This is a genomic window from Paenisporosarcina sp., assembly GCF_057785155.1.
Map to the genome: position 1 here is coordinate 1 of NZ_JBYNRN010000008.1, position 56,945 is coordinate 56,945.

Genomic DNA, 56,945 nt, shown 5'->3' on the forward strand with positions numbered 1-56,945 from the left:
GAGTCGATTAGCTCGACTTTGTTGCTGGCGTCAAAAATTTTGACGTTTATAATGAACGTTTAAGTTCAAGTTTGTTTTCGATACCGACAGGTGTCGGCGGAAGAAAACGTTTTTGCTCCGATCGCCAAAGCGATCATCGCTATATTTCGTTGACGTTTTGCTGTTCAGTTTTCAAGGTTCATTTGTTGGTCACTCTCGCGACAGCAACTTTAATATAATAACAAATTTGAAATTCAATGTCAACAACTTTTATTAACATTTTTCGTTTCAACGTTGCACTCAAATTAGCAACTTGATTAATATACCACCATATAAAAGCAGTGGCAACCCCTTTTTTACAAAAAAAATAAAAAGCTAGAATTTCTTCTAGCTTTTCTATAAATGTTAGTCGCGATGACGCATTTGAGGGAATAATAAAACATCTCTAATTGAAGGAGAGTTTGTTAATAACATAATCAATCGGTCAATACCGATTCCTAATCCACCTGTTGGTGGCATACCGTATTCCAAAGCTTCAATGAAATCATCATCCATTTCATGCGCTTCATCGTTGCCTTCTTCTTTCTCGACAAGTTGAGCTTCGAATCGTTGACGTTGATCGATCGGATCATTTAATTCCGTGAAAGCATTTGCGTGCTCACGACGAACAATAAATAATTCAAAACGATCTGTGAAGCGACCATCTTCAGGATTTTTCTTCGCTAACGGAGAAATCTCTACTGGATGACCAAACACAAATGTAGGTTGAACTAATGTTTCTTCTACTTTTTGCTCGAAGAATTCATTTAAGATATGTCCCGCTTCCATAGTAGGTTTCACATCAACACCATGTTCTTTAGCAAGAGCGTGAGCTTGTTCTTTAGTTACCGGTGCCCAGAAGTCTACTCCTGTAGCATCTTTTACAGCATCAGCCATGTGAAGTCGTTTCCAACCTGGTGACAAATCAATTTCATCTTCTCCATACATAACCTTCGTTGTTCCTAGAACATCTTGTGCAACGTGAGAGATGACATTTTCAGTTAAAGCCATAATATCTTTATAGTCAGCATACGCTTCGTAAAGTTCAAGCATCGTAAACTCTGGATTGTGACGAGTCGAAATCCCTTCATTACGGAATACGCGACCAATCTCGTATACTTTCTCTAAACCGCCAACAATTAGGCGTTTCAAATGAAGTTCAATTGCAATACGCATATACAATGTCATATCAAGTGCATTGTGATGCGTAATAAATGGACGAGCAGACGCTCCACCTGCAATTGAATGCATTAAAGGTGTTTCTACTTCTAAGAAGCCTTCGCCATCTAAATAACGACGCATGGATTGGATAATACGACTACGAGTAATAAATGTTTGTTTGCTATCATCACTCGTCATTAAGTCTAAATAACGTTGACGGTAGCGTTGTTCTACATCTTTTAAGCCGTGGAACTTCTCCGGCATTGGACGAAGTGCTTTTGTTAAGAACGTGAACTCTTTCGCTTTTACAGAAAGTTCTCCTACTTGAGTACGGAATACTGTTCCTGTAATTCCAACGATGTCACCTAAGTCAGCTGTGTCGAATAAATGATAAGCTTCCTCACCAATCGCATCTTTACGAACATAAATTTGAATTTGACCACTAAAATCTTGAAGATGAGCAAATCCAGCTTTCCCTTTTCCGCGTTTTGTCATGATTCTACCGGCAATTGTTACTTCATGACCTTGGTCTTCTAAATCTTCTTTTGATATTGCTTCAAATTCAGATCGTACCTCTTCTGATAAATGCGTTCTTTCAAAACGACCACCAAACGGGTCAAGCCCACTTTCACTTATAGAAGTCATCTTTTGGCGTCTCACCAAAAGTTGATCGTTTAATTCATCTAAATGAGACATATTCATTTCACTCCTTTTTTCTTTGATAGCTCCGATTAGCCATACATAATGAACTTATTGTACACAATTTCACAAAGGTCTTCACGCTTAATCGCGTTTTTCCTATAATTCTGTATGAATTTCTATAATTCCGAAGATTATATCTTCTATATAAAAGAGCTATCACAGAAAATGTGACAGCTCTTTCGAGTTTTATACGATACTTACTTCAAGTTCGCGGTCGAGAGTCATGTGCTCTTCAGCGAAGTCATTAATGAATGCACGGAATTCTTGTGCCGATTCTGTTTGATTAATTAGGTTACGGGCTTTACCGTTTCCACGAATCCCTTTTAAGTACCAAGAAGCATGTTTTCTCATTTCACGAACAGCGATGTTTTCACCTTTCAGTGCAAGTAAGCGTTCGAAGTGTAATAAACAAACATCCATCTTTTCACGTACAGAAGGTTCAGGTTTTAATTCACCAGATTCTAAATATTCGACCGTACGATAAATCATCCATGGATCTCCTAAAGCTGCACGTCCAATCATAACACCATCAACACCAGTTTGCTCAAGCATGCGCTTTGCATCTTGAGGAGTTTCAACATCACCGTTACCAATTACTGGAATATTAACGTTTTCCTTTACTTGGCGAATGATATCCCAATCTGCGTGCCCTTCATACATTTGAACACGTGTACGTCCGTGAACAGCTACCGCTGATCCCCCAGCACGTTCTATTGCTTGTGCATTTTGAACTGCATATAAGTGGTCTAAGTCCCACCCTGTACGCATTTTAACGCTGACGGGTTTCTTCACGTTATCAACAACAGCAGCCACCATTTCATAGATCTTTTCTGGATCTAATAATAGTTTCGCTCCCGCTTCACATTTAATAATTTTAGAAACTGGACATCCCATATTGATATCGATAATATCTGCATTGGTATTTTGGTCAACATACTTTGCCGCTTCAACCAATGTTTCTTTGTCGCCTCCAAAAATTTGAAGTGACAATGGATTTTCACGTTCATCAATATATAACATATTCATGGTTCTTTCGTTTTTTTGCACGATGCCCTTGTCACTGATCATCTCTGCATAAACAAGTCCAGCCCCAAATTCTTTAACTGTCAAACGGAATGCTGAGTTACAAATTCCAGCCATCGGCGCTAGAACAACTCGGTTATCCATGACATGGTTACCAATTTGAAAAGGTTTTTCACTCATTTTAGTCAATATTTCTCCTCCTTTCCTTTTTGACTTGTTTCACCTAGTAACTCTTCTACCTCTATATGCAGCTCGGAAGCCATTATTTGTAATTGTTCTTCTGTCGGTACTCGAGTTCCACGTTCAATCTGTCCTACCACGGATGTTGATATGCCAATTCGTTTGGCAAAATCCGTTTGTTTAATCGCCTTTAATTTTCTGAATGCACGAATACGTCTACCCCATCGAATGTTTTCCATAAGTGCACGCCTTCTTTCTGCTCTTCCACATACTGACGGAAAGGCACACCCGTAATCGGATGATTTAAGTTAGGATTCAGTTCTAATAAAGGAATGAGAACAAAACCTCTCTCATGCATACGTGGATGAGGGATAATTAAATTCTCTGACTCCATATTTTCATCATTATAAAGCAAAATGTCAAGGTCAATGCATCTTGGCCCCCATCTAAATTCCCGGATACGTCCTAGAACTTGTTCAGTTTCTAAACATATTGACAATATTTTGAACGCCGATAAATTACTCTGCACTTCGACCACCATATTTAGAAACGAAGCTTGATCGGTAAAACCAACAGGGGCTGTTTCATATACAGATGATATTTTCGAAATATGAAGGTCTTCTTGGTTCATTACAATACGGACCGCTTCTTGCAACATATCCAGACGGTCTCCAATATTCGAACCTAAAGATAAGTACGCTGTATTCATACAAATTCTCCGCGTGTAATTTCAATCGAAACGGATTTATAGTGTCCCGGTATCGGAGGATCTGGTTTTATTAACACCACTTTACAGCCTTTAACCAGTCCTTTAAAAGAAGATAAAACCTCGTTAGCGATTCGCTCTGCTACGGTTTCAACTAATTTCACAGGTTCTCCCTCAACGATGTCACGGCAAATGTTGAATGCCTCGGCATAATTGACGGTTTTTTCTAATTGATCCGTTTCGCCAGCTTCTTTTAATGAAAGTGCTAACGATAAACTAACACGAAATCGTTGACCTAATTTCGTTTCTTCAGGAAATACACCATGGTATCCCCAAAACTCCATTTCATTCACATGAATATAATCCATACAAGCGGCCCCCTTACTTTTCTACGAATACTTGTTTTCCAGTTAATACGTCCATCATTTTTACAGTACGCACAATTCCTTTTACGTCATGGACACGCATAATATGACAACCATTCATAACACCATAACTTACTGTCGCCGCTGTTCCTTCTAAACGTTCAGAAACAGGTAGGTCCAATACATTGCCAATCATCGATTTCTTCGATGTCCCTAGAAGTACTGGATATCCCATCTCAGCTAAATCGGAAAGATGCTGCATCATCCAAATATTCTGTTCTGTCGTTTTCCCAAAACCAATTCCTGGATCTAGCCAAATATGTTCTTCCGCTACTCCAGCATCTTTAGCAAGTTGCACACTTTCTTCTAAGTCGCTTCTTACATCATTCCAAAAATCGTTGTATTCGGTATTTTCGCGATTATGCATCAGTATAATCGGGACTTGATACTTCGCCGCTACATGAACGATGGCCGGTTCTTTCTTCGCTCCCCAAACGTCGTTAATCATATGAGCCCCTGCCAAAATAGCTTGTTCAGCAACTTCAGCTTTATATGTATCGATCGAAATCATCACGTCTAATTCCTTACTTAATGCCTGAATGACTGGAATAACGCGAGCAATTTCTTGCTCTGCAGAAACCGGGTCATGTCCAGGGCGTGTTGATTCTCCGCCAATATCAATGATTTTAGCTCCGTCATTCACCATTTGCTTAGCATGCAAAATCGCCGCATCAATCGCATCGAATTGACCACCATCTGAAAATGAATCCGGGGTTACATTCAGAATCCCCATCACGATTGTTTCTTTATGAAAATCTAGAACCGTTCCGTTTTGTTCAAATCGTTTGGTGTAATGTGCTAATTGCATGGTGATCGCTCCTATTCTAACTCGTTCACTTGTTGGATGTACTGTTGGTGCAACTTCTTATAAACTGTTCCTTCATTGCCAGCGAAGGTTGTAGATTCTAGTGTTTTTATTGGCACTAATTCTTGAACGGCGTTGGTTACAAAGACTTCAGTTGCCTGTTCTAAATCATTCGGTTCGAATAAACCCTCGATTACTTCGACACCCATTGAATGTGCAGACTGAATCACCCATGAACGAGTGGTTCCAGCGAGTATGCCTGTTTCTAACGACGGCGTAAATAAAACGCCATCACGAACCCAAAAAATATTCGATGTTATACCTTCCGCAACAAAACCATCCTCCGTTAAAAAGAACCCTTCATGCACCGCTAAAGAAGGGAGTTCTAAACGTGCACGAACGTTATTCGCGTAATGGTGAGACTTATGTCGAGTAGCGCTTTCCGGTGTATTACGCCTCGTTTCTAACCATACAGCTGTTTTTTCAGTACCTCTAACACTGACTGGAAGAGGTTTTCGAAATAGAATGACCGTTGGATTTTGGTATTCAGACGGTTGCAAACCAATGTCATGAACTCCGGCTGAAACATTCAACCGAAAATAGCCATCTTCACCGTTAGCGCGATGATTTAGTTCCTTCACAATGTCAGAAATCATCTGTACATCCAGTTCTACCTGTAAATGAAAATCAGCGAGAGCTTGCTTTAAACGCATTAAGTGCTCTTCAGCTAAAAAGATTTTACCGTTATACGTACGGAAGGTCTCAAAAAAACCGAGGCCATATAAAAAGCCGTGGTCAAACGGGGAAATGCGAAGATCTTCCGCTTTTATAAATTCCCCGTTCATCCATGTCCACATTACACTTCCTGCTTCTTTGCCGTATGGCAATATGTTTGAATAAAGTTCTGCAATAACTTTTTGCCTTGTTCGGTCATAATCGATTCCGGATGATATTGAACACCCTCAACCGCTAATTCACGATGTCGAAGTCCCATGATTTCCCCTTCATCTGTCCAAGAAGTGACTTCTAAACAGTCAGGTAGACTTTCTTTTTCTACGATTAATGAATGATAGCGTGTCGCGTGGAAAGGATTTGGCATCCCTGCATTAACCCCTTTGCCATCATGATGCATAAGCGAGGTTTTCCCGTGCATTAATCGCTCAGCACGAATTACGTTCCCACCGAAGGCTTGTCCGATTGATTGATGTCCTAGACAGACGCCGAAAATCGGGATTTTTCCTGCGAAGTGTTCAATCACTCGTAAACTAATCCCTGCTTCGTTCGGGCTACATGGACCTGGTGAAACGACGATCATAGCTGGGTTCATCTTTTCGATTTGTTCGAGTGTTAATTCATCATTTCTTTTAACAACAAGCTCTTGACCAAGCTCTCCAAAATATTGTACGAGGTTATAAGTGAATGAATCGTAATTATCAATCATTAAAATCATACACTGCCCACTCCTTCTGCCATCGCTTTCGCTTGCCAAACCGCTTTTGCTTTATTTAACGATTCAATGTATTCATTCTCTGGGATTGAGTCGATAACAATTCCCGCTCCAGCTTGGATATGTGCCATGCCATCTTTAATAAAGGCCGTGCGAATGACAATGTTGAACTCTAAATCACCGTTGTAACCGAACCAGCCAATCGAGCCTGTGTACAACCCACGTCGAACAGGTTCTAACTCTTCGATAATTTCCATCGTACGAATTTTTGGCGCGCCAGTGATGGTCCCACCTGGGAATACCGCACGAACAACTTCTGCGTTAGAAGTATTTGGTGCTAGTGTTCCTCTTACGTTTGAAACAATGTGCATCACGTGCGAATACTTCTCGATGACCATGAATTCATTCACTTCGACCGATCCATATGCGGATACACGACCTAGGTCATTGCGCTCTAAATCCACTAACATCACGTGCTCTGCACGTTCTTTTTCGTTATCTATTAATTCTTTTGCAAGCAATTCATCTTCCGCTTCATCTTTTCCACGAGGACGAGTTCCAGCAATCGGTCTTGTCGATAATTCTTCGCCTTTTTTCTTAACAAGTAGTTCAGGCGACCCTGAAACGACCGCAAAATCAGGTGACTGAATAAAAGCCATATATGGCGAAGGGTTAAATGAACGTAACGCCTCATACATCGAAATTGGTGACACGGATAATGCTTTAGACTGGCGAACCGATAGATTCACTTGGAATACATCGCCCTGCTCAATATACGATTGAATTCGTCTCACAGCCTCTTCAAATACAGGACCCGTCACGGATACATGTAACTCTGCATGATCTTCTCTAACTTCAGTTCCAACTCCCGGTGAAAAAACGCGTGTTTCAAAGCCTTGTTTCACAGCAATTTTCCACCGCTCGATATCTTCATCTAATGTAGATGGACTAGATGCCAAACTCATCAAATGAAGCTGTTCTTTCGTTACATCTAAAACTGCCCATTGATCAAGTAAGTAAAAGTAAATATCAGGAATTTCTAAATCGTCTTCCGTTTCATTTGGCAACACTTCGATTTGACGAGCGTAATCATAGGTAATAAAACCAGCGGCTCCTCCTTGGAAGTCTGGCAAATGAGCTTGATGTGCAAATCCATGTTCAGCCACTAATTGCTCTACTAAATGTAAGGGTTCTCCCATTCGATTTTCGGATGAACCGTCTCGCCATTCAATATGTAAACCTGCATGAACAGATTTCACAACAGCTAACGGATTCCAACCAGCGACACACAAATGCCCGCCTCTTCCGCTTTCAAGTAATATATGATGTGATTCATTTTTCGTCAGTTCTTTGTATGCATCATAAAACTCATCTTTTGAACAAGTCATAGATGCTGTATGTAATGGAACACGCTCCATATTCAAACTCCTCCTGAATACAATTGTTGCTATCATCTTATCGTGAATCGCTGTCAAAACGCTACAAAAAAAGCATAGTACTTCGTTTGAGGCGAGGTGATTTGAGTGGATTCTAGATTTCACTCGTTACATTCTAGATTTTGACCGGTCAATTCTCCATTTCGGAAGTGCTATTCTAGAATTCGTCAGGCTCATTCTCCATTTCACCCAGCACATTCAAAAATTCACTTTTCCCACACAATTAAAAAAGAGAGAACGTTTCCGTTCCCTCCTCAGACCATTGAAAATGTTGATTTCCATTGCGGTGGACGCTTTCCGCGGGCACGACTTCAGCCGCTTCCCTCGCACTGCTCGGTCCAGGGTCTTCAGTTCGTGCTGTTTCCGCCGGAGTCGCCACCTCCATTCCAAATCAACAGAAATCGCTGTAAATATGAATTTAATAATGTTCGAACTTTAGAGCCAGAGTGGAACATCGAATGTTTTGTATTCTAAATAGTAATCGCAAGAGTAAGGAAAGCGGCCAATGGTGTTCCAAAACGCCCATTTCCATGAATTCCGCCACTTCTCTCAATATAGAGAAAACGGTCCCTAAAAGTCACCTCATGACTTTTGGGACCACACATATCTGTCTTATTAATCTTCAAATTGATAAAGTGGTGTACTCAAATAACGCTCACCGTTTGATGGAAGGATAGCCAAGACTTTTTTGCCTTTTCCAAGTCGTTTAGCCACTTCAACTGCCGCATATATAGCAGCACCTGAAGATACGCCACCTAAAATACCTTCTTCACGTGCGACTTTCCGCGCTGTTTCATAAGCGTCCTCATTCGATACTTGAATGATTGTATCGTAAATTTTTGTGTCTAAAATTTCAGGGACAAATCCAGCACCAATCCCTTGAATTTTATGCGGTCCTGGTTGACCACCTGATAGAATTGCCGAGTCCTTTGGTTCAACTGCAACAATTTCAATACCCGGGAAGTTCTTTTTCAGGACACCGCCTGCACCAGTAATCGTTCCACCTGTGCCAATCCCAGAAATAAAAGCGTCTAAATGATCCATTGCTTCTACAATTTCAGGGCCTGTTGTTAATCGGTGCACTTCAGGGTTTGCTTCGTTGTTAAATTGTTGTGGCATAAACCAACCATTTTCTTCTGCTAATTCTGTAGCTTTAGCAATTGCGCCTTTCATGCCGTCTGGTCCAGGAGTTAATATTAGGTCAGCTCCATAAGCTCGAAGCAAGTTGCGTCGCTCTAAACTCATGGTTTCTGGCATAACTAAAACCGTCTTATAACCTTTAGCGGCTGCAATCATTGCAATCCCAATACCCGTGTTCCCACTTGTTGGTTCAATGATGGTATCACCGAGTTTAATATCTCCGTTTTGTTCTGCTGCTTCTATCATCGAAAGGGCAATACGGTCTTTCACGCTACTCCCCGGATTAAAATATTCTAGTTTTAAATAAATTTCTGCGTCTTCAGGACCCGTTAAACGATTTAACTTTACGATAGGGGTTTTTCCTACTAAATCCGTAACTGAATTACCAATGCGAACCATGCGCTCACTCCTAATCCCAAGTATGTTAATGGGTTTTATTATATGCAATCGTATCAATAATTATTATATTCTGTCAACAAAAGCAGTCTTCTGAAAGACTTCAGAAAACTGCTCATCTAGTAAAACTCTATTCCCATATCGAAGAGATTTAGAAGCAGACTCTCTTCGAATCTTGTAACATTGTATTCAATGAATAGATTTTATTCACTATAAAACCATTCGGTGTCGAATTCTTTCCAAAAAGCTTCTGGTGATACCGATTGAGGTAATTGCTCAAGCGCTAACTCACGTTTAATATGATCTTTTACTTGATCGTATTTAAACGAGTTTCCTTCGGCTACGTCTTCTACATAAACAACTGCAATTCGTCCATCCTCTAGATTAATAGAGTCGCTCCACTCGCCCGCTTTCAGTTTGGTGGCTGCATCGATAATGGCTGGATCCATATTTTCCTGTTGGGACGTAATGTATCCAATATCGCCTCCTAAACTAGCAGATGCACTATCTAGTGATCGTTCTCTTGCCAATACATCAAAAGAAGAACCGTTATCCAGTTCCTTAACTGCCGATTTCGCTTCATCAGCAGTCGGAAGAATCATCATTCGTGTTCGGTAGGTTGTCGGAATATTATAGAGCGCTTGATTTTCTTTGAAAAAGGATTCGATTTCGTCGTCATTAATCACGATGTCTTTCGTTAAAACCTTATCTAATATGAGTTGAGATCGGATTTTTTGTCTTTGAACCTCTCCATTTAACGCCTGAAGAGAAGAATCGGAAGCATCTTGAGCTGAACGGATTAGTGCTAATTCTAAGTCGATTTCTTCTTCACTCACGTTGATATCGTACTTTTTAGCAGCCGTTTCCATCACTTTCGAATTCACTAATTCCAAAAGAGTTTCTTGGCCATATTGCTCTTCCATTGCAACGAGCCAATCTTCACGTGTAATGGGATTTCCGTCAACAGAAGCTACTTCTTCATTTCCACCAGAAGGTCCATTCGGTATTAACCAAGCGATAAACCATAAAAGGTTACCAGCTAACAACAAACCTAGTACAACCAATACAGGTTTTGTTTTTAACGTCTTTTTTGTTGGTCGACCTGGTTCAGGTCGACGCTCGCGATTATGACTTGATCTCATCGATATAGGCTTCCAATTCCGTTTCAGAATAGTGATACGTTTCCATACAGAAGTGACACTGCGCTTCAGCTTGGCCGTCATCTTCAATCATTTCACGAATTTCTGATTCTCCTAAGCTTAAAATGGCCGTTCCAAATCGCTCTTTTGAACAATTGCAGTCGAACATAACTGGCATTTGCTCTAATATCTCCACATTCTCTTCACCTAAAATTTCTTGTAACAATTGTTCAGGTGATAAGCCTTTATCCAATAATTTGGAAACTGGTTCCATCTTACTTAATTTCTCTTCAATAACCGTGATGGTTTCGTCTTCAATTCCAGGCATTAATTGAATAATGAACCCACCTGAAGCTAAAATTGTATTATCCGGATTCACTAAAACCCCTAATCCCACTGAGGAAGGCACTTGCTCTGATGCTGCGAAATAGTATGTGAAATCTTCTCCCAATTCTCCAGAAACAATCGGCACTTGCCCTGTGAAGAAGTCGCGCATGCCTAAATCTTTAACGATCGTAATCATACCGTCCGTACCAACAGCACGGCGCACATCTAATTTTCCGTGTTCATTCAAATCGAAATGCGTTTGAGGATTTGTTACATATCCACGGACTTCTCCTTTTGCATTACTATCAACGATGATTGCGCCGATTGGTCCTTGCCCTTCAACTTTTACCGTTAACTTATCTTCACCTTTTAACATAGCTCCCATCATAACGCCTGCAGTCATTGTACGACCTAGTGCGGCTGATGCGGTTGGCCATGTCCCGTGGCGTTGTTGCGCTTCTGCAATTGTATCTGTTGTTTTGACAGCAAAAGCACGTACTTTTCCATCAAACGCTAATGCTCTAACTAAATAATCATTCATTTGGTTAACCCTCTATTCTTATTGGTTTCGTTGATAAATTAAGTGCAATCCTTTTAATGTTAAATAAGGATCAATCACATCTATAACAGTCGATTCCGCCGATATTAAACTTGCCATACCGCCAGTAGCAATAACTGTTGGTTCTAACTTACTTTGTGCTTTCATGCGATTAACAATACCTTCTACTTGTCCAACATAGCCATAAACAATTCCGGCTTGCATCGCAGATATGGTATTTTTGCCCACCACATGTTCTGGCTGGGTCAACTCAATTCTCGGAAGTTTCGATGCTCTTGCGAATAAAGCTTCAATCGATATTCCGATACCTGGTGCAATAGCACCACCCATATACTCGCCTTTTTCATTTATATAACAATAAGTTGTCGCTGTTCCAAAATCGACGATAATGAGTGGTGGCCCATATTCATGGATACCCGCAACGGCATTCACAATACGGTCTGCTCCTACTTCTCTCGGATTTTCGTATTTAATATTTAACCCAGTTTTAACGCCAGGACCCACAACTAATGGTTTTAACCCAAAGTACTTTTGGCACATGCGCTCCAAAGAAAACATAATCGGTGGAACGACGGATGAAATGATAATGCCATCTATTTGAGAAAATTGAATACCTGCATGGTCAAATAAAGCTTTTACTTGCATGCCATATTCATCTTCCGTTTTATAACGATCTGTCTCCATACGCCAATGATGAATGAGGTCAGATTTGTCGTAAACCCCTAAAACAATGTTTGTGTTTCCTGTATCTAATACAAGTATCATCTATGTCCCTCACTTATCCTTGCCACTCAAATCACATAAAGTTGAATCGCGACTTTTCTCGAAGTCATCATACCATAATTTGAGCATTAGAAAAAAGCTGATTGACTCCGCAAGAGGAAGTCAATCAGCTTTTATGGTTTATAGATTATTTACGATCTTCTTGAATACCTTTAGACGGTTCACTTGCTGTGTCCTCAGAAGGTAAATCACCTGTTGAAGGATCGTTTGCTGCGCCAGTCACATCTGGTATGTCAGATGAATCGTTTGTCGTTGAATCGACAACCGCATCATTAGTAACATCTTTCTTCTCTTCCGTCTTGCCATTTAAAGATTCATACTCGCGTTCAGGAAGTGTACCATGATCTTTTAAGTGTTTAATTTGAGCAGCATCAAGTGTTTCTACTTCAAGTAATGTAGTTGCAATTAAATCAAGTAGCTCACGCTTCTCAGTTAAAATTTCTTTCGTTCGAACGTACTGCTCTTTAATCATTCGTTGCATTTCTTGATCGATTTCATAAGCAATCGCATCCGAATAATTTTGTTCAGAGTTAAAGTCACGACCAAGGAAGACATTTCCTCCTTGCGCTTGACCAAACTGCATCGGTCCAAGTTTGTCACTCATCCCGTATTCAGTAACCATGCTACGAGCAATGCTCGTTGCACGTTGGAAGTCATTATGAGCACCAGTAGAAACTTCACCGAAAACGATGTCTTCAGCAACACGTCCACCAAGTAATCCCGAAATTTTATCCAATAATTCAGGTTTTGTCATGAAGTAGCGATCTTCTTTTGGAAGCATCACTGCATAACCGCCTGCTTGACCACGAGGGACAATCGTTACTTTATGAACGATTTCAGCATCATCCAATGTTAAACCAATTACAACGTGACCCGCTTCATGCCAAGCCACAATATTACGTTCTTTTTCAGATATAACTTTGTTTGTTTTAGCTGGTCCCGCAATAACGCGGTCGGTAGCTTCATCAATATCTGCCATATCGATTTTCTTTTTATTACGACGAGCCGCCACAAGTGCTGCTTCGTTTAATAGATTTTCTAAATCTGCACCAGAGAATCCTGGTGTACGTTGTGCAATCGCTTTTAAATCCACATGATCTTCTAAAGGTTTATTGCGAGCATGAACTTTAAGTACTGCTTCACGACCTTTAACGTCTGGACGACCAACCGTAATTTGACGGTCAAAACGACCCGGACGAAGAAGTGCTGGATCTAAAATGTCAGGACGGTTCGTTGCAGCTACGATAATAATTCCTTCGTTTGCTCCAAATCCATCCATCTCAACAAGTAACTGATTCAAGGTTTGCTCACGCTCATCGTGACCTCCACCTAAACCGGCTCCACGTTGACGACCTACCGCGTCAATTTCATCAATGAAAATAATACATGGTGCATTTTTCTTCGCATTTTCAAAAAGGTCACGCACACGAGATGCTCCAACCCCTACGAACATTTCAACAAAGTCTGAACCACTGATTGAGAAGAAAGGTACGCCTGCTTCACCTGCAACTGCACGTGCAAGTAATGTTTTACCTGTACCTGGAGGTCCAACTAGTAAAATACCTTTTGGAATACGCGCTCCGACTTCTGCAAATTTGCGAGGATCTTTCAAGAAATCAACAACTTCAACAAGCTCTTGTTTTTCTTCGTCTGCTCCGGCAACATCTTCAAACTTCGCTTTTTTCTTATCATCATATAGTTTCGCTTTGCTCTTACCGAAGTTCATGACACGATTTCCGCCGCCTTGAGCTTGGTTCAATAAGAAGAAGAACAGAATGAAAATGATAATGAATGGAATCAGGCCAGTAAAGAATTGCACCCATCCGCTAGTTTCAGGTGCTGCTAACACATTGACATCATTCGTTTTAGCCGCTTCGCGGATCTCATCTTGAAGAGCGTCGTTATTTAATGGAATATTGGTAACGAATTCATCTTCTTCGCCATAGCCTTCCATTTTCCCACGAACTTCATAAACATCAGCATCCGGTTGCATGCTGAATTCTGTTACTTTACCACTTTCTAAAGCAGTAAGAAAATCGCCATAATTGATTTCTTTGGTTGGGTTTTTTCCGCTGTTGAATGTACCAAAAATACCAATAATAACGAGGAAAATTAATAAATAAAATATGGTGTATCGAAATATTCGATTCATCCCGAGCCTCCTCACAAAATATACAGAAAAACTATTTGTAATCTTATCATACGAAGAAATTTGCGTACAACGAAAAGCCTTGCGTATCAAACCTTAAAACGGAAACTTTGACAAAATGACGGCAGGTTTTTTAAAATGAATAAACCTCTTTTTTCAAAATACCAACATATGGTAAATTACGGTATTTCTCCATGTAATCTAAACCATACCCTACTACGAACGCATCAGGTACTTCAAAACCAACATAATCAGCATGTAAATCAACTTTTCGGCCAGTTGGTTTATCAAGAAGTGTTACGATTTTGATGGAGTTTGCTTTACGATATTTAAACAAGTCCACTAAGTAGCTTAATGTTAGGCCACTATCGATTATATCTTCAAGGATTAGAATGTCGCGACCTTCAACGCTTGTGTTTAAATCTTTGACGATTTTCACTTCACCCGAAGATACTGTCGCATTCCCGTAACTTGAGACATCCATGAAGTCTACTTCCATGTATATGTCCATACGCTTCATTAAATCAGCCATAAAAGGCATTGCACCTTTTAATACGCCAATTGCTAGTGGGAATTTGTCACTATAATCAGCAGATAGCTCTGCGCCTAATTCACGAATTTTCGTTTGTATAATTTCTTCTGATAACAGAACTTCTTGGATATCTTTTTCTAACATAATTCTTCCTCCTTGGGCTTTGGTGCCTCATTTTCTATTACGATTCGATGTGTCCAGCCAGCTGGTGGGGTTTTTGAAAAGCGGTATCCAAGTCGAAGTCCTGGTAAACCCAATAATTCATCATCCTTGGTAACTAATACTAAAAAAGAATCTCGGTCAAACCTTGATACTTTTTCATCAATCATCATACGTGATACACGTTTTGGATCCGTCATTCCTTGTAATAACAGACGATCTCCGTCTTTTTTAGGTCGAAGGGATAATGGCATCTCTTTTTCATTCAAAGTGATATACCAAGCTCCATCGAATTCGAGCTCCTCTTCTTGCCTTTCTTCAAGACGCATACGTGTATCATAGCCGACATCCATCCATTGACCAAACATAACCTCTCGTAAATTCACATCTATTTGTAAATCTTCTTGGGGAAATGAAAAAAGCATCATCGAATATTGACGGCGTACTTTTCCTCCATTTGGAAGAGCTATTTCTTTTGAACCGTCGCGTTCGAGACACTGGTCATGAATTTGATCGACTAACGATTGACTGAACCACATATTTTGCTTTGGATATAGATAATTTAATAGTAGTAGAATGACTCTTTTTTGTAAAGCAGTCGCAACGCTTTGAAATCTTTGTAAATCCACCTCAAATGACGAACCGGAATTTTTCAAGATGATTTCTTCACATTCTTTTTGTGCCAACGTTTCGAGGAATGCACTTTCAAGTTGTTGTTGTTCCGCCCAACGCGTCATCTGAATGGTCGCACTCGGATTTTCTGCTTGCAATAAAGGAAGAATGTGATGACGTATTCGATTTCTTGTATATGTATCTTTTTTATTACTGGAATCTTCACGATACGATACTTGATAAATCATTAAATATTCTTCTATGTGGTCTCTAGTAACAGAAAGGAAAGGACGAATTAATTGCCCATTCGCAAATATCCTTTTAGTAGGCATCCCATCCGCTTTAGAACCTCTCGTTAAACCCATTAAAATGGTTTCAGCTTGATCGTCAGCATGATGTGCTACTGCTAAGGTTGTGTAATCATTTTTTTCCATAATTTCTTCAAAATACATATACCGTTCTTGTCTACAAATATCTTGGATATTCCCTTTCGTCTCCTCAACAATCTGTTGAATGGTCAATGTCCTGTGAAAAAACGGAATATTTAATTCTGCACAAAGTTGTTTAACATAATCTTCATCTGCATCAGATTCAAGTCCTCTTAAACCGTGGTTTGCATGTACACAAGCAAGTTCAATATCAAGTGACTTTCTTTCATTCCATAAAAATGTGAGGAGCGCTACGGAATCCGCTCCTCCTGAACAAGCGACAAGAAGACGGTCTTTTTCGTTTATTAAGTGATGCTTTTTTATATAATTCAACACATCTAACCGAAAAACCATCTTCTTGTCACCTCCTTGTTTATATCCTCTATCTTATCATTCTTTCTCGCTTAATATTTCGATAAGCTGGAGAAAATAGTGACCATTCCGGTATGGCATGTCTCACTCGAACGACTAGTAAGGTTCGATCGTCTTCTTCTGCAGGGAATTTTCGTGCGAATGCAGCTGCTAATACATCTGCTAATGATGAACATGGTGTTCCTTCATGCTTTCTCATCAACCGAATTAATTCCGCCTCCTGCTCATCTAATGAATAATCAGGGGAAAACATTCCGTCAGATAGCAAGACGATTAAATCTCCGTCTTTTACGATCCGTTCTTCTGCATCCAGAGACAGTGCTGGTAAAAATCCAATCGGTACACTTTGACTATCAATTCGTAAACAATCGTTTCCTCGTAAAATATAGGTCGACATACTTCCTGCTTTAAATGACCACAGTTTTCCTTGCTGTAAATCAAGTAAAGCTAAGTCCACTGTTGCATACAAATCAGAATGTTGTTTTAGCGACATAACATAATGCAGGGTGTGCATTGCTGTTTCCGGATTCATATGATGCTGTAAGCATTCTCTGAGTAGACGAATCACGCGTCTACTTTCTTGATATGCTTCAATATTTTGTCCCATTCCGTCTGACAAAATAAAAGCAACTAATCCTTTATGCAAAGGAATAACACTGTGAGTATCTCCTGAATACACCGTATTTTGAGACGATCGATTGTAAACACCATATTCATAAGTGAATCGAACAGCCGATTGGAACGTTAGCTGGATATGTGGAAAAGGATCTAAAATTTCAGAAGTACGACTAATTTCAAAAGGTTCATCATATAATTCATGAAGAATTGGGATGATTAGCCGTTCACCAATCATTTGATTCGTTTCCCAGTCTGCTTGCTTAAGTGGTATACAACACACAATTTTTCGATTACCTGCTTCTTCTGATAATATATCTATTTGAAAATGCGAAACCTTAGCATCGTCCAAATGTCTTGAAATTCTTTCTTCTTCTGATTCATGATTAACGTCATTTAATTGAAGATCTGCCATCAACTCGCTGACATGCTGACTCATGTCTCTTAATTGAAAAGCAAGCATCTTTTTCCCGTGCGCATAATGACCAGATAACTTGTTAGATGAATATTCTTCTTCTAGCGATTCAATAAGACCGCTCGAACGGACACATTTTTCTTGAATGCGCTCATTCATCCGATAGCGAACACCCGATTTCGCATGATTGCGCATGTCTTTCCAATCTTGAACGATTGGCCACATACCTTGCCCTTCATTGCCCCAACACTTAGTTTGTCTAAAACAAGAATGACACACTGAATACTCTACATTTTGTTCGGTAGCAGCCGTTTCTTTTGCAACTGGAAAACGATCATTTACCAACTGGGTAATGAAGTCGACAAATTGTTGAAAGTCCTGCAATTGATGATTCACACGATCGGTTAACCATTGTTGACGCTTAAATAATACGGACGTCTGTTTCGGGAATAATTGGTTTTGTGCATATGTTAACCAAGCTGAAGGCACTAAAAAGAATAAGCCAATAGCACAAGACAATGAAACGAAGTAAACAGAGTCTAATGGCAAGGAAGCATCATATATCGAGAAAAAGGTGGCAGCACCTAACGAGCCAATCGAAATCCATATGCGCCCCTTACTTTGAAAGAGTCCCCCAAACAATCCCGTTAAAGCATAGACCGCAATCATCCCGCTAAAAGATAGTTGCGAAATGCTTAATATTGTTCCGATAATTGTAGCCACAGCAGTTCCTACGAAAATACCTCCCATATGAACGGATATTAAAATACCCAGATGAACGAGGATTAACGGAATCGAAACCATTCCAATCACTAACCCATTCATCCCCGTGAATAATAGGGCACAAACCATAATTGCCGCACCAATTCGTTCAAATGTCCACTTTGCCGTGGATATGGCATGCATCGGAACAAATAATTGAGAAAGAAAGACCGTCATAATCGCTGACAAAATACTCTCATACAAGACGAGTAACGATACGGATAATGGAATTTCCCCACTATAAGAAACCCATTGCCAGCCCAGTTGAATAATCAAAACCGTTAATGCCACCTGTAGAGGAATTAACTTTTTCTTGCGTAAAAGGTTATAGAACAACTGGAATCCGCCAACTTGTAGAAGGTGAATCATCATTTGACCGATCCCAAGCGTTAAACTCCCGGAAATCCCCCCTATCCAAACAAAGGGCAAAAAGGCTGGATAACGCAGAGCCACCACTGCCCAAACCGGCAAGAAGAACGGCACTGCCGCTTCGAATAAAACCGCTTTCGATAAGAAAAAGGAGAAAAATAGGACAAGACTGGCTATCCAAATTTTCAACTTTTTCTTTTTGATTACATGGATCCACCTTGTCCACGTATGATTTCTCCCTATACTTTCACTTGTCCAAGATTTCATGCTACCAATCCCTTCCACTACGATGATGTTCATTATAGGGAAGGGATTGAAGAAAGTTTGTCTTTTCGTGACGACCACACAAAAAAACTTTTCGACGAAAAAACAGAAGATTTGTGAAGAGTTTTCAAAAGACATCTTGACACTTCATCTATTGGATTGTATTATTTAAAATGTTCTTCAAAAAGGCGGCCTAGCTCAGCTGGCTAGAGCGTACGGTTCATACCCGTGAGGTCGGGGGTTCGATCCCCTCGGCCGCCATACTATTTTAACGCATTCTAAATTTGTCACGATATTATGTGACTACTGCGTGACCCACGTTTTGTGGGACGAGGCCCCTTGGTCAAGCGGTTAAGACACCGCCCTTTCACGGCGGTAACACGGGTTCGAATCCCGTAGGGGTCATACATAAAAGGCACAAGAGATGAAGTTCTCTTTTGCCTTTTTTCTATTCGTTTGATTTAATTCCTCTGACACCTTCAATTTGTCGCTTGTGATGTTCATCATGTTCCGCAAAATCTGCAAAGTAGCTTTGAATCGACAAAGCATGTTCTCCAATGAAAAATTCTTTTGTCCATTCCTGTTCGTCTATCACTTCAAGCTTTTGCGTAATTTGCTTACGTTGTTGTTTCGCATAAGAGATGGTTTCTTCAAATGTTTGTTTCTGAGCACGTGCTGCAGCCTTTGCATTAAACTCTTCGAAGGCTGGGAATTTTTCAAGTTTTGCACCTTTTTTCATATTAGGTAGTCGCTCTTCTTGTGTAAAACGATCCCATTCCGCTAAGTGCATGACGATTTCATTAGGTGACCACTTTCCAGGTGCATATGGACTCATTGCTTGTTCAGTAGTTAACTCACGTAACGAATCCAACCATTCTTGATATTTTGCGTGTGAATCTAGTATTTTCGCTTTCATTTCCCTATCACTCCTTATGAGTCTTTTTCGATAACATTCCTAAATAATCCTTTAATTTTCAATAGTGGTTTATGTATAATTTTACGCTTGATTTTAAATCATAAACTTGAACGAAAAGAAAGTGGTCGGCTATTTCTTTCGCTTTCCGCGGACGAAACGCGAGCCTCCTCGGCTCATCCGTCTGTGACAGCTAAGCCTGTGGGGTCTAGCGTCTTTCGTTTTTCCGCAGGAGTCTTCAGAAATAGTCGACCACTAACCTACCCATATATGTTAATTAAACTTTTACAAAATGCTTGTTGAGTAAGCAATTAGTGGATATCACTACTTTAATAGATTTATTAGAGTGGCAGTCATGATAACTCAATCCGATTACCTAATTCCAAGTTACAGCTATTTTTTGGGTAAGATAATTTCCAATGAAGAAGCTTCAATTCGTAGCTTGATTTTGAGCAAATGCATTTAACAACAGTTTTACTTGTGTCAATTTCACAATTCCTCTTTCCAATAATAAAGTCGAACATTTCATTGGTTTTTCACTTAACTATCCATGTATTTTAAACCGTAATCGTTGATTGGAGTGAAAGGCGGCGACTCCAGTGGGAATAGCACGAGCTGAAAGCCCCGCAGGAAAGATGCTGGCCAAAAGCCAGTGTCTTTGCGACGAGTAACCGCAGGAGCACATGTTTTTAGTGACGAGGAGATTGAAGCTGTGCCCACGGAAAGCGACCGCCTGGAACGGAAATCTATTATCTCCACTTGTTTAACAGTTTATCATTACCAATTAAATGATTATATTAAAAAACAAAAAAACACCCCTGCAAATGCAAGGGTGTTCCAATAAACACTTTTTCTACGATCAAAACAGCCAGCAAGTTATCCTCGTTTAGCGCCGCGTCCGCCACGCTTCGATTCAGTTGCACGTTTTAAAGTGGATAAACGCTCTTCACTATCTTTCATGAAACGTGCCATTTTTTGCTCAAAATTCTCTTTGAACGGACGATCGCGATCATTCGGACGACTATTTTGGCGTGGACGTTGAGGACGTTCTGGTCGCTCAGCTTGTGGCTTGGCTTTACGAATTGATAAACCAATTTTGCCATCAGCTTCGACATTCATCACTTTTACTTCAACCATATCTCCGACTTTCAAATGCTCATTGATGTCTTTTACATAGTTGTCCGCAACCTCACTAATGTGTACAAGACCTGTTGAGCCACCTGGTAGTTCGACGAATGCGCCGAAGTTTGTGATTCCTGTAATTTTACCTTCTACTTTGCTGCCTACTTCAATTGACATAAAAAAAATGCTCCTCCTTAAATATTAAACGGGCTCCTTTTAGAAGCCTAGTCATCTTAATAGTGGACCTTGTAAAATACAAGTATCCATACTTAATTATAGCCAACAAAAAAAGAGTGTCAATAAAGACTACTCTTTAGAATCCTTGTTTTTCTTATCTGCATCCTCTTTTTCAGGAATAGAGAATATAATTTCTCCCTCATCTGATAAGAAATATTCTTTCCGAGCGAGCTTTGCAATGTATTCATCATCATTCAACTTCACTATTTGTGATTTCAACATTTCTTGCTCTTCTAATATGTCAACGAGCTCTTGCTTCGCTTCTAATTTTTGTTGTTCTTTTGCAGCTAACGCGTTTTTTTGTGAAAACATCGTCATGGTTAACCAACTCATTACGACTACTACCAATAAAGCAAAAAAGCCAAGTCTACGGAATAGACGTACTTTATGAGCTTTTTGACGTTTTTCTTGGCGTTCTACTGAACGAACATAGTCTTTATTAATGGAAGCCACGTTGCGATACTCTTCTTTATGCCGTTTCCGACTTGCCATTTCGTTCACTCCCCGCCAAAATTTGTCATATGATTAGTAGTTGCTAGTATACATGATTGTACACTATTTTTGTAGGGTAATAGGATACATTTTTTTAATCAATTTAATTATTGGATTAATAATTATAAGGATTATTTTCAAAAATACGCGAATCACTGACCTAATGATGGTAATGAACAAATGAATAACCCACCAAATCGGACGAACAATTAGGTGCAAAAAAAGCCTTCTTATGAATATTAACGGTTTGCGAAACCACAATTCATAACACCCAATTCCAACAATCTGAGCCATGGGATCGTAAATTCGCCAAGCACCATCACGCAAATAAAATAATAGAACATAACTTGCACACCCAAGTATTGCCCATAACATAATTTCAAAGAAAAAACGGTATTTACGAATCCAAAAGTTAGGTCTAAAGGCAAAGGCCAAATCTCGAAAACTTTCAACTAAAAAGCCTGTAGCCACGCCACTTGCGACCATGGCCAACAGGCTTAAAAATTGATAAGAAAGTGTCATCCAAACAACTTATGAAGGAAGTTTTTGCTTTGCTCATTTTCTTCTTCATCGTATTGGAATGTTTTCACATGACCTTCGAGCGTTAATAATCCTTTGTCCACGTCTAAGTGAACAATTCGAAGCTCGTCGCCTTTAATGCTTAAATGACCTTGTGATGTTCGAACCGCAAATTCCTCTTGGTCGAATCGTTCAATCGATTTAACAGATGTTAAGTCCATACGTTTTCGATTGCGTAAACTGACTACATGATCTCCAGACGGAATTGCGATAGGTGCGTGTTCTCCTTGATATTGCATAAAATTCCTCCTTTACTTGTCCATTCCTTTCATTCTATGCAGAGAAAACAAAAAGCATGACCAAGTTTGGTCATGCTTTCTTTTAATCTTCGTCATCAATAAATTCTGGTTCTACTTTTTCAAGTCTTTCTTCTTTTAAGATGGTATACATCATGGTTGCCTCATCTTTTTTCACTGCTTCTTTTAACATCTCAATACGTGCAGTGACTACTTTTTGACCAAAACGGATACCAAGTACGTCTCCTACTTTCACTACTGAACTTGCTTTACTCACTTTTTCATTGATGGTAATACGTCCTTGATCAGCTACTTCTTTTGCTAACGTTCTGCGTTTAATTAATCGTGATACTTTCAAAAATTTATCTAATCTCATTCATTTTCTCCCCTTTGTTTTTGTTTCGCTTGTTGCCAAAACTCTTCTAATTCCTCTAGAGAATAAGCATTGAATTCACCTTTTCCATTGATTACACTTTCTTCTACCTCAAGAAAACGCGTTTCAAACTTACGATTCGCATGAATCATTGCTTCTTCTGGAGACAGTCCATAAAATCGAGCTACATTTATGATTGTGAATAAAACATCGCCAAGTTCATCTAAACGAGATGCCTGATCCCCGTTTACTAGCTCTGCTTTAAATTCATTCCACTCTTCTTCGAACTTCTCTAATGCACCTTCGACATTCGGCCAATCAAATCCTACCTTAGCCGCTGCTTTTTGGAAATTATACGAAGTCAGGAGTGAAGATTCCGTACGGCGCTGACCTTCTAACACCTTTTTAGATGCATGGCCGTTTTCCTGCGTTTTTAATTGTTGCCAATTACGTAACACTTCTTCTGAATCCTCTACCTCTAGTTCTCCAAATACGTGAGGGTGACGATGAATCATTTTGGAAGAAATATGATCGAGTACATCCTCTAAACTGAAATACCCTTCATCTTCTCCAATTTGAGCATGTAAAAACACCTGAAGCAAGACATCACCTAGTTCTTCAATCATGCCATCATCATCTTGATCATGAACAGCTTGTAAAAATTCATGCACTTCTTCTATTAAATATTTCTTTAAGCTTTCATGTGTTTGCTCACGATCCCACGGACATCCATCGGGTGCACGCATTTTTGCAATGATTTCTCTAAATGTAGACCACTCTTTTAAACGGTCTTCCATTTCTTTTACCGGTGGAACGTACACCGTTGTTAAATTATTTAATTCTGCCGCTCTGTCAAGTTCAAGTAATGGAACAGTTCGAAGCTTTTCTTCACTAGTTCCTGCTGCGGTTACAATCGTCACTGGATAATCATCGCGATACTTCTCCATTAGTGTCAATTTCACTTCTGAAGCACTGTATGTATCGTATACTTGTGCGATCAGCACATGTTGATTCATTTGCACGTCGTCCCGTTTAAACATCGTGCCATCTAATAGTTGGAAACCTTCAATCGGGTCAATGCGTAATGCATTAAAGATTGGATCCAAAAAGCTTTGACCACCAACGATTTGAAGTTCAATTCGTCCATCTTTTTCAGCTTCGATTAACCATTGAACCGTTTGTTCAGCGACCAAAGGGTGTCCTGGAACCGCATAAAAAAGAGGTGCTTCTTCTGCACGTACTATAAGGGTCTCCACTATTTCTTTATAAACCAATTCAAATTCTTCATGTGATTCATAGACTGAGTCAAAGCTTTCGAATGTTAATCCTTCATCTTGTAATTCTTTTAACACCGGGTGTTCAGCTGTGCGAACAAAAAGTCTCGTTGCTTTTTTTAACATACGATACAACCCAAGTGGTAGCTGATCTAACTCCCCGGCACCTAAGCCTATAACCGTAATCTGTTTCATTATAAAGACCCCTTTCTATTCGTATTAAAGCGTAATTGCAACATCGCCATTCTGCGCCCCATGGGCAATAAAAACCATTCTTTCTCTGCAATAATACGACTTTTTGCAATATAAATTAAAAATATTCCCGCTCCAATGAGCACACTACTAATTGCTGTAAACATAGCGGCAAGACGGTTTGAAAAGCCATCAAAAAGCCATCCATCTGCAAGTAACGTCCAGCCGGTTACACTGACAATCATTAATATAGAACCAATAAGGACATGTCCATAAAACCGAAGTGACGCATATCGGATGGTCCATATACTTCTTAAGTACACATAAAGACCAAGGGTTATAAAGCCAAACCCAATATTGCCTGCTATCGCCGCACCCATAATGCCATACGTCGGCAGTAAGATAAAGTTAGAGATGATTTTCAAGCATAATCCTATTGCCAAAATAATAGCCGGCATGATGACTTTTCCAAGACCTTGTAAAATTGAAGTCATTGTTAAAAGCAAAGACAACCAGAAAATTTGAGCACAAAAAACCATTAACGTCGGAGATAAGTCACGCGTTTCAAATAACATTTCATTTACTGATGGCAATACTAAAATGAGTCCTAAAGATGCCGCAACACCAAACAAAAAGGCAATTTTAAAGGTTAGTTGAGCATAAGGGGTTGCATTTCGACCGCTTTTTTTATGAGTTGTATGAGCGATTAGCGGTACGATTGATAGAGACAGAGTTGATGCGATTAGAATACCCATTTGCACTAATGGTAAGCCTCGGTCGTATATCCCTTTCGTTTCCATAGCTGATATTCGCGATAATCCATTGTCCGTTAGTAATCGAAAAACAGTAAAGGAATCGACCAATTGAAAGAACAACAATATAAGCGAACTCATGCTGACACTTAAACTAATAATTGTTAAATCTTTTATTATAGGTTTTATTGGCGTAACGATCATTCGCCCTTTGAAATAAGATGTTGATTTCTTTGATTTTAAATAAAGAACAAGCAAGATGATGCCGGCTATTTCTCCAACAAACGCACCAAATAATGCCGTACTTCCTGCGGTATAAAGGGATGCACCATTTTTCATAACCAAATAGGTTCCTACTAAAATGACAATAACCCTAATTGTTTGTTCTACTACTTGACCGTAGGCGATCGGTTCCATTTGTCCTTTTGATTGAAACGAACCTTTTAATAACGCTAGAAACGGCATAAGTAATACAACAAATGAACCTGTTTTGAGCAACTGCGCGAGATTTCGGTCTCCCATCCAAGACGCTAAGGTACCCGCTCCTAAAAAGAGCACTAAGAAACTACAGATAGAAATAATACTTACATATATAAATGCTACACTCATGATTGTTTTGCGCTGACCAACATCCTCTGAAGTTTGACTGTCCGCTAATAATTTTGAAATTGCTACGGCAAAGCCATAGGATGTCCACACCGTCAATACGCCGATGAATGGGTACACTTGCTGGTAAATATAAAAACCTTGATCCCCGACAATGTTTTGAAAAGGAACACGGTAAATGGCGCTCAATGCTTTCACTAAAAGGGCGGCAATGGTTAATAAAACAGCGCCTCTCATAAATTTTTCCATCGTCCATTGGTTGTTCATACTTGTTCCTCGTTCCATCTAAGCAATACCCACATTATAGCACGAACAACTTCTTATTTAACGGACGGGATTCCCTTCAAAGTTGGCAATCAAAAAGGTCTTATTCCCGAAATCCCTCCGGAAATAAGACCTTTTTCTTTTCAGTGTTCCATTTGTTTAGCTAAGAAATGGGCTGCTGTTTCGACTGCTTTTATTTCGGTATCCCCGATAAAATGCACTTTTGATAATAGGAAGACCGCTCCTATTGGATCACCACTTGAAATAATTGGAGCAATACAATACGATTTCACTTGTTCGATTTGTCCTGGGACCCATTCAACAGATTTCTCCATTTTTTCAGACACAATGGATCGCATGGCTAAAATTTCTTCCGTATGCGGTGAAATCCGGCGATTCATATAATCCTTTTTAGGGACACCCGCCACTGCAATCATTTCATCTCTGTCACTAATAAATGCCGGTGTTCCAAGAGTTGCGAATAATGTTTCCGCATACTCTTGAGCAAAATCTCCAAGCTCACTGATTGGTGAATATTTTTTTAATATGACCTCTCCGTCTCGATCAGTAAAAATTTCAAGAGGATCTCCTTCACGTATACGTAGGGTTCTTCTAATTTCTTTCGGAATGACGACACGACCGAGATCATCAATCCGTCTGACGATACCTGTAGCTTTCATCCATGTTGCCTCACTTTCGACAGAATTCAATTTGACTTGATTTCCATCATAGTATGCGTCAAGTTTGGACAAATTATGCAACTGCGGGATTACACGCCAACAATGGGCTTACTTTCTTTTCGTGCGTCAGGTAAAACCTTCATCATTGCTTCTAAAACATCAAATGGATGATGCTTCCCTGAGTTCTTTTCATTAATCGTCATGATCAATTGTTGGTTCTGGTCCATTTGGAACCCAACTGTTCGGCCGTACGCCATAGATGCTTCCACAAGTGCCGCGCCATTCGTTGAGGCTGTTCCATTTGAAGAAATTTTGACAACCAGTTGCCCATTTTTCTCTCTAATGGATTCTACTCCTGCAATCTTAGCCCACACTTTCATTCGAGCGATTCGCATTAAACGTTCAGCTTCTAGCGGCATATTGCCGAATCGATCCATTAATTCATCCAATAAATCTTCATAATCTTTTTCACTTTCTACTGCTTTGACACGTTTATACATTTGAATCTTTTGGAACCCATCCGGAATATACGAATCCGGTAGGTACGCATCATAAGGTAAAAGAATTTCCAAATCAATTTTTTCTTCTTTTTTGATACCTGTTTGTTTTTCATCAATTGCTTCTTGAAGCATTTGAGAATACAAGTCAAATCCTACAGAATCAATAAAGCCATGTTGTTGTGAACCTAGTAAATTCCCTGCTCCTCGAATGGATAAATCACGCATTGCAATTTTAAATCCAGAACCAAGCTCCGTAAATTCTTTAATGGCTTGCAATCTTTTCTCTGCAACATCTGTTAGCACTTTGTCACGTTGGTACATGAAATAAGCATACGCAACACGGTTTGAACGTCCTACACGACCACGTAATTGATAGAGTTGGGATAAACCCATTCGATCGGCATTATGGACAATTAATGTATTTACATTTGGTATATCAATCCCAGTCTCAATAATCGTTGTCGTCACTAACACATCGTATTCTCCATCTAAAAAGCTTAAAATGACAGACTCCAGTTCTCTTTCCGTCATTTGACCATGCGCAAACCCAACCCTTGCTTCTGGTACAAGCATTTGAATTTCATCTACTTTTTTTGCCATGTCATCCACACGATTATATAAATAGAACACTTGGCCTCCACGAGCCATTTCTCGCTCGATCGCTTCTCTTACCAAAGCTCCATTGTGCTCCATAACATACGTTTGCACCGGGAATCGGTTTGCAGGCGGCGTTTCAATAACAGACAAGTCTCGCACACCAATCATCGACATATGAAGCGTTCTCGGTATTGGCGTCGCAGTTAGTGTTAAAACATCTACGTTTGTTTTCATTTGTTTGATTTTTTCTTTGTGTGTCACACCAAAACGTTGTTCTTCATCGACGACAAGTAATCCAAGATCATGATACTCAATATCTTTTGATAAAATCCGGTGCGTCCCAATGACCACATCAATTGTGCCAGCTTTTAATCCCTTCATCGTTTCAGTCTGTTGTTTTTTAGATCGGAAACGACTTAGTAAGCTTACTTCCACAGGGAAGTCAGCAAACCGCTCTTTCATGGTTTCGTAATGCTGTTGCGCAAGAATCGTAGTAGGAACTAAGAACGCGACTTGCTTACTGTCTTGAACAGCTTTAAATGCAGCTCGAATTGCTACTTCCGTTTTCCCATACCCTACATCTCCACAAACAAGGCGATCCATAGGACGTTCACGTTCCATATCTTTTTTCACTTCTTCAATTGAACGCAATTGATCATCCGTTTCCTCATAGGGGAACGCAGATTCAAAGGCTTGCTGCATATCGTTATCTTCCTCAAACGAATGCCCTTTCTCAGACTCCCGCTTCGCATATAACTTGATTAAATCATCCGCAATATCCTGAACAGCTGCTGAAACCTTGATTTTGGTTTTCTTCCATTCGGCTCCACCCAATTTATGTAGCTTTGGTTCTTTTTCTTCAGATGCTACATATTTTTGGATTTGATCAATTTGATCGATGGGCACAAACAATTTATCTTCTGCTCTATATCGAATATGGAGATAGTCTTTATGAATCCCATTAATTTCTAATGTCTCTATCCCAATATACTTTCCAATTCCGTGATGAATATGTACAACATGATCACCAGGTTTAATTTCCGAGTAGCTTTTAATACGTTCAGCATTCGTCATTTTCTGAGGACGTGATTTCTTCTTCGGTCGCTGTTTAAACAACTCTTCATCCGTTAAAACTGCTAGTCGCTGTAAGGGTAATTCAAATCCGTTTGATAATTCACCATCAATAATATAAGTACCAGGTTGACTTGGAATAGTCGACTGGCTGATGACTCGTGCATCTATTTCATAATCGTCCAATACATCTTGGACTTTCTGTTGTCGCTCTTTTCCTTCAGCAAGGATGAATACATAAAACTTTCCAGCTACCCAGCGTTCCATTTCATTTTTCAGCACATTCATTTGCCCGTGGAAATGTTGCATCGGTTTACAAGAGAAAGAAACTACTTTTTTGAATGAAATGCCAGAAAACGTTCTCGCAAATAAAGAGAAGTAAAGCTTCTTTTGATTGAGCATGCCTAAAATTTCTTTCATACTAAAAGAAAGTTTTACGTCATGGACCGTCTTGCCTTCTTCGAGCATTGAAATATACCAATCTTTTTCTTCACTTTCAAGAGATTCTGTCACCTCTTGAATTCTTCCAAGCTCATCAAATAAAACCAACCCATTTTCAGCGAAATAATCACCTAAAAATGTTGGTGTACCTTCAAGGACGGAGATATACTTCGTCATTTGTTCAGGAACGTCGCCTTGTTTTAATAACTCAATATCGTGCCCAATTTGTTGAAGCAGAAGTTCTTTTGTTTCAGGTTTCTTGACTTTTTTCAAACTCTTAGCCAATGAAACTTCTAATTTCTCTGCTAACTGGAGCAATTGTTGTTTCGTCCAAACAAATTCGGTTGCTGGTAAAATACAAACGTCCTTTCTTTTTTCAAGTGAACGTTGATCTTCAGCGGAAAATGTTCGAATCGAATCTACTTCTGTATCGAAGAATTCAAGACGAACTGGGTTTTCCATATAAATAGGATAAATATCTAAAATACCGCCACGTAAAGCAAATTCTCCGGGAGTCGTGACCATTGGTTGTCTTGAGTAGCCCATCGCAACAAGCTGATCCATCCACTCGCCAATCAGAACTTCTTCACCAACTTTAGTTTCTAAACGACTCGCTTTCCACTGCTCGAGATTAGGCATATGCCTTCTTAGTCCAGCTATTGGCGTAATGACAATCCCACTCTTTTGAGACAGCATGAAATCGAGTGTTTCAATTCTTTGTGCTCGAAGCTCAGGACTTGAGACAGAGATATCCGCCGCAATCAGTTCGTCTGCTGGATATAGCCGAACTTCATCTTCCCCTAATAGTTTCACCATATCTTCAAATAGCTTCTGTGCTTGTAACAGATTAGGAGAAACGACAAGAATCGGTTTTTCAGTCTCTGTTGAAAGGGAATGAATGAAAGCAGGACGTGCTCCTCCAGAAAGACCCGTAATTAATTGTTGGTCTTGCCCTTTTTGAACAGCTGTAATAAAAGACGATATATGTTGATCCTGCAAAAATACTTGCTGGAAGGGTTTCATATTGTTCCTCCTACTTAAACAGAAAAAGGCTTTGAGCACGAATCTGTGCCAAAGCAATTTCTATAGTCATTGAATCCATTTATTAATGGCATAATAGTTGGGGAAAAGTTTGAGAGATTGCTCACAATGCTCACACGTACTTTTTATTGTTACTTTCCCTTGCTCATCTTGCATAATAAATTCTTCTGCAAATTCTTCTTTTAATTCCTTAACTCGACTATTGCGTTCAGCCGATTCAGAGGGTAAATATCCCATTAGTGTGTCGCAGTGGCGACACTTTACGCGAATTGCCATAGTGCTCACCGGCCTCCTTTTTCAAAGTATAGACCGGCGGACGATAATTTATGCGTTAAACTCCATTAAATCGATTCATCACTTCGAGAAAAGGAGATTTCAACCACTCTTCACAAGCATCTGAACTTTTTGTAATCGCCTCTGCCACTAAAGGTTTTTCATCGTTCGAGAATTTTTGAAGAACATAGTCGGGAACTTTCATGCCAGCAGGTGGACGATCAATTCCAACACGAATTCGATTAAACTCTTGAGTACCTAAGTGCTGAATCATTGATTTGATACCGTTGTGGCCGCCTGCACTTCCTTTTTGACGAAGTCTCAGTCTGCCAACCGCTAAATCTAAATCATCATAGATGACCACGATATCTTTCTCAGCAATATCGTAATAATCCATTAACGGAACGACACACTCTCCAGAAAGGTTCATATACGTTAGCGGTTTTAATAAGATGAACTTTCCTTCTGGATGATGGACAATTGTGTACATACCTTTAAATTTCATCTGCATAAGAGGCGAATTGAAACGTTTCGACAATTCATCTATCACATCAAAACCTATATTATGTCGAGTATGTTCATATGGCTTACCCGGGTTTCCGAGTCCAATAATCATTTTCATTGTGGTACACCCTTTACTTCGTGATTAACGCAAATACTATCTTCTATTTTATCACAAACAAAACCTCAGCCTGCATCCGCTGCAAGCTGAAGTCATTTTTCATTCGAATGAAGTAAACATTTTTTAAGAAGTGGCTAATTTTCATTACAGATGCCGCTTCCTTCACTAGGCTCAATCCAGGCTCAAAAATCTTGCTAATCTTCTTTGAATCGCCGCCTTATCTTGGTACCCAAAAAAACGCTGCAATGTAAGAAAAGGGGTTGTCCGCAGACAACCCCTTTTATCATATTATTCCTTCGTTTCAGTAGTTTCGCCTTCAACTTCTTCAACTTCAGCTGATTCATCAACTGCTGGCTCGTCTGCTGTTGTTTCCAAATCTTCATCAGAACGAGGTGCTCCAACCGATGCTAAAGTGAAATCATCTTCATTCATTACATTGAATTTGATTTTTTCACGAACATCACCGACTGTTAATGTTTCACCAATCGCTAAGTCGCTTACATCAATATCAATTGAATCTGGAATTTCAGATGGTTTTACTTTTACTGTAAGCTCACGATTCGGTTGATTTAATACGCCACCTTCGCGAACTCCAGCTGAATCGCCCGTAAGATGAACTGCAACGTTAACATCTAACTCATCAGACATATTAATGGCTAAAAAGTCTGCATGCACAAACTTCCCTTTTAAAACGTCCATTTGATAATCACTTAATACTACATTAACTGATTTTCCATCAACGTCTAATTTCATAACGCCATTACGTCCTACTTCACGTAGTGTTTTTAATAAGTCAATTTCACTTACTGCGATCGTTGTTGAATCTGTTTTGTATCCATAAACGACTGCCGGAACAAATCCTTCATGTCGTAATTCTGTTAAATTCGATTGTTTACCCGTTTCACGTGTCTGTGTTTTAACTGTAGTCAAATTTTCCACTCTCCTATATGAGTCATTCTGTTAATATGTTTACCCAAATAAGGAGAAATGAAACCTAAACTACATCAATCAAACAAAGTACTAACTGATTTTTGTTCATACACACGAACAATTGCATCAGCTAACAATCGACCAACAGATAATTGTTTAATCTTCGCTGAATACTTTTCATCCGGTAATTCAATTGAATTCGTAATGACTAATTCTTTAATTACTGAATTATCGATGCGCTCAATGGCTGGACCTGATAAGACGGGGTGAGTACAGCATGCATACACTTCTTTAGCGCCTGATTCAACCAATGCATTCGCAGCTATTGTGATTGTTCCAGCTGTATCAATAATATCGTCAATTAATATCGCGATTTTGCCATCGACGTTACCCACAATATTCATAACCTCCGCAACATTTGGTCGCGGACGACGTTTATCAATTATCGCAATTGGCGCTTTTAAACGATCCGCCATTTTACGTGCTCTTGTTACTCCACCGTGATCTGGGGATACAATCACGATTTCTGAAGGATCAATATTTTTTTCTAAGAAATAGTCAGACAGGATTGGTACACCCATTAAGTGATCGATTAAAATATCGAAGAATCCTTGAATTTGTGGTGCATGTAAGTCTAAAACGATTGCACGAGTTGCGCCTGCTGTTTCCAGTAAGTTAGCTACTAATTTCGCTGTGATTGGCTCACGTGCGCGTGCTTTTCTGTCTTGACGTGCATAACCGTAATAAGGGAGAACTACATTCACAGTTCGAGCCGAAGCACGTTTCACTGCATCAACCATAATTAGCAATTCCATTAAGTTTTCATTAACAGGTGCAGATGTAGATTGAATGATGAAGACATCACACCCACGAATACTTTCTTCAATGTTAATTTGAATTTCCCCATCACTAAAACGTGTAACGGAAATCTTACCTAAAGGAAGACCTACTTCTTCTGCAATTTCTCTTGCAAGTGGTTCGTTTGAGTTCAGTGAAAAGATTTTCAACTTCGTATCAGCATATTGATAAGCCATGATGGATGATCCCCCTGTTATTTTAATTTTAATTTTTTCACATAACCTTCTTTGTTTTCTTGGCGTGCACGGCCAATTGACAAAGCTTGAGCTGGTACATTTTTAGTAATTGTTGACCCTGCTGCTACATAAGCACCTTCACCAATTGTTACGGGTGCTACAAGGTTTGAATTACAACCTACAAATGAATCGTCTTCAATTGTAGTTAGGAATTTATTTTTGCCATCATAGTTTACTGTGATTGTTCCACAACCGATATTTACGCGCTCTCCAACCTCAGCATCGCCAATATAGCTAAGATGTGATACTTTCGATTGGTTTCCAAGCTTCGTTTTTTTGATTTCAACGAAGTTACCGATTTTCGCTTCATTGCCAACTTCTGAATCTGGACGTATATGTGCAAATGGCCCAACCGCTGTATCTGAACCAATCACACTTTTCGTTACAACCGAAGAATGGATAGTCGTGCGATCGCCTATTTTACTATCTACAATGTGACTATTCGGTCCAATAATACATTCTCCCGCAATTTCAGACGAACCTTCAATCATAACGCCTGGCTGAAGAACAGTATCTGACCCAATAATCGCGTCAGCACTAATATACGTATTCGTTGGATTAATAATCGTCACGCCGTTACGCATATGTTTTTCAACAATACGAGCTCTCATGATGCTCTCTGCTTGCGAAAGTGCCACTCGATCATTCACACCAAGTGTTTCTTCGAAGTCAGATGTTGCATAAGCAGAAACGATATCACCTTGTTGTTTTAAGATTTCTATTACATCAGGTAAGTAATACTCACCTTGTACATTTTCATTTTTCACTAATTTCAATGCATTGAACAAGGCTTTATTATCAAAACAGTAGGTACCAGAATTAATTTCCTTCACGAGTTGCTGTTCTGAAGAAGCGTCTTTTTGCTCAACAATGCGTTCTACATGACCTTCCGCATTACGGATAATACGTCCATAACCAGTTGGGTCTTCAGGAATTCCCGTTAATATTGTCGCTTTTGCACTTGTTTTTTGATGGTGTTGTAATAAAGCTTGAATCGTTTCTGGGCGAATTAATGGCGTATCTCCACAAATGACCAGAGTTGTTCCTTCCAGATTACCTAATACAGAATCGGCTTGTAAAACCGCATGTGCTGTTCCAAGTTGTTCTTCTTGAAGAGCATATTCACTACGATTCCCAAGTTGTTCTTGTACCATTTCAGCACCATGACCAACGATGGTCACAATACGTTCTGCACCTAGCTCTTGAATATGATCCACCACGTGCTCTACCATTGGTTTCCCACATACAGGATGCAATACTTTATATAATTTGGACTTCATTCTTGTTCCTTGACCAGCAGCCAAAACAACTGCATATGTATTCGCCATATTTTAAGTCCTCCAATTTGCTCATTTCCTCTATTGACTATAGCCGAAAAACCCGCGACTTTCAAGGAAATGAAGCTTGACAAAATGATGACAAAACCATTATTATTAATGATTTTTGTTCAAAAAAAGGATTTCTCACCTAAAAGGTGGAAATCCTTTAAAAATATGCTACATTTTTTCACGTTTAACTTGTCTCGAATAAAAAATTTCGTACATCACTGGAATAATCACTAATGTTAAAACAGTAGAAGATGTTAATCCCCCAATTACCGTAATGGCTAAACCTTTGGAAATCAATGTACCTGAAGAAGTCGTAAGTGCTAACGGGATTAAAGCTGCTACTGTAGCAAAAGCTGTCATTAAAATGGGACGTAATCTTGTTTTCCCTGCCTCTACTAGTGAATCACGGATACTCATTCCTTTGTCTGTTCGGTTTTGATTAATTCGATCAACCAATACAATTGCATTAGTTGTCACAATTCCGATTAACATTAAGAAACCAATCATAACACTTACTGATAAAGGTTCCCCAGCAATAACGAGACCAATTAATGCACCAATAGGAACAAAAATGAGAGAAGACAAAATGACAAATGGGATTCTTGCTTGCCCAAAGGTAATTAACATTGTTAAATACACAAGACCAATTGCACTAGCAATGGCAAGACCAAGTTGTTGGAAGATCTCAACGGTTTCGTCACCACCGCCTCCACTTTCTAAACTGACACTGTCAGGGAAATCAACATTTTCTAATACACCGGATTCTACTTCGGAAGATACTTTTTGAATATTTTCCGCATCTATTTGTGCTTCGACGCGAGCAAAGACTTTCCCATCTAATTTTTGAATCGCCGTTACTGATTCAATTTCTTCAATTTCAGCTAATTCTTGAAGCTCTACTGGTCCAGCTGCGCTGAATACAGTTAATGTATTTAGTTCTTCAATACTTGTTAAGGATTCATCGTATGACAACTGAACGGTACGGTCTAAATCATCTAATGTTAGTGTACCAACAGTAACAGGTTTTGTTTGGTCTGCGATTGTTCCAAGTATTTGGAATCCAGAAACACCGTATTCATCAGCTTTTTCAGAGTCAATATGGACAACTAGTTGTTTTTGTTTCTCGGAAAAATTATTTGTCACGTATTTCAAGGAATCAACCGAATTCATATAAACTTCCACATCTGCCGCAGCTTCAGCAAGTGCTTCTAAATCATTAGAGAATAAATCGACAGAAACGTTGTTATTCGTTGGAGGTCCACCTGTAGATAATTCTGAAACTGAAATTGTAGATTCAGGTGAAATTTCTTCAACAATGTTTTCCATTTCATCTTGTACCAACTCTACAAAGTCAACGACATTCGCGCCTTCATTTAGCGTTAAAATATATCCTGCTCGATTTTCCAATTTGATACCTGTAGCAAAGTCTCGAGATCCTACTGCGGTCGTTACATCTTTTACGTCAGACAAATCAGCAAATAATTTTTCTACTTCTAATGAAACCTCATTTGTTCGTTCTAACGAAGTTGATGAAGGCAATTCCACACTTGCTTGAACAAGTTTTTGTTCTTCATTCGGAATAAATGTAAAACCTAGTCTCGGTACTAATGCAAAAGAACCGGCAAGTAACAAGACGGATAGCACCAAGATGATCGCTTTCCGATTTAACGACCATAAAATAACGCGCTCATAAAAGCGTTGCATAGCTCCTTCTTTTTCTTCATGAGATACCTTTTTAAATGCAAATCTCGCAAGTATCGGCACAATGGTGATGGAAACTAGTAAAGAAGCTGCAAGTGAAAAAATAACCGTTAAAGCAAATGGTAAGAAAAATTCACCTGTAATTCCACTCACAAAACCGATGGGTAAAAAAACGACAATTGTCGTCAATGTCGATGCTGTAATAGCCCGTAAAATTTCTTTCGTGGATGAAGCCACCAATTCATTCGACATCGGTTCATCCGACTTTCTCAAACGACGGAAAATATTTTCAATAACGACAATACTATCATCTACCACACGCCCTACGGCAACTGCCATTCCTCCTAATGTCATGATATTCAAACTAATATCAAGTTGGGCTAAGAAAATCGCTGCAATTAGTAATGATAAGGGGATGGAGATGATTGCAATAATCGTCGCTCTGAAATTACTTAAAAAAACCAATACCGCAATCGATGCAAAAAGCGCACCTAGTAAACCTTCTTTAACAAGTGTTTCAACTGACTTCTCAATTCCATCTGCTGAATCGAAGCCAACTGCATATTCTAAACGATCTTCATACTTCTCTAGTACTTCTATTACACGTTTAGCAACCTCTACTGTATTGGCATCTTGTTTTTTTGTTACAGCCATGGATAAAGATTCTTCTTGATTGTACCGAGTAATTTCAGATTGAGTGGAAACTTCCTCAATTGTCGCTATTTCTTGCAATTCGACTTTATTCTCTTGGGTCATAAATGACGAGGACAATTGAAGTGATTTTAATTTATCAATCGTGTCGAGCTTTTCTTCAACTCGAACTGGAATGTTAATATCATTTTCATTAATCGTTCCAGCTGGGAAAGATAAAATTTGCTGGTCAATTTGCTCTTTGATTTGACTAAGCGTTAAACCCGCTTCAGTTGCTTTTTGTTGATTAACTGTAATCTGTAGACGCTCTTCATTTAAGCCTCCGATTGATACGGAGTTAATGCCCTGGATTTTATTTAACTCTGGAATCACTTCATTGTTCAACAAATCCTCTAACTGTTCATCACCAAATAAGGAGATATTAAAGATTGGGAACGCACCAAATGAAAGTCTGCTAATTTCCGTTTCCACGCCATCAGGTAATTCTAGACTACGTATGGCCGTTTCCGCTTGTTGTTCTGCTCGATCTAAATCCGTACCAAAAGGAAATTCTAAGTTAATAATGCCAATGGTCTCATAAGAAACACTTTGAATCGTAGTAGCTCCTTCGATTCCTTTCAATTGATTTTCGATAGGGGTGGTCACTTGACGGTCCACATCGTCTGGAGATGCGCCAGGGTAAACAACTTGCACTGAAAGTTGAGGGAATTCAATATTCGGCAATAAATCTATTTTCAACCGAGTAAAGGAATACAAGCCTAATACAATTAATAAAAAAGAAATAATAAAGACGGCTACCGCGTTTTTTAAACTGAACCTTGTTAAAAAATTCATACAAATCACTCTCTTCCACTTAAAATATATCTATACCTAAATTTATACAACGTACGAGTGGATTCAAGCCATTAACAATGTGTTTTCCAAAAGACCTTAAATCACAGCAAAATAAAAAGACAAATCATTGTATGAATGATTCGTCTTATTATGCCTTTCATTAAGCTCCTGCTCCTGCCTCTTCATATGGCATGATATCTTCTTCGCTAGATTCATAATATGCTTTTAAAACTGAATCTTGGATCTTCGTTCGAGTGCCACTATTGATAGGGTGTGCAATATCCCGAAACTCTCCATCTGGTGTTCTTTTACTAGGCATCGCGACAAATAACCCTGTATTTCCATCAATCACACGAATATCATGAACCACAAATTCGCTGTCTAGTGTAATGGAAGCAATGGCTCGCATACGGCCATCGGTTTGCACGCGTCTCAATCTTACATCTGTTACTTCCATTCTCTCACCACCTTTCTTCTTAGATGCCTTACAGACTCTGACAACTATATTCTACGTTTATGACATTTTTCCTTCTTTTTTTACGGAATTTTTTAAAAATTGTGAATAAGGTTACATTTTCATTAAAAAATAATGGTAGCACACTGATATAAGCCTAGTGCTTTCCGTTTCGGCACTCGCTTTCCGCGGGCACGGCTTCAGCCGCTTCACTTGCTCCTGCGATTACTCGTCGCAAATACAAAACATTCGCTCCGCTCGCTGCAGGGTCTTCAGCTCGCGCTGTTCCCGCAGGAAAGAGTACGACCAAAAGTAGTTTGGTCGTACTCTTTGCGACGAAGCTAGCGTAGCGATGCAGGAGCAGATATTTTTCACGCGCCTACACTCCAGGCACCATGCAAATTGTATAAATAAGCATGTCAAACAAACTTGCCGGTTCCTATTTTTTTCGCAGGGGCTAATATGCTATAATTTTATATAAATTCAGTTACGATGCTTTGCCTGATTCGTACTGGTACAAAAGGCCGTTTTGAATAAGGTGAAATGCCACTTTCAAGAACTTATTCATAAACGCAATCATCGCAACCTTATGGAGCTTTCCATTGGGTTGCTTTTTTAATTTATCGTAATAATCCACAATTGTATTTTGGGTCTTTGCCCGCCAGGAAATCATGTTCTTAACATTGCAAACTCTGTATGATAAATATGGTTTTGCTGATTGAAATGGAGCGAGTTGTATTTATAGATCAGAACATACTCCTGATTAGTAGTTTTAATTACAAAAGTAAATTGCCTAGATATTTACTTTACATAAGCAGCATCTTTGAGGTCTTTCCTAAAAAAATTACAAAAAGAAAGAGACTAGGATATAAGTAGAAATGATGCAGAAATTTTTATTAAGAAATGGATACTTTATGAATTGATTGAAGTGGAGGGGCGACTCCTGGGGGAACAGCACGAGAGAGAGACTACAGGCTCGAGCCGTGCCCCCGGAAAGCGTCCCCGCAACGGAAATCAATTTAGTATAAGCAAAAAAATAGATACATAAAGCAAAATTTTCACAAGGTAATATAATCTCGTAACCATTATCTAAATTAGACAAAAAGAAAACCATAGGGGAAATCCCCTATGGTTGACTGCCTTATGAAACGACTGCGATGACTTCGATTTCGACTTTAGCGTCTTTTGGTAATCGAGCAACTTCAACTGTTGAACGAGCTGGTTTATGGTCACCAAAATGTTTGGCATAGATTTCATTCAGAACAACAAAATCGTTCATATCTTTGATGAAAACCGTCGTTTTCACAACTTGTGATAATGACGATCCGGCTTCTTCAAGCACTGCCTTTAAGTTTGCGAATACTTGATGAGTTTGCTCTTCGATTGAACCTTCTACCATTACACCTTCAGGGTTCAAAGGGATTTGTCCAGAACTATAAAATAGTCCATTAACAATCATTCCTTGTACATATGGGCCAATTGCAGCTGGCGCTTTTGTGGTTGATACTGGTTTCATTATTAATTTCCACCTTTCGAAAAGTAATTACCTTCAGTTAAAGCAATTGTACGATCTTTTTCGTTTACCTCATGAAGTTTTACAAGTGATAAATAATTATCCACTAAGTTTTCATCTGCATGTATGGCTTCAACTAAAACGGCAACCCCTGCTAAATGACAATTGAATTCTTCCAGCAAGTTTTTCATGCCATTCATGGTTCCTCCAACTTTCATAAAGTCGTCGGTAATTAAAACCCTTTGACCACTTTTCATGCTTCGTTTTGATAAAACCATCGTCTGAATACGACGGGAAGATCCAGAAACGTAATTAATACTTACTGTTGAACCTTCAGTTACTTTACTATCGCGACGAACCACGACCACTGGGACATTTAAATGCTTTGCAATTGCATGCGCTATAGGTATCCCTTTAGTCGCCACTGTCATAATGACATCGATTGGCGTATTTGCAAACGCTGAAGCAAATACCTTCCCTACTCGATTCATTAATTGTGGATTCCCTAACAAATCGGTCATATAAAGATACCCACCAGGTAATAGACGATCAGAATGACCTAACTCTTGCATAAAATCTTCAATGACTTTATGGATAGCATCATCGTGCATTTTCGGAATATATTTCACGCCTCCTGCTGCTCCAGGAACTGTCATTAATAAACCTATGCCTTTTTCTTCAAATGTTTCTTTTACAATTGTAAGGTCTTCACTAATAGAAGATTTAGCCGATTGGTACATATCTGCAAATAAGGTTAATGGAATTAATTGTTGTGGGTGATCTAATAAATAATGCGTCATATCAACAAGACGCTCGCTACGTTTCCACTTCACGGAACCCTCTCCTAAACACGAATGATTTATACGTAAGTTAACACAATTATACGGCTTTAGGCAAGTGTATCTCGTTCACCTATCAGCCTAACTGCGTATACTTCATCGCAAAATCCTCGTAACCCATTGTAAATTCGATTGACACGCGATTCGTGTTGAACGAGGCCAAATACAGTAGGACCACTTCCACTCATTAAAACAGCATCCGCTCCAAACTTCATCATTTGTTCTTTAATAGTAGAAACTTCAGGGTATAACTTCAATGTGACGCTTTCCAAAGCATTCCCCATGGTCGCACACATTAATTCATAATCCTTTTCTTTAATTGCTCGTATCATTTCGGTTGTATTCGGATGAATAATTTCGTTTACTTTTAGGCCTCCGTAAACATCAGCTGTGGATACACCAATCGAAGGTTTAGCTAAAATGATCCAACAATTAGGTGGAGAAGGAAGCTCTTGAATTTTCTCGCCTCTTCCCGTGGCTAAAGCAGTTCCTCCGTATACACAAAAAGAAACATCAGAACCAATTTTCGCACCATGTTCAGCTAATTGATCCGCCGTTAGTTGAAGATTCCAAAGACGATTTAAACCTTTAAGCGTAGCGGCCGCATCACTGCTTCCCCCCGCTAATCCAGCGGCTACAGGTATTCTCTTTTCTAACACAATAGAGACGCCAGCTTGAACATTATAGGTATCTTTTAATAACTTAGCAGCTTGATAAGCTAAATTTCTTTGGTCATCTGGTACGTACCGATCAGCTGAAATGATTTTAATGATTCCGTCTTCACGTGATTCTAAGCCGATGCGATCGGCCAAATCAACAGTTGTCATAATCATTTCTACTTCATGAAATCCGTCCGGTCTTTTATGGAGGACATCCAAAGTTAAGTTGATTTTCGCAGGTGCTTTTACGTATAGCATAGGAATGTCTCCTTCTCAGAGTAATAAGTATCCCCATTTTACCACAGCTTGTCCTACATTTAGAATGTTATACAAAAACACCATATTCCTGTATATCAAACTTATATATAAAAGATATTTTTGTTTCAATTGAACAAATTTATTGTTTATTTCGTTATTAGGGGAAAATCAAAGCAGAAGTACCAACTATCACGTATATAAGAATTTGCGATTCAAACTTGTTTCATTTAAAAGAAAAAGGCGGATTTCTCCGCCTTGTCAGTTCATATTGGATTTCGCTACTTATTTGCTCTGATTTTTTCCGTTCATTAATCCAGTTTCAGCCATCTCAACTGCACGTTTTACCATATTCCCAGCATCACGTGATTTAATTCCGCCCCAACCTTCTCGCTCAACGACATCATAAAATCCGAGTTCCTTCGCTATTTCCACTTTCAGTCGATCCGACATCACACCATTTTTACGTGGCAATCGGTTTTCCTCCTTCAGAACTGACAAACCTAGTATGACCTAAAAACAAAAAAACACTCATGAACATTTTGTCCATGAGTGTTTGAAGAATATTCATAAGTGCTATAACTTATTTGCCGACAACTAATGATTCCATTTCGTCAACAATTGTAATTTCTACTGCTTCAGTTAAAATATCTGTGTAGCTGTAAGACACACGCTCAAAAGCATTTTCATCTTGATCTAGATCTATAACAAACACTGCATGATACGTTTCACGTAAAATACCTGCTCGCTCAATCGTTTTCTTGCGACCGCCGTTTGCTTTTAATTGCAAACGTTTACCTAAATGACAATCTAAAGACTTTTTAATGTCCGCTAAAGTTTTTGGCATTTCGCTTACACCTCACTGTAAATCTAATCATACCAGAAACAGAATAAATTGTCAACCAAATTAATCATTTTAACAATGTACAATTCCTCTTGTCAATAACTTTTGACTATAAATAATATTATTTTTAAAAGAAAATGTTTCATTATTGTAACACAATGATTTATTCCTTAAAATTCGGCAACAATTCATCTGCTAATCCTGCAAATTCTTTAATGGACAATGTCTCTCCTCTTCGGGTAGGGTCGATACCCGCAGTTTCAAGTGCTTGTAAAATTAAATCTTTTTTAGCTTTTCCATTTGGTAATTGTGATTGCAAATTATTTAGAATCGTTTTTCGACGCTGTGCAAAAGAAGCCCTGGATACTGTGAATAAGAAATCTTCATCCTTAACAGAAACAATCGCTTTTTCGTGACGCGTTAAACGAATAACGGCTGAATCCACATTCGGTTGCGGAATAAAAACCGTTTTGGGAACCGTCATGGCAATTTCGGCCTTCATATAGTATTGAATGGCAATCGATAAAGAACCATAGGCTTTTGTACTTGGAACAGCAGTTATGCGATCTGCTACTTCTTTTTGCATCATAACAACCATCCCGCGAATCGGGAGTTTCTCCATTAATAATTTGATCAAAATAGGCGTCGTTACATAGTATGGTAAATTTGCCACCACCATGACATCTTGATAACCAGAAATTTTTTCTTTCATTACGTCTAATACATTTGCCTTAAGAATATCTGAATGAATAACAGAGACATTGTCGTAAGGTGATAAAGTATCTTCTAATACAGGTAATAAGCGTTGGTCGATTTCAAATGCCACAACATGACCAGCTGTTCGTGCTAAATGTTCTGTCAAGGCGCCTATACCAGGTCCAATTTCAATGGCAGCTGAATCTTTTGTTAAGTTTGCATGGCTTACGATATTTCGCAAAACATTTGGATCGATTAAAAAGTTTTGTCCTAGGCTCTTTTTAAATGAAAATCCGTATTTTTTTAATATCTCTTGTGTGCGGATGGGTGTAGCAATATCTTTATGCATGGTGTTCCTCCTGATCAAGTTGCTCAATAGCTAATTGAAATTGTTGGCGGTCTATTTGAAACATCGTTAAACGTTTTTGAAGTTGCTTGCCATTTGTATAGCCAATTTGTAGTAGAGCTCCTAGTTGGTCTCTACGCTTTTTAGATTCTGGGTGTCCAATAAGACGCGCTCTCATTAATTCAGATAAAGGAATATCGTCCCATTTTACATCTTCTCTTTTTGGGGTATATACATTTTGTAGGGATGCACGAATATCTTCATTTGTAGCATGCTCAATTCCTAAACTTTTACCATTTTTAGCAATTGCTTTTTCTTTCGGTAAGAACGCGTGCTTTACGCCGGGGACTTGTTCTTCAATAATCGCTCGAATTCGACGACCTGGATAGTCAGGATCGGTAAATACGATTACGCCTCTTTTTTCTTGTGCAAGTTTAATACGTTTTAACGTATCTGCAGAAATAGCCGATCCATTCGTTTCGATTGTATCTGCATGAACTGCACGTTTAATGGCAGTCGTATCATCTTTTCCTTCAACTACTATGAATTCTTCGATATTCAAGATAAACCCTCATTTCCGAACAGCGTTATACCTCATTTTACTTCGGTAATAGGAACCTGTATAGAGATGGTACTATAAAAGCGAAAAAAGCTTTCCCCAAAACGCAGGGAAAGCCTGACCTTAATCTAATATTTTAATTCGAACTTTCTTACGACCAAACCCAAAAGCTTGTTCAGTAGATGGTACGAATAAGTCAATTTTCATGCCTTTTATTGCTCCACCAGTATCACCTGCAACTGCATAGCCATATCCTTCAACCCAAACTTTAGAGCCTAAAGGAATTACTCGTGGATCAACTGCGATAACTTTTAAACTTGGATTAGAGCGTAAATCGATGCCTGTCGCAGTTATGCCAGAACAACCATTACAATAAGCAGTATAGGCAGTTGCCGTTACGTAAAATTCTTTACCACCACTTGGAGCAGCGCTAGAAGATCCACGTGAAACACTCGCTGTAACAACTTTCGTTCCAACAGCTACAACTTTCTTAGAAGGTTCACGAACTACTTTTTCACTTTTCAAATTACGAGAAACTACTTTCCCGTTTTCTTTAATAATTTCAAAAGTACGTTCAACTGATCCTTTTTTACCTTCTTGTACTACTTTTTCTTTCCCTTTAAGCAAATCTTTATCTTTTCTTGTTTCAACAGCAAAATTCGTTGCTTCTTCCACTACATCGGTGACCTTTTCTACGCGAACAACTTGTATAACATCGTTTGGAATCACAAGTTCTTCCATTCTTTGTTCGACACGATCGAATTCATTCATCTGAATCTCTTGTTGTTTTAAAAAGTCAGCGACCGTAGTCGAAGTGGACCATACTTTTTTCTCATTGACTCCATCTTGTAACGTTACTTCAAACGCTTTCTCGATCGCAATGATTCCATCAGATCCGACCTTCGCATCTAGCTTAGGTGTTAACTTATCGTGCTCAGAAACCTTGATACCTGCTTCTGTTAAAATATCTTTTACTTGATTAGCAGTTGTAGTGTGTGTTTGTTTTTGACCATCAACTGTAATTGTTATTTCACTTGCCTGCTCCCACTTAACTGAAAGACCATCTTCAATTAAAGTGTTCACTGAGGGTGACACTAAATCAGCGTTGGAAATTAGTATATTTTGCTCTGCTAATAACTCTCCAACTGTATCTGCATGAGTTTGAATCTCTTGTTGTTTACCGTTCATAGAAAGTGCTACGGTATGTTTAGTCCCAACATATAGGACGGCTGATAATACAGATACAAACATGAGAACTGCAACAATTGCAATTCCAGTTTGTTTATTCCTCAATGTTTTAAAGAACAGGTTTCTCATGGATTTATTTGTCATGAAAAACGCCTCCTTATCACTCGGATGATTATATAGACTTAAAAATAGACTGTCAACCAATAGGAATTAGTCAAACTATTCTGGTTGATTGAAACCTCCGTATACCAAGTATTGGATAGATTCCCGGATTTTATACAGGTATTTTATAAAAACGTTTTGCATTTTCTGTTGTTGCTTGTGCTACTTCTTCTATTGAAACACCTTTTAATCGTGCAATTTCTTCAGCAACTAGTGGCACTAGTGAAGGCTCATTGCGCTTGCCGCGATGTGGGTGAGGTGCTAAATACGGAGCGTCTGTTTCAATCATTAACCACTCTAATGGAATTTCCGTCGCCACTTCTTTTGGTTTTTTTGCATTCTTAAATGTAACAGGTCCTCCAAGTGAGATCATGAAATTCATGTCAATGCATGTTTTAGCAGTCTCAACGCTGCCACCAAAGCAATGCATGACACCTCCAGTTTTTTCAGCCTGTTCTTCTTGCAGGATTCGCACAACATCTTCAGTTGCATCTCTGTTATGTATGACTAGCGGTAGATTGACACGTTGTGCCAATTGAATTTGTTTACGAAAAACCTGTTGCTGTATTTCTTTAGGAGACTTGTCCCAATGATAATCCAATCCTGTTTCACCTATTGCAACGACCTTAGGGTGAGAAGCTAGTTCTTCAATCCACTGTAAATCTTCATCTGTACAATCAATTGCATCTACCGGATGCCAGCCCACGACTGCATATATAAAGTCATGCTCTTCAGCTAGTTCAATCGCTCGTTTAATCGTTTTTTGATCAAATCCAATAACGACCATTTGGTTGACACCAGCTTCTAATGCACGGTCAATAACATCTTGTAAATCTTCATTGTATTGTTCTGCGTTTAAGTGAACATGTGTATCAATAAACATTTCAGACTCTCCTTCACATGGTATCAATTATAAAATTCATCACGATTTCAGAAATCTCAGATTCATGACATTATGATGACAAAGGCATGTTTTTTAAATGACACCAAAGACTTTCGACCCTTTTTATGGGTATTGAAATATTTATTTCCAGTAAAAATAACCTATTAATACCCAAAACGTTCTTTTAAGATAGCACGTTTGTGTTTTGAAACACAAATAAAAGCCCCTCGAGGAATTCCAAGAGGGGCTGAAAAACACTTTATTTATTTTACTTTTGTACCGTTTTCTAAGGTTGGATCAACTGTAGCTAAAGTTAAGAAGCCGTCCTTTTCTCCTGCTAAAATCATACCTTGAGACATTTCCCCACGAAGTTTAACGGGTTTTAAATTAGCGACAACGATTACTTTTTGACCTACTAATTCTTCCGGTGAGTAATGTTTGGCAATTCCTGATACGACTTGACGTTGTTCATACCCTAAATCTACTTGTAGCTTTAATAATTTATCCGCTTTTGGAATGGCTTCACACGCTAAAACCGTCGCCACTCTCAAATCCACTTTTAAGAAATCATCAATTGTAATTTCAGGAACATCCGGCATTTCTTCAACTTCTGGAATCTCGGTTTCTGCAGAAACAGGACCTCTCATTTGTTCTTGAATATAGGCAACTTCCGGCTCTACTTCTAAACGAGGGAAGATTGGCACACCTTTTTCAACAACTTTTGTTCCAACTGCAATAGTCGATGAATCCAAAAGAGAGTCCCATGATAATGAATCGGCAGATAAACCAAGTTGTTCTGCGATTTGTTTAGGTGCATTTGTCAAAAATGGCTGAAGCAAAACAGCTGTTTGACGAAGGCTCTCCGCTAGATGCCACATAACTGAACCAAGTTTTGCTTTGTCATCTTCTGACTTCGCAAGAACCCATGGCTGAGTCTCGTCAATGTATTTATTTGATCGAGAAATAAGCGACCACACGTCACTTAGTACCATACTAAATTGCATTCTATCCATATTAACTTCGTATTTTTCGATAACATCTTTTGCTTGTTGTTGTAATGCAGCGTCAAATTCTGTTGGTTCATTCCCTTCAACCGGAATGACACCATCAAAGTATTTATTCATCATGGAAACGGTCCGATTTAACAGATTTCCCAAATCATTTGCTAAATCAAAATTCGTACGCTCCACAAAAGCTTCAGGTGAGAATACGCCATCTGCCCCAAAAGGTAATTCACGCAGCAAGAAATAGCGAGTCGCATCTAATCCGTAACGTTCTACTAACATTTCAGGTTGAACAACATTCCCTTTTGACTTAGACATTTTACCGTCTTTCATCATAATGAATCCGTGAGCGAATATTTTTTTAGGTAATGGTAAATTTAAAGCCATTAAGAAAATAGGCCAATAAATCGTGTGGAATCGAACAATATCTTTCCCTACAACATGAACATCTGCAGGCCAGAATTTATTGAATAAAGAATCGTCATCTGATCGGTATCCTAATGAAGTTATATAATTTGACAGTGCGTCAACCCATACATAAATGACATGTTTGTCATCGCCTGGAACTTTTACTCCCCAATCGAATGAAGTACGTGAAACCGATAAATCCTCTAATCCCGGTTTTAAGAAGTTATTAATCATTTCATTCTTTCTAGACTCAGGTTCGATGAATTCTAGATTATCTTCATAATATTGAATCAAACGATCTGCGTATTTTTTCATATTAAAGAAGTAAGACTCTTCTTTAACTTTGTGCACAGCACGCCCACAATCCGGACAATTCCCATTTTCCAATTGGCTTTCTGTAAAGAAGGTTTCATCAGGGGTACAATACCAACCTTCATACTCGCCCTTGTAAATATCTCCGTTATCTAAAAATGTTTGGAAAATTTTTTCAACGCCTTCTTTATGGCGCGTTTCCGTTGTACGGATAAAGTCATCATGAGAAATATCCATCAAGTCCCACACTTTTTTCGCAGCTTCCGCAATTCCATCCACATACTCTTGTGGGGCTAAGCCCGCTTCTTGCGCTTTTTCTTGAATTTTTTGGCCGTGCTCATCCATTCCTGTTAAGAATCGAACATCATATCCTCTTAGGCGTTTATAACGAGCCATTGCATCAGAGGCAACGGTTGTATACGCTGTGCCGATATGAAATTTTCCACTTGGATAATAAATAGGGGTAGTTATATAAAAAGATTTGTTATTTTCATTGCTCACGGTTGTTCGTCCCTTCAGGCTTTAAAATATAGTATCTCTATTCTATAGGAGTGCTGGTTGGGTTTCAATATTAGAAGTTTCGCGAAATTTGTCGAAAAATAATCATCGTAAAATTAGGCCCATTTCCTATCAATTTTTGTAAACTTTTTGTGTCAAAATAAATATCCTATCATATATGTACTATTATTTTTACTTTTTATCACAAATATACTAAAAGGTAGTTTGAAGTCAAAACATTAATTATTGACGTATATGGTAGTTGTTGGTATGATAAGTAACAGACAAGAGAGAAATGTCGAAATTTGACGAATCACATTTATAGGAAAAGGGAGTGCTTGTATGAAATCAACAGGAATCGTTCGTAAAGTTGATGAACTAGGACGCGTAGTTATTCCAATAGAACTTCGCCGTACACTAGGAATCGCAGAAAAAGATGCATTAGAAATTTACGTAGATGACGACAAAATCATCTTGAAAAAATACCTACCTAACATGACTTGTGTTGTTACTGGTGAAGTATCAGATGACAACTTAAAATTAGTAGGCGGTAAATTAATTTTAAGCCAAGAAGGCGCAGAAATGTTAGTTAAAGAAATTCAATCTAATATTACGAAATAACAATATTAAATCCGGGATGACTTTGTCATTCCGGATTTTTTTCATCTTGTATATGATATTCCTGGTAAACATCTCGTTTTGATAATTGGCGCTCAATCGATACAGCTTTAATGGCTTCTTTTGAAGATAGTTGTTTTGTATGGATTAAGTGCTCCACATGTTCTGCAATCGTCAATGAAGACCACCAATTCTCTACGACTTCTTGATCTTCATCAGAAGCTCCATCAAGTACTAGGACGAACTCGCCCCTAATTTCTTCATTCTCCGCCCACTGCACTGCTTCTTCTAAAGTGCCTCTTAAAAATTCTTCGAATTTCTTCGTAATTTCACGAGCTAACACTACTTTACGCGATGATCCAAGGATACTTTCTGCATCTCGTAGTGTTTCTTTTAGTCGGTGAGGTGCCTCATAAAACAACATCGTCTCTTGTTTAAATTTTATGTTCTCTAATGCTGCTTTTCTATCTTTTTTTTGTCTTGGTAAAAAACCTAAGAAAGAAAAAGACAGCGTAGACAAACCAGAGGAAATTAAAGCACTCAGAGCAGCATTTGCTCCTGGAACCGGTACGACAGTGATCTCTTCCTCTAATGCTTTTGCTACAATGTCTGCTCCTGGATCAGAAATACATGGCAATCCTGCATCACTGACTAAAGCAACCGATTTTCCATATCTTAATAAATCCAATAACTTATCTCCACCATATTCTAGATTGTGCTCATGATAACTCATTAATGGCGTGTCTATTTCAAAATAGTTACATAATCTTTTTGTGTTTCGGGTGTCTTCTGCTGCAATGATATCTGCTTCTTTCATCATACGTATAGCTCTTACAGTCATATCCTCTAAGTTTCCAATAGGGGTTGCAACTAAATACAACGTGCCTGAAGTTTGAGGTTGAGAAAAACTTTTTTGTGATTTCATTGGTCCTCACCTTTCGTTTTACTCTCCATATACTTGATCTTATCTATTTTCTTTAATTGTTTAAAAGCATACTCTGCTTTTAAAGCTTGTTGTTTCGTTTCAAAATTCTCTTGAAAAATACATGTAACGGGTAAGTGTGCTCTCGTATACTTTGCACCCTTCCCCTTATTGTGGACGTCTACACGGCGAGCTAAATCGTTTGTATACCCCGCATAGTAACTACCATCTCCACACTCCAACACATAGAATGTATGTTGATTATTCTTTTCCATATAACATCATCCGAACTTCTTCTGTGTACTCTCCCGCTTCACCGTAAACGTACAAAGGAGGAAGAATTTTTAAATCAGGCTTGCCATCTTTTATTCCTTCTATTAATAGGGTATTGGCTTCCTTCCCTACTTTCGGATAAACAAATCGAATCCTTTTAGGTTCTAATCGGTGTGCTCTCATAGAAGTAACAATGTCGAGCAATCTACCAGGTCGATGAACGAACGCCGCTTTGCCACCTTGTTTCAATAAACGACTTGCAGAGTGAACCGCTTCATCTAATGATAAATGAATTTCGTGACGAGCAATAGCGTGATGCTCTTTTATATTTTGATCGCTTGCTTCATTTGCGGGAAAGTAGGGAGGATTACAGGTGACGACATCATATTTTTCAATGCCTAATTGTTCAGGAATGGTTTTTACGTCCCCTTCTAAAATGTGAATCTGCTCTTGCAACTCATTATAAGCAACACTTCGTTTAGCCATGTCAGCTAACCGTTCTTGAAGTTCAACCCCAATGATTGGTGCTTTTGTTCGTGCACTTAAGAAAAGAGGAATGGCACCGTTTCCCGTACATAAGTCCACAATCTTCCCTTTTTTACTTGGCACATATGTAAACTTGGCTAATAAAACCGCATCTAAAGAAAACGAAAACACGGAGGGGCTTTGTATAATTCTTAATTTTTCAGCCAGTAAGTAATCCATTCGTTCATCATCTCTTAATTGTATATCCATACTCTTAACCCTCCAACAAAACAAAAGACCGACATCCACAAAATTAGTGGAATCAGCCTTTCATTACCCGTTTTGTTTATTTAAAAAAGATAGGCAAAACAAACAGTCTTCGCCTTTTCTCGAACTTCCAAAGTGTACATGGCACACATGAAAACCTTCCTGATATAATCGTGCCAAGTTATCATACCCTTCGCCAATATCCATAGGACTCACCCGTTTAACTTCTTCTTCAGATTGCTTACGCAATTCCTCTTCTGCTAAATGGATGGCATCAAGATGTGTACGAAGATTGTGGTTTTCTTGTTCTAATGACTGGTGTTCTTCCATCATTAAAGCAACAAATTCTTTTAAGGCATGAAATTGACTTTGCAATGATTCAAGTTGCTTCTCAAATTCCATGACCGTATCTAAGAAATTACGTTCTTTCAAGAAATCACCTCATTATTCGGTCAGTTGAACTGGTTTTTCAGCATGTTGCATAATTTCTTCAATCGAATACTCAAGGATTCTTTGTTCATCGAACAATTCTACCTTCAAAATTCTTTCAAGCAAGTTTAAGCCAACGACTTTACCCGCTCCATCTGGAGTAGAAATCCGAGTACCCATATCAGGCATCAGTTCTTTCGCCTGTTCGTAATCGTCGTTTTCATATTTTAAACAGCACATCAAACGACCACATAACCCTGAAATTTTTGAAGGATTAAGTGACAAGTTCTGATCTTTCGCCATTTTAATGGATACAGGCTCAAAATCACCTAAAAATGTGGAACAACAAAGCATTCGGCCACAAGGACCAATACCACCCAACATTTTAGCTTCATCCCGCACACCAATTTGACGAAGTTCAATTCGCGTTCTAAATACAGAAGCCAAATCTTTCACTAAATCACGGAAGTCAACTCGACCTTCTGCTGTGAAATAAAAGATGATTTTATTACGGTCAAATGTATATTCAACATCCACTAACTTCATTTCAAGTGAATGCTCAACAATTTTCTCTGTCCCTAAATCAAATGCACGTTGAGATTCAGATTGATTTTCTTCAACTTGAATACGATCACGCTCATCAGCGGGACGTACAACTTGCTTAAGTGGCAATACAACATCGTGTTCATCTACTTGTTTAATAGCAACAACGACCTTACCATACTCCACACCTCTTGCAGTTTCTACTATGACATATTGATCTTTTTCTAAAGCAAAATCAATTGGATCGAAATAATATATTTTACCCGCTTTCTTAAAGCGGACACCTACCACATTATACAAAAGAAAACCCCTCCTGCAGATTCAGCATTAGCTGTTCCATTAACAACGTCCGGTTCATATTGCGATGCAATTGTTGCTTCGCTTTTAAAATCGCTTGTATTTTATCGGACAACTGCTCATATGTAACATGAAGAACTCGTTGTTGATAGAAATGCATGATATCCGGATAAGTACACACTGTGTCAGGATTTGCTTTGACGGCCACTAAATCGCGATATGCGAATAGTAACAAGTCTAGCCCCAGCTCTGTTTCCTCTTTTTCTTTAAACGTTGGAAGCCAATCTTCTTGGACACAAAGCATCGCTTCATGAACATTAGTTTCAGCAACTTCTACTAATTTTAACACTGTTTTTCGAGCCTGTGCAAACTGCTCATCTTTTGCTAACACCAAAGCTTCTTCAATATCATTGGTAACCATTGAAACGGTTGCAGCCATCGAGGCAGTTAAGCCTTGCTGAATCAACGATTTCACTCGTTCATCTCTAGGGATTGAAGGAAACGAAATTTGCTGAACCCGAGATCGAATGGTTGGTAAGATTGCATATGGTTTTTCCGTAAGTAAGATGGCATGAACTTGTCCTTCTGGTTCTTCTAGAAATTTTAATAACGTATTCGCAGAAGAAGGATTTAAGCGATCCGCTCTTTGTATCACATATATTTTACGGCCTGCCTCGAGACTCGTTTTATTCATTTCCATAATAACTTGTAAAATTTGATCTTTTTTAATATCTTGGCCATCAGGCTCAACAACCATAAAGTTCGGATGATTTCCTGATTCGAACCTTCTACATCCTCGGCACGTTTCACATGGAACATTTTGAAGAGGATTTTCACATAATAATAATTTTACAAAAGCCCGCATTACTGCTTGCTTCCCGGTGCCTTTACCACCTTCAAAAAGATAGGCATGAGCAATCCGTTGTTTTTGGTAAATCATTTGAAGTTGTTTCATCACAACCGGTTGAAGCTTTAAAACTTCTAAAATAGACTGTGTCACGTTTTGCTCACACCTTTAACGCTAAATTTTTTTAAAAAACCCGTGTCCCGGACATCCGGAAGACACGGGATTTTACGTGTAAAGATTGATTAACAATCCTTTAATTTCACCTATTTTGTCTAATAAATCAATTGATTCTTTTTCTTGCACTAAAATTTCTTGCGCAAGCTCAACCAACTTTTCATCAATGGTTTCTATGATTTTCAATCTTCTACCTTCACCAAAGCGGTTCCAAGTATGTGATTGTTTCAAACCCATCCCGTAATCTACCGCTTCCGATAAAAAACGTTTAACCAACATTTTAAATTTGGCCATTTCACGCAGATTTCGTGATCTCGCTAAACGGTCACCTGCAGTCGAAATATCACCTAATAATCTAGTTAACTGTTCGGTCTGCATTCTATTTTCTTGTTTTGCTACTAATTGTCCAAACCGATTCGCAGGTTGCAATGGTTGTGATGAATCTTTGCGAAGCTTATCTACACCTACACGAACGTCTTGGTTAATTTTCATGTGAAATCAACCTCCGTGTCTTAAAAATGATGGAATTGCTCAATCGGAAGTACAAACACTGTAGCTCCGCCTACTTCAACTTCAACTGGGTAAGGGATATACGAATCAGCATTTCCTCCCATTGGAGAAACTGGAGCAACCATCTGTTCTCGAGATCGACAATTATCACGAATCAAGTCGAGTGCTTTTCCAACTAGTTCATCATCTGTACCGATTAAGAATGTCGTGTTTCCAGATCGTAAAAAACCACCTGTACTTGCTAATTTTGTTGCACGAAAATCACCTTTTGTTAAAGCACTTGATAATCGATTACTATCTTGATCTTGAACAACCGCTACTATTAACTTCATAAGCTCATCCCCTTTTTTCGGAAATACTTCCTACTATTATAACATGAATGGAAGCATCAATTCATGCGTGACTCAAGAGTTTTTTTCAGAACATTCAGCACATAATTTGTTACCTCTTCTTGTGACTGTGATGCATCGATCACTTGTATACGATTCGGATACCTTTTCACGACTTCTTGATACCCCGTGCGAACTGCCTGATGAAACGCTAAACTCTCGACATCTAACCGATTTAATTCCCTATTATCGTTCTTCGCAATCCTATTAAGACCAATTTCTGGGTCTACGTCAAAATATAACGTGAGGTCTGGCATTAGTTTACCGATAGCAAATTCATTAATCGATAACACTTCATCTATTCCAAGTCCACGTGCATATCCTTGATAAGCAAGAGACGCATCGACAAAACGATCACATAAGACAATTTTTCCTTGTGCCAAAGCTGGCTCAATTTTTTCTACTAAATGCTGTCTTCTAGCAGCTGCATATAGCAAGGCTTCCGTTCGACCATCCATTTCCGTAAACTCATTATCTAAAATGATTTCACGAATTCTTTCTGAAATTCGAATGCCGCCAGGTTCCCTCGTTGAAATAAGGTCATATCCATCAGATTGAAGCTGCTTAAACACATCTTGCATAACCGTTGTTTTGCCAGCCCCTTCAGGTCCTTCAATGGTAATAAAAAATCCAGTTGTATTCATTTAATTTCCTCCTTCAAAACAAGCAACTGTTTCCGGCTTAAATCATGCTCTCCTTGTATCATTGCCCCACTTGCTAAATAATCAGCAAGCATTTCTAATTTATTCGTCGTAATTTTTTCACCGCGAATGAAAAGCGGGATCCCTGGTGGATAAGGTATCACCATACCAGCAGAAATCCTACCCACCGCTTTTGAATAAAGAATCCATTCAGAATCATGCTCGTCCATCTCTTTGTATGACGTTGCAAGTCGAGAAATAGCTTCTAAATCATGTGTATAATCAATTTGAACTTTGCTTTTCGGTTGCTTCATCAACTGTTCAACGGCTAACTTAATGCGCACCCGGATATCGGCAAACGGAAATGTATGTTTTCTTTTTACTAGAGGTAAGATGAAAAGCACTTGTGTCATATCAGCTAATTCACCATAGACTCCCTGTTCTTCTAACTTCTTTTGAAACTCAAATCCCGAATACCCATTCACTCTCAGTAGCAACTTCAGTGGATCCTCAACCTCAACGAGGCTCAAATTCTTAATTAAGTTTAATCCACATACAAATTGCTCTCTCGTACGAATAAAAGAATTGGCATCTTCTTGCGAGAATGTTTCTATATAATCTCTAGCATCATCTAGTGAAGCTAATAATAAATAAGAAGGACTGCTCGTTTGGAGCATTCTCAAATATGTATTTACTTTTTTGGATGACACGCGCTTTGATTGAATATGTAAATAGGACCCCATCGTCATAGCTGGTAACGTTTTATGAGCCGACTGAACGACCGCATCAGCCCCTATATCAAGCGAAGAGGCGGGGAATGTTTCATTGGCACTAAAATGAGCCCCATGTGCTTCATCGACAAGCACTGGCATATTCGATGCGTGAGCAAGTTCAATGATTTCCTTCATAAATGGATTAATAACGCCATAATAAGTCGGATGCGTTAAAATCAATGCTTTTGCGCCAGGATACATGTCCAGTGCATTTTTTAACGTGTCCTCACTAATATGAGTCGCTGTTTCGGTCTTTCCATCCCACTCAGGTGTCAAAAATACCGGATTTGCACCAACTAATTGCAGTGCATGAAATATCGACTTATGGGCATTTCGCTGAACCAATACCAAATCGCCTTCTGTGCAGGTTGCATAAACCATGGCCAAATTCCCAACAGTAGATCCATTCACCAAAAAGAAGCTTTGATCCGCACCATACGCATTTGCCAGCATAACTTGAGCTTCCTCAATCACCTCTTCCGGATGATGATAATCATCCAGTCCACTTAACTCCGTATAATCAAACCTCATGACATCACGAAATGCACGTGGTAATTCGGTTAATAATCCATGCTTATGTCCAGGAACATGAAAAGAGACCGGTTTCTTCTCATAAAATTGAACCATCCGTTCCACTATTGGTCGTTTCCCCATAATTAAAGTCTCCGTTCTTCCCATATGGTTACAATTATACAGTATTGATCAGTTAGGCTGATAACTATATCTTGAGCTAATGAACAATGTGGCTGATGTTCATTGCGGGGGACGCTTTCCGGGGGGCACGGCTTTAGCCGCTTCCTTCGCTGCGCTCAGTCCAGGGTCTTCAGCTCGTGCTGTTTCCCCTCGGAGTGGCCGCCTTCATTTCATCAGCACAACGCATTAGAAAATAAAACGCGCCAAAAATTGTGCTACTTACAACATTTTAAGTGCGTTAAATTGTTTGATAGTCATGAATTTTGGAATGGGATGCCCGAATCCTTGAATAGGCCTGGCCAATTCTAGAATAGCACCAGCCAAATGGAGAACAGCATCGGCCAATCCTTGAATACGACTCGCGAAATGGAGAATGTCTTTTTTTGGCCACTCTACACATAAAAAACTACAATCATTAACGCCATTGATCCAGTAGAACAGACCGCACAAACAGAAAACGTGTCAGTTGGTGAGCCAACTGACACCATTCTTGCGCGTTGAATTGTTTGGAATTCGTGAATTTTAGAATGGGATGCTCGAATCCTTGAATAGGCCATGCCAATTCTAGAATAGCACCGTCCAAATGGAGAATACCATCAGCCAATCCTTGAATACGACCCGCGAAATGGAGAATGACACGATATCCCCCTACCACACTCAACCTAAAAAAGAACACAAAAAAACCAGTACCTCTCGGTACTGATTTCTTAGTGCCTAGCGACGTCCTACTCTCACAGGGGGAAACCCCCAACTACCA

At 39.0% G+C, this 56,945-nt stretch carries 55 protein-coding genes, 2 tRNA genes and 1 pseudogene; 3 read left to right on the plus strand and 55 right to left on the minus strand.

The window, feature by feature from the left end; translation table 11 throughout:
- Positions 1–384: 384 nt before the first annotated feature.
- The 17 genes from lysS to AC3EA5_RS02625 form a co-directional block, all read right to left on the minus strand.
- On the minus strand, positions 385–1,875 hold the full coding sequence (lysS, locus tag AC3EA5_RS02545) for a lysine--tRNA ligase (RefSeq protein ID WP_488606958.1): 1,491 nt from the start codon (positions 1,873–1,875) through the stop codon (positions 385–387).
- 192 nt (positions 1,876–2,067) lie between these two features.
- The gene (gene dusB / locus AC3EA5_RS02550) at positions 2,068–3,084 is read right to left on the minus strand and encodes a tRNA dihydrouridine synthase DusB (RefSeq protein WP_488606994.1); all 1,017 of its coding nucleotides are present in this window, start codon (positions 3,082–3,084) and stop codon (positions 2,068–2,070) included.
- A gap of 5 nt (positions 3,085–3,089) precedes the next feature.
- Positions 3,090–3,323, minus strand: a complete 234-nt coding sequence (locus AC3EA5_RS02555; protein ID WP_394191693.1) for a helix-turn-helix domain-containing protein — start codon at positions 3,321–3,323, stop codon at positions 3,090–3,092.
- Entirely contained in the window at positions 3,275–3,793 is a 519-nt protein-coding gene (folK, locus tag AC3EA5_RS02560) for a 2-amino-4-hydroxy-6-hydroxymethyldihydropteridine diphosphokinase (protein WP_488606959.1), read from the minus strand. Before folK ends, AC3EA5_RS02555 begins: the two co-directional genes overlap by 49 nt.
- A complete protein-coding gene (folB, locus tag AC3EA5_RS02565; RefSeq protein WP_488606960.1) occupies positions 3,790–4,158 on the minus strand; it encodes a dihydroneopterin aldolase in 369 nt (122 codons plus the stop codon). The genes folK and folB overlap by 4 nt, the downstream gene beginning before the upstream one ends.
- A 13-nt stretch (positions 4,159–4,171) precedes the next feature.
- Complete coding sequence (folP, locus tag AC3EA5_RS02570; protein ID WP_488606961.1) at positions 4,172–5,023, minus strand: dihydropteroate synthase; 852 nt, start codon at positions 5,021–5,023, stop codon at positions 4,172–4,174.
- Positions 5,024–5,034: 11 nt separating this feature from the next.
- Positions 5,035–5,877, minus strand: a complete 843-nt coding sequence (gene pabC / locus AC3EA5_RS02575) for an aminodeoxychorismate lyase (RefSeq protein WP_488606962.1) — start codon at positions 5,875–5,877, stop codon at positions 5,035–5,037.
- Entirely contained in the window at positions 5,877–6,470 is a 594-nt protein-coding gene (pabA, locus tag AC3EA5_RS02580) for an aminodeoxychorismate/anthranilate synthase component II (protein WP_488606963.1), read from the minus strand. Before pabA ends, pabC begins: the two co-directional genes overlap by 1 nt.
- Positions 6,467–7,885, minus strand: coding sequence for an anthranilate synthase component I family protein (locus AC3EA5_RS02585; RefSeq protein ID WP_488606964.1), 1,419 nt, complete (start codon positions 7,883–7,885; stop codon positions 6,467–6,469). Before AC3EA5_RS02585 ends, pabA begins: the two co-directional genes overlap by 4 nt.
- A 633-nt stretch (positions 7,886–8,518) precedes the next feature.
- On the minus strand, positions 8,519–9,442 hold the full coding sequence (gene cysK, locus AC3EA5_RS02590; RefSeq protein ID WP_394191681.1) for a cysteine synthase A: 924 nt from the start codon (positions 9,440–9,442) through the stop codon (positions 8,519–8,521).
- Between the two features lie 200 nt (positions 9,443–9,642).
- Positions 9,643–10,581 (minus strand): peptidyl-prolyl cis-trans isomerase, encoded by a 939-nt coding sequence (locus AC3EA5_RS02595; protein WP_488606965.1) that lies wholly within the window; start codon positions 10,579–10,581, stop codon positions 9,643–9,645.
- Complete coding sequence (hslO, locus tag AC3EA5_RS02600) at positions 10,565–11,446, minus strand: Hsp33 family molecular chaperone HslO (RefSeq protein ID WP_488606966.1); 882 nt, start codon at positions 11,444–11,446, stop codon at positions 10,565–10,567. The genes AC3EA5_RS02595 and hslO overlap by 17 nt, the downstream gene beginning before the upstream one ends.
- Before the next feature lie 18 nt (positions 11,447–11,464).
- Entirely contained in the window at positions 11,465–12,229 is a 765-nt protein-coding gene (locus AC3EA5_RS02605) for a type III pantothenate kinase (RefSeq protein ID WP_394191678.1), read from the minus strand.
- A 145-nt stretch (positions 12,230–12,374) separates the two neighbouring features.
- Complete coding sequence (gene ftsH, locus AC3EA5_RS02610; protein ID WP_488606967.1) at positions 12,375–14,399, minus strand: ATP-dependent zinc metalloprotease FtsH; 2,025 nt, start codon at positions 14,397–14,399, stop codon at positions 12,375–12,377.
- A gap of 130 nt (positions 14,400–14,529) precedes the next feature.
- Positions 14,530–15,072 (minus strand): hypoxanthine phosphoribosyltransferase, encoded by a 543-nt coding sequence (gene hpt / locus AC3EA5_RS02615; protein ID WP_394191674.1) that lies wholly within the window; start codon positions 15,070–15,072, stop codon positions 14,530–14,532.
- The gene (gene tilS / locus AC3EA5_RS02620) at positions 15,066–16,481 is read right to left on the minus strand and encodes a tRNA lysidine(34) synthetase TilS (protein ID WP_488606968.1); all 1,416 of its coding nucleotides are present in this window, start codon (positions 16,479–16,481) and stop codon (positions 15,066–15,068) included. Before tilS ends, hpt begins: the two co-directional genes overlap by 7 nt.
- 28 nt (positions 16,482–16,509) lie before the next feature.
- A complete protein-coding gene (locus tag AC3EA5_RS02625) occupies positions 16,510–18,927 on the minus strand; it encodes a SpoIIE family protein phosphatase (protein ID WP_488606969.1) in 2,418 nt (805 codons plus the stop codon).
- A 184-nt stretch (positions 18,928–19,111) separates the two neighbouring features.
- Between AC3EA5_RS02625 and AC3EA5_RS02630 the strand changes: the two genes are divergently transcribed.
- Positions 19,112–19,185: transfer RNA gene (locus AC3EA5_RS02630), tRNA-Met, on the plus strand.
- Positions 19,186–19,257: 72 nt separating this feature from the next.
- Positions 19,258–19,329, plus strand: a tRNA-Glu gene (locus tag AC3EA5_RS02635).
- Between the two features lie 43 nt (positions 19,330–19,372).
- Here AC3EA5_RS02635 and AC3EA5_RS02640 read toward each other — a convergent pair.
- The 28 genes and pseudogenes from AC3EA5_RS02640 to metG form a co-directional block, all read right to left on the minus strand.
- Positions 19,373–19,840: a DinB family protein gene (locus AC3EA5_RS02640; RefSeq protein WP_488606970.1), complete on the minus strand. Its 468-nt coding sequence runs from the start codon at positions 19,838–19,840 to the stop codon at positions 19,373–19,375.
- Positions 19,841–20,713: 873 nt separating this feature from the next.
- Positions 20,714–21,136, minus strand: a complete 423-nt coding sequence (locus AC3EA5_RS02645) for a S1 domain-containing RNA-binding protein (protein ID WP_394191666.1) — start codon at positions 21,134–21,136, stop codon at positions 20,714–20,716.
- Between the two features lie 129 nt (positions 21,137–21,265).
- The gene (locus AC3EA5_RS02650) at positions 21,266–21,688 is read right to left on the minus strand and encodes an FtsB family cell division protein (protein ID WP_488606971.1); all 423 of its coding nucleotides are present in this window, start codon (positions 21,686–21,688) and stop codon (positions 21,266–21,268) included.
- A 63-nt stretch (positions 21,689–21,751) separates the two neighbouring features.
- Complete coding sequence (gene yabQ, locus AC3EA5_RS02655) at positions 21,752–22,210, minus strand: spore cortex biosynthesis protein YabQ (protein ID WP_488606972.1); 459 nt, start codon at positions 22,208–22,210, stop codon at positions 21,752–21,754.
- Positions 22,207–22,506 (minus strand): sporulation protein YabP, encoded by a 300-nt coding sequence (yabP, locus tag AC3EA5_RS02660; RefSeq protein ID WP_394191660.1) that lies wholly within the window; start codon positions 22,504–22,506, stop codon positions 22,207–22,209. Before yabP ends, yabQ begins: the two co-directional genes overlap by 4 nt.
- An 82-nt stretch (positions 22,507–22,588) precedes the next feature.
- Positions 22,589–22,879, minus strand: coding sequence for an RNA-binding S4 domain-containing protein (locus AC3EA5_RS02665; RefSeq protein WP_394191658.1), 291 nt, complete (start codon positions 22,877–22,879; stop codon positions 22,589–22,591).
- The gene (gene yabN, locus AC3EA5_RS02670) at positions 22,876–24,345 is read right to left on the minus strand and encodes a bifunctional methyltransferase/pyrophosphohydrolase YabN (RefSeq protein WP_488606973.1); all 1,470 of its coding nucleotides are present in this window, start codon (positions 24,343–24,345) and stop codon (positions 22,876–22,878) included. Before yabN ends, AC3EA5_RS02665 begins: the two co-directional genes overlap by 4 nt.
- Entirely contained in the window at positions 24,345–25,967 is a 1,623-nt protein-coding gene (locus AC3EA5_RS02675) for a putative polysaccharide biosynthesis protein (RefSeq protein WP_488606974.1), read from the minus strand. Before AC3EA5_RS02675 ends, yabN begins: the two co-directional genes overlap by 1 nt.
- Before the next feature lie 140 nt (positions 25,968–26,107).
- Positions 26,108–26,644, minus strand: coding sequence for a stage V sporulation protein T (gene spoVT, locus AC3EA5_RS02680; RefSeq protein ID WP_394191652.1), 537 nt, complete (start codon positions 26,642–26,644; stop codon positions 26,108–26,110).
- Positions 26,645–26,733: 89 nt separating this feature from the next.
- Positions 26,734–30,276: a transcription-repair coupling factor gene (gene mfd / locus AC3EA5_RS02685; protein WP_488606975.1), complete on the minus strand. Its 3,543-nt coding sequence runs from the start codon at positions 30,274–30,276 to the stop codon at positions 26,734–26,736.
- Positions 30,277–30,342: 66 nt separating this feature from the next.
- Entirely contained in the window at positions 30,343–30,570 is a 228-nt protein-coding gene (locus tag AC3EA5_RS02690; RefSeq protein ID WP_394191648.1) for an anti-sigma-F factor Fin, read from the minus strand.
- 55 nt (positions 30,571–30,625) lie between these two features.
- Entirely contained in the window at positions 30,626–31,189 is a 564-nt protein-coding gene (gene pth, locus AC3EA5_RS02695; protein ID WP_488606976.1) for an aminoacyl-tRNA hydrolase, read from the minus strand.
- 288 nt (positions 31,190–31,477) lie between these two features.
- A complete protein-coding gene (locus AC3EA5_RS02700; RefSeq protein WP_488606977.1) occupies positions 31,478–32,119 on the minus strand; it encodes a 50S ribosomal protein L25/general stress protein Ctc in 642 nt (213 codons plus the stop codon).
- 74 nt (positions 32,120–32,193) lie between these two features.
- Positions 32,194–33,153 (minus strand): ribose-phosphate diphosphokinase, encoded by a 960-nt coding sequence (locus tag AC3EA5_RS02705; RefSeq protein WP_394191642.1) that lies wholly within the window; start codon positions 33,151–33,153, stop codon positions 32,194–32,196.
- Positions 33,154–33,170: 17 nt separating this feature from the next.
- Complete coding sequence (glmU, locus tag AC3EA5_RS02710; RefSeq protein WP_488606978.1) at positions 33,171–34,541, minus strand: bifunctional UDP-N-acetylglucosamine diphosphorylase/glucosamine-1-phosphate N-acetyltransferase GlmU; 1,371 nt, start codon at positions 34,539–34,541, stop codon at positions 33,171–33,173.
- Positions 34,542–34,709: 168 nt separating this feature from the next.
- Positions 34,710–37,727, minus strand: a complete 3,018-nt coding sequence (locus AC3EA5_RS02715) for an efflux RND transporter permease subunit (RefSeq protein WP_488606979.1) — start codon at positions 37,725–37,727, stop codon at positions 34,710–34,712.
- Between the two features lie 160 nt (positions 37,728–37,887).
- Positions 37,888–38,184, minus strand: a complete 297-nt coding sequence (gene spoVG / locus AC3EA5_RS02720) for a septation regulator SpoVG (RefSeq protein ID WP_394191636.1) — start codon at positions 38,182–38,184, stop codon at positions 37,888–37,890.
- 484 nt (positions 38,185–38,668) lie between these two features.
- Positions 38,669–38,863 (minus strand): annotated as a pseudogene (locus AC3EA5_RS02725) (IS110 family RNA-guided transposase); the annotation flags it as partial.
- A 459-nt stretch (positions 38,864–39,322) separates the two neighbouring features.
- The gene (locus tag AC3EA5_RS02730) at positions 39,323–39,697 is read right to left on the minus strand and encodes a RidA family protein (protein WP_488606980.1); all 375 of its coding nucleotides are present in this window, start codon (positions 39,695–39,697) and stop codon (positions 39,323–39,325) included.
- A 2-nt stretch (positions 39,698–39,699) separates the two neighbouring features.
- The gene (purR, locus tag AC3EA5_RS02735; protein ID WP_488606981.1) at positions 39,700–40,527 is read right to left on the minus strand and encodes a pur operon repressor; all 828 of its coding nucleotides are present in this window, start codon (positions 40,525–40,527) and stop codon (positions 39,700–39,702) included.
- A gap of 56 nt (positions 40,528–40,583) precedes the next feature.
- Complete coding sequence (ispE, locus tag AC3EA5_RS02740) at positions 40,584–41,450, minus strand: 4-(cytidine 5'-diphospho)-2-C-methyl-D-erythritol kinase (protein ID WP_488606982.1); 867 nt, start codon at positions 41,448–41,450, stop codon at positions 40,584–40,586.
- Positions 41,451–41,732: 282 nt separating this feature from the next.
- Positions 41,733–41,921 (minus strand): small, acid-soluble spore protein, alpha/beta type, encoded by a 189-nt coding sequence (locus AC3EA5_RS02745; protein WP_394191628.1) that lies wholly within the window; start codon positions 41,919–41,921, stop codon positions 41,733–41,735.
- A 109-nt stretch (positions 41,922–42,030) separates the two neighbouring features.
- On the minus strand, positions 42,031–42,294 hold the full coding sequence (veg, locus tag AC3EA5_RS02750) for a biofilm formation stimulator Veg (protein ID WP_394191626.1): 264 nt from the start codon (positions 42,292–42,294) through the stop codon (positions 42,031–42,033).
- Positions 42,295–42,454: 160 nt separating this feature from the next.
- Positions 42,455–43,336 (minus strand): 16S rRNA (adenine(1518)-N(6)/adenine(1519)-N(6))-dimethyltransferase RsmA, encoded by an 882-nt coding sequence (gene rsmA / locus AC3EA5_RS02755; RefSeq protein ID WP_488606983.1) that lies wholly within the window; start codon positions 43,334–43,336, stop codon positions 42,455–42,457.
- Positions 43,329–43,895: a ribonuclease M5 gene (gene rnmV / locus AC3EA5_RS02760; protein WP_488606984.1), complete on the minus strand. Its 567-nt coding sequence runs from the start codon at positions 43,893–43,895 to the stop codon at positions 43,329–43,331. Before rnmV ends, rsmA begins: the two co-directional genes overlap by 8 nt.
- A 120-nt stretch (positions 43,896–44,015) precedes the next feature.
- Complete coding sequence (locus tag AC3EA5_RS02765; protein WP_488606985.1) at positions 44,016–45,224, minus strand: ubiquitin-like domain-containing protein; 1,209 nt, start codon at positions 45,222–45,224, stop codon at positions 44,016–44,018.
- Between the two features lie 130 nt (positions 45,225–45,354).
- Positions 45,355–46,125, minus strand: coding sequence for a TatD family hydrolase (locus AC3EA5_RS02770; RefSeq protein WP_488606986.1), 771 nt, complete (start codon positions 46,123–46,125; stop codon positions 45,355–45,357).
- Positions 46,126–46,388: 263 nt separating this feature from the next.
- On the minus strand, positions 46,389–48,350 hold the full coding sequence (gene metG, locus AC3EA5_RS02775) for a methionine--tRNA ligase (RefSeq protein WP_488606987.1): 1,962 nt from the start codon (positions 48,348–48,350) through the stop codon (positions 46,389–46,391).
- A 339-nt stretch (positions 48,351–48,689) separates the two neighbouring features.
- Here metG and abrB point away from each other — a divergent pair, with 339 nt between their 5' ends.
- Positions 48,690–48,968 (plus strand): transition state genes transcriptional regulator AbrB, encoded by a 279-nt coding sequence (gene abrB / locus AC3EA5_RS02780; RefSeq protein WP_394191614.1) that lies wholly within the window; start codon positions 48,690–48,692, stop codon positions 48,966–48,968.
- A gap of 25 nt (positions 48,969–48,993) precedes the next feature.
- Here abrB and rsmI read toward each other — a convergent pair whose 3' ends face one another.
- The 10 genes from rsmI to AC3EA5_RS02830 all read right to left on the minus strand — a co-directional run bounded on the left by rsmI (position 48,994) and on the right by AC3EA5_RS02830 (position 56,149).
- Complete coding sequence (gene rsmI / locus AC3EA5_RS02785) at positions 48,994–49,890, minus strand: 16S rRNA (cytidine(1402)-2'-O)-methyltransferase (RefSeq protein WP_488606988.1); 897 nt, start codon at positions 49,888–49,890, stop codon at positions 48,994–48,996.
- Positions 49,887–50,162 (minus strand): GIY-YIG nuclease family protein, encoded by a 276-nt coding sequence (locus AC3EA5_RS02790; protein WP_394191610.1) that lies wholly within the window; start codon positions 50,160–50,162, stop codon positions 49,887–49,889. Before AC3EA5_RS02790 ends, rsmI begins: the two co-directional genes overlap by 4 nt.
- The gene (locus tag AC3EA5_RS02795; protein ID WP_488606989.1) at positions 50,149–50,895 is read right to left on the minus strand and encodes a tRNA1(Val) (adenine(37)-N6)-methyltransferase; all 747 of its coding nucleotides are present in this window, start codon (positions 50,893–50,895) and stop codon (positions 50,149–50,151) included. Before AC3EA5_RS02795 ends, AC3EA5_RS02790 begins: the two co-directional genes overlap by 14 nt.
- A 63-nt stretch (positions 50,896–50,958) precedes the next feature.
- On the minus strand, positions 50,959–51,324 hold the full coding sequence (gene yabA, locus AC3EA5_RS02800) for a DNA replication initiation control protein YabA (protein WP_394191606.1): 366 nt from the start codon (positions 51,322–51,324) through the stop codon (positions 50,959–50,961).
- 12 nt (positions 51,325–51,336) lie between these two features.
- Positions 51,337–52,164 carry a PSP1 domain-containing protein gene (locus AC3EA5_RS02805; RefSeq protein WP_488606990.1) on the minus strand — a complete coding sequence of 276 codons (828 nt, stop codon included), beginning with the start codon at positions 52,162–52,164 and terminating at the stop codon, positions 51,337–51,339.
- Entirely contained in the window at positions 52,157–53,161 is a 1,005-nt protein-coding gene (gene holB, locus AC3EA5_RS02810; protein ID WP_488606991.1) for a DNA polymerase III subunit delta', read from the minus strand. The genes AC3EA5_RS02805 and holB overlap by 8 nt, the downstream gene beginning before the upstream one ends.
- Positions 53,162–53,233: 72 nt before the next feature.
- On the minus strand, positions 53,234–53,674 hold the full coding sequence (locus tag AC3EA5_RS02815; protein ID WP_394191600.1) for a YaaR family protein: 441 nt from the start codon (positions 53,672–53,674) through the stop codon (positions 53,234–53,236).
- A 20-nt stretch (positions 53,675–53,694) separates the two neighbouring features.
- Positions 53,695–54,024, minus strand: coding sequence for a cyclic-di-AMP receptor (locus tag AC3EA5_RS02820; protein ID WP_394191598.1), 330 nt, complete (start codon positions 54,022–54,024; stop codon positions 53,695–53,697).
- A gap of 56 nt (positions 54,025–54,080) precedes the next feature.
- Positions 54,081–54,725 (minus strand): dTMP kinase, encoded by a 645-nt coding sequence (tmk, locus tag AC3EA5_RS02825; RefSeq protein ID WP_488606992.1) that lies wholly within the window; start codon positions 54,723–54,725, stop codon positions 54,081–54,083.
- Entirely contained in the window at positions 54,722–56,149 is a 1,428-nt protein-coding gene (locus AC3EA5_RS02830) for an aminotransferase class I/II-fold pyridoxal phosphate-dependent enzyme (RefSeq protein ID WP_488606993.1), read from the minus strand. The genes tmk and AC3EA5_RS02830 overlap by 4 nt, the downstream gene beginning before the upstream one ends.
- Positions 56,150–56,945: the final 796 nt, after the last annotated feature.

Bases quoted from the DNA above. Each gene is read 5' to 3' on its own strand.
- lysS (WP_488606958.1), bottom strand. From the start codon at position 1,875: ATGTCTCATTTAGATGAATTAAACGATCAACTTTTGGTGAGACGCCAA.
- dusB (WP_488606994.1), bottom strand. From the start codon at position 3,084: ATGAGTGAAAAACCTTTTCAAATTGGTAACCATGTCATGGATAACCGA.
- AC3EA5_RS02555 (WP_394191693.1), bottom strand. From the start codon at position 3,323: ATGGAAAACATTCGATGGGGTAGACGTATTCGTGCATTCAGAAAATTA.
- folK (WP_488606959.1), bottom strand. From the start codon at position 3,793: ATGAATACAGCGTACTTATCTTTAGGTTCGAATATTGGAGACCGTCTG.
- folB (WP_488606960.1), bottom strand. From the start codon at position 4,158: ATGGATTATATTCATGTGAATGAAATGGAGTTTTGGGGATACCATGGT.
- folP (WP_488606961.1), bottom strand. From the start codon at position 5,023: ATGCAATTAGCACATTACACCAAACGATTTGAACAAAACGGAACGGTT.
- pabC (WP_488606962.1), bottom strand. From the start codon at position 5,877: ATGTGGACATGGATGAACGGGGAATTTATAAAAGCGGAAGATCTTCGC.
- pabA (WP_488606963.1), bottom strand. From the start codon at position 6,470: ATGATTTTAATGATTGATAATTACGATTCATTCACTTATAACCTCGTA.
- AC3EA5_RS02585 (WP_488606964.1), bottom strand. From the start codon at position 7,885: ATGGAGCGTGTTCCATTACATACAGCATCTATGACTTGTTCAAAAGAT.
- cysK (WP_394191681.1), bottom strand. From the start codon at position 9,442: ATGGTTCGCATTGGTAATTCAGTTACGGATTTAGTAGGAAAAACCCCT.
- AC3EA5_RS02595 (WP_488606965.1), bottom strand. From the start codon at position 10,581: ATGAGATCAAGTCATAATCGCGAGCGTCGACCTGAACCAGGTCGACCA.
- hslO (WP_488606966.1), bottom strand. From the start codon at position 11,446: ATGAATGATTATTTAGTTAGAGCATTAGCGTTTGATGGAAAAGTACGT.
- AC3EA5_RS02605 (WP_394191678.1), bottom strand. From the start codon at position 12,229: ATGATACTTGTATTAGATACAGGAAACACAAACATTGTTTTAGGGGTT.
- ftsH (WP_488606967.1), bottom strand. From the start codon at position 14,399: ATGAATCGAATATTTCGATACACCATATTTTATTTATTAATTTTCCTC.
- hpt (WP_394191674.1), bottom strand. From the start codon at position 15,072: ATGTTAGAAAAAGATATCCAAGAAGTTCTGTTATCAGAAGAAATTATA.
- tilS (WP_488606968.1), bottom strand. From the start codon at position 16,481: ATGGTTTTTCGGTTAGATGTGTTGAATTATATAAAAAAGCATCACTTA.
- AC3EA5_RS02625 (WP_488606969.1), bottom strand. From the start codon at position 18,927: ATGAAATCTTGGACAAGTGAAAGTATAGGGAGAAATCATACGTGGACA.
- AC3EA5_RS02640 (WP_488606970.1), bottom strand. From the start codon at position 19,840: ATGAAAGCGAAAATACTAGATTCACACGCAAAATATCAAGAATGGTTG.
- AC3EA5_RS02645 (WP_394191666.1), bottom strand. From the start codon at position 21,136: ATGTCAATTGAAGTAGGCAGCAAAGTAGAAGGTAAAATTACAGGAATC.
- AC3EA5_RS02650 (WP_488606971.1), bottom strand. From the start codon at position 21,688: ATGGCAAGTCGGAAACGGCATAAAGAAGAGTATCGCAACGTGGCTTCC.
- yabQ (WP_488606972.1), bottom strand. From the start codon at position 22,210: ATGACACTTTCTTATCAATTTTTAAGCCTGTTGGCCATGGTCGCAAGT.
- yabP (WP_394191660.1), bottom strand. From the start codon at position 22,506: ATGCAATATCAAGGAGAACACGCACCTATCGCAATTCCGTCTGGAGAT.
- AC3EA5_RS02665 (WP_394191658.1), bottom strand. From the start codon at position 22,879: ATGAGATTAGATAAATTTTTGAAAGTATCACGATTAATTAAACGCAGA.
- yabN (WP_488606973.1), bottom strand. From the start codon at position 24,345: ATGAAACAGATTACGGTTATAGGCTTAGGTGCCGGGGAGTTAGATCAG.
- AC3EA5_RS02675 (WP_488606974.1), bottom strand. From the start codon at position 25,967: ATGAACAACCAATGGACGATGGAAAAATTTATGAGAGGCGCTGTTTTA.
- spoVT (WP_394191652.1), bottom strand. From the start codon at position 26,644: ATGAAAGCTACAGGTATCGTCAGACGGATTGATGATCTCGGTCGTGTC.
- mfd (WP_488606975.1), bottom strand. From the start codon at position 30,276: ATGAAACCCTTCCAGCAAGTATTTTTGCAGGATCAACATATATCGTCT.
- AC3EA5_RS02690 (WP_394191648.1), bottom strand. From the start codon at position 30,570: ATGGCAATTCGCGTAAAGTGTCGCCACTGCGACACACTAATGGGATAT.
- pth (WP_488606976.1), bottom strand. From the start codon at position 31,189: ATGAAAATGATTATTGGACTCGGAAACCCGGGTAAGCCATATGAACAT.
- AC3EA5_RS02705 (WP_394191642.1), bottom strand. From the start codon at position 33,153: ATGGCTTATCAATATGCTGATACGAAGTTGAAAATCTTTTCACTGAAC.
- glmU (WP_488606978.1), bottom strand. From the start codon at position 34,541: ATGGCGAATACATATGCAGTTGTTTTGGCTGCTGGTCAAGGAACAAGA.
- AC3EA5_RS02715 (WP_488606979.1), bottom strand. From the start codon at position 37,727: ATGAATTTTTTAACAAGGTTCAGTTTAAAAAACGCGGTAGCCGTCTTT.
- spoVG (WP_394191636.1), bottom strand. From the start codon at position 38,184: ATGGAAGTAACAGATGTAAGATTGAGACGCGTGCAAACCGATGGCCGT.
- AC3EA5_RS02730 (WP_488606980.1), bottom strand. From the start codon at position 39,697: ATGAAACCAGTATCAACCACAAAAGCGCCAGCTGCAATTGGCCCATAT.
- ispE (WP_488606982.1), bottom strand. From the start codon at position 41,450: ATGCTATACGTAAAAGCACCTGCGAAAATCAACTTAACTTTGGATGTC.
- veg (WP_394191626.1), bottom strand. From the start codon at position 42,294: ATGCCAAAAACTTTAGCGGACATTAAAAAGTCTTTAGATTGTCATTTA.
- rsmA (WP_488606983.1), bottom strand. From the start codon at position 43,336: ATGCATAAAGATATTGCTACACCCATCCGCACACAAGAGATATTAAAA.
- AC3EA5_RS02765 (WP_488606985.1), bottom strand. From the start codon at position 45,224: ATGACAAATAAATCCATGAGAAACCTGTTCTTTAAAACATTGAGGAAT.
- AC3EA5_RS02770 (WP_488606986.1), bottom strand. From the start codon at position 46,125: ATGTTTATTGATACACATGTTCACTTAAACGCAGAACAATACAATGAA.
- abrB (WP_394191614.1), top strand. From the start codon at position 48,690: ATGAAATCAACAGGAATCGTTCGTAAAGTTGATGAACTAGGACGCGTA.
- rsmI (WP_488606988.1), bottom strand. From the start codon at position 49,890: ATGAAATCACAAAAAAGTTTTTCTCAACCTCAAACTTCAGGCACGTTG.
- AC3EA5_RS02790 (WP_394191610.1), bottom strand. From the start codon at position 50,162: ATGGAAAAGAATAATCAACATACATTCTATGTGTTGGAGTGTGGAGAT.
- AC3EA5_RS02795 (WP_488606989.1), bottom strand. From the start codon at position 50,895: ATGGATATACAATTAAGAGATGATGAACGAATGGATTACTTACTGGCT.
- AC3EA5_RS02815 (WP_394191600.1), bottom strand. From the start codon at position 53,674: ATGAAAATTAACCAAGACGTTCGTGTAGGTGTAGATAAGCTTCGCAAA.
- AC3EA5_RS02820 (WP_394191598.1), bottom strand. From the start codon at position 54,024: ATGAAGTTAATAGTAGCGGTTGTTCAAGATCAAGATAGTAATCGATTA.
- tmk (WP_488606992.1), bottom strand. From the start codon at position 54,725: ATGAATACAACTGGATTTTTTATTACCATTGAAGGACCTGAAGGGGCT.
- AC3EA5_RS02830 (WP_488606993.1), bottom strand. From the start codon at position 56,149: ATGGGGAAACGACCAATAGTGGAACGGATGGTTCAATTTTATGAGAAG.